Source organism: Hymenobacter sp. 15J16-1T3B, from assembly GCF_020711235.1.
In the GTDB taxonomy this organism is placed as follows: Bacteria; Bacteroidota; Bacteroidia; order Cytophagales; family Hymenobacteraceae; genus Solirubrum.
On the sequence record NZ_JAJFAV010000010.1, the window covers coordinates 56,248 to 113,918 of the forward strand.

47 protein-coding genes and 1 pseudogene (2 of these 48 only partly in view) are annotated in these 57,671 nt (G+C 65.9%); 21 read left to right on the forward strand and 27 right to left on the reverse strand.

Going from position 1 to position 57,671, the window contains the following annotated elements; translation table 11 throughout:
- From LJ737_RS17010 to LJ737_RS17020, 3 genes are all read right to left on the reverse strand, one after another.
- A protein-coding gene (locus LJ737_RS17010) for a hypothetical protein (RefSeq protein WP_227767889.1) crosses the window boundary here: on the reverse strand, positions 1-117 show its 5' end (the start). 123 nt of this gene lie to the left of the window's left edge; 117 of the gene's 240 nt are visible here — the first part of the coding sequence; its start codon is at positions 115-117; its stop codon lies off the left edge, out of view.
- Between the two features lie 341 nt (positions 118-458).
- Complete coding sequence (locus tag LJ737_RS17015) at positions 459-1,163, reverse strand: spheroidene monooxygenase (protein WP_227767891.1); 705 nt, start codon at positions 1,161-1,163, stop codon at positions 459-461.
- Positions 1,164-1,256: 93 nt separating this feature from the next.
- Positions 1,257-1,769 carry a pyridoxamine 5'-phosphate oxidase family protein gene (locus LJ737_RS17020; RefSeq protein ID WP_227767893.1) on the reverse strand — a complete coding sequence of 171 codons (513 nt, stop codon included), beginning with the start codon at positions 1,767-1,769 and terminating at the stop codon, positions 1,257-1,259.
- A 152-nt stretch (positions 1,770-1,921) separates the two neighbouring features.
- Here LJ737_RS17020 and LJ737_RS27170 point away from each other — a divergent pair, with 152 nt between their 5' ends.
- Positions 1,922-2,533, forward strand: coding sequence for an acyl carrier protein phosphodiesterase (locus tag LJ737_RS27170; protein WP_227767895.1), 612 nt, complete (start codon positions 1,922-1,924; stop codon positions 2,531-2,533).
- A gap of 46 nt (positions 2,534-2,579) precedes the next feature.
- On the opposite strand, the gene LJ737_RS17030 is transcribed toward LJ737_RS27170, so the two are convergent.
- Positions 2,580-3,275 carry a carboxypeptidase-like regulatory domain-containing protein gene (locus LJ737_RS17030; RefSeq protein ID WP_227767897.1) on the reverse strand — a complete coding sequence of 232 codons (696 nt, stop codon included), beginning with the start codon at positions 3,273-3,275 and terminating at the stop codon, positions 2,580-2,582.
- 165 nt (positions 3,276-3,440) lie between these two features.
- Positions 3,441-3,953, reverse strand: coding sequence for an FKBP-type peptidyl-prolyl cis-trans isomerase (locus LJ737_RS17035; protein WP_227767899.1), 513 nt, complete (start codon positions 3,951-3,953; stop codon positions 3,441-3,443).
- 133 nt (positions 3,954-4,086) lie between these two features.
- Between LJ737_RS17035 and LJ737_RS17040 the strand changes: the two genes are divergently transcribed.
- Positions 4,087-5,241: an SMP-30/gluconolactonase/LRE family protein gene (locus LJ737_RS17040; protein WP_227767901.1), complete on the forward strand. Its 1,155-nt coding sequence runs from the start codon at positions 4,087-4,089 to the stop codon at positions 5,239-5,241.
- Positions 5,242-5,543: 302 nt separating this feature from the next.
- Here the strand turns inward: LJ737_RS17040 and LJ737_RS17045 are convergent, their stop codons facing one another.
- From LJ737_RS17045 to LJ737_RS17065, 5 genes are all read right to left on the reverse strand, one after another.
- Entirely contained in the window at positions 5,544-7,538 is a 1,995-nt protein-coding gene (locus tag LJ737_RS17045) for an AAA domain-containing protein (protein ID WP_227767903.1), read from the reverse strand.
- A gap of 106 nt (positions 7,539-7,644) precedes the next feature.
- Positions 7,645-8,013, reverse strand: coding sequence for an immunity 51 family protein (locus tag LJ737_RS17050; RefSeq protein ID WP_227767906.1), 369 nt, complete (start codon positions 8,011-8,013; stop codon positions 7,645-7,647).
- Positions 8,014-8,171: 158 nt separating this feature from the next.
- Positions 8,172-9,032 (reverse strand): SDR family oxidoreductase, encoded by an 861-nt coding sequence (locus tag LJ737_RS17055; RefSeq protein WP_227767908.1) that lies wholly within the window; start codon positions 9,030-9,032, stop codon positions 8,172-8,174.
- A gap of 113 nt (positions 9,033-9,145) precedes the next feature.
- Entirely contained in the window at positions 9,146-10,015 is an 870-nt protein-coding gene (locus tag LJ737_RS17060; RefSeq protein WP_227767910.1) for an AraC family transcriptional regulator, read from the reverse strand.
- 86 nt (positions 10,016-10,101) lie between these two features.
- Positions 10,102-11,229, reverse strand: a complete 1,128-nt coding sequence (locus LJ737_RS17065) for a VWA domain-containing protein (protein WP_227767912.1) — start codon at positions 11,227-11,229, stop codon at positions 10,102-10,104.
- A gap of 211 nt (positions 11,230-11,440) precedes the next feature.
- On the opposite strand from LJ737_RS17065, the gene LJ737_RS17070 reads away from it, so the two are divergent.
- Entirely contained in the window at positions 11,441-14,128 is a 2,688-nt protein-coding gene (locus tag LJ737_RS17070; RefSeq protein WP_227767914.1) for a M1 family metallopeptidase, read from the forward strand.
- Positions 14,129-14,389: 261 nt separating this feature from the next.
- Here the strand turns inward: LJ737_RS17070 and LJ737_RS17075 are convergent, their stop codons facing one another.
- The 8 genes and pseudogenes from LJ737_RS17075 to LJ737_RS17110 form a co-directional block, all read right to left on the reverse strand.
- On the reverse strand, positions 14,390-16,717 hold the full coding sequence (locus tag LJ737_RS17075) for a DUF5682 family protein (protein ID WP_227767916.1): 2,328 nt from the start codon (positions 16,715-16,717) through the stop codon (positions 14,390-14,392).
- Between the two features lie 2 nt (positions 16,718-16,719).
- Positions 16,720-17,817, reverse strand: a complete 1,098-nt coding sequence (locus LJ737_RS17080) for a ligand-binding sensor domain-containing protein (RefSeq protein ID WP_227767918.1) — start codon at positions 17,815-17,817, stop codon at positions 16,720-16,722.
- 76 nt (positions 17,818-17,893) lie between these two features.
- Entirely contained in the window at positions 17,894-18,994 is a 1,101-nt protein-coding gene (locus LJ737_RS17085; RefSeq protein WP_227767920.1) for an ATP-binding protein, read from the reverse strand.
- Positions 18,995-19,074: 80 nt separating this feature from the next.
- Positions 19,075-20,615 (reverse strand): annotated as a pseudogene (locus LJ737_RS27275) (DUF5691 domain-containing protein).
- Positions 20,612-21,967 carry an SWIM zinc finger family protein gene (locus LJ737_RS17095; protein WP_227767921.1) on the reverse strand — a complete coding sequence of 452 codons (1,356 nt, stop codon included), beginning with the start codon at positions 21,965-21,967 and terminating at the stop codon, positions 20,612-20,614. The pseudogene LJ737_RS27275 and the gene LJ737_RS17095 overlap by 4 nt, the downstream one beginning before the upstream one ends.
- Positions 21,968-22,044: 77 nt before the next feature.
- Positions 22,045-22,404, reverse strand: coding sequence for a putative signal transducing protein (locus LJ737_RS17100; protein ID WP_227767924.1), 360 nt, complete (start codon positions 22,402-22,404; stop codon positions 22,045-22,047).
- A gap of 129 nt (positions 22,405-22,533) precedes the next feature.
- Entirely contained in the window at positions 22,534-23,121 is a 588-nt protein-coding gene (locus LJ737_RS17105) for a hypothetical protein (protein ID WP_227767926.1), read from the reverse strand.
- A gap of 47 nt (positions 23,122-23,168) precedes the next feature.
- On the reverse strand, positions 23,169-25,493 hold the full coding sequence (locus LJ737_RS17110) for an efflux RND transporter permease subunit (protein WP_227767928.1): 2,325 nt from the start codon (positions 25,491-25,493) through the stop codon (positions 23,169-23,171).
- A 113-nt stretch (positions 25,494-25,606) separates the two neighbouring features.
- On the opposite strand from LJ737_RS17110, the gene LJ737_RS17115 reads away from it, so the two are divergent.
- Both LJ737_RS17115 and LJ737_RS17120 read left to right on the forward strand, forming a co-directional pair.
- Positions 25,607-25,846 carry a hypothetical protein gene (locus tag LJ737_RS17115; RefSeq protein WP_227767929.1) on the forward strand — a complete coding sequence of 80 codons (240 nt, stop codon included), beginning with the start codon at positions 25,607-25,609 and terminating at the stop codon, positions 25,844-25,846.
- 171 nt (positions 25,847-26,017) lie between these two features.
- Positions 26,018-27,289 (forward strand): PAS domain-containing protein, encoded by a 1,272-nt coding sequence (locus tag LJ737_RS17120; RefSeq protein ID WP_227767931.1) that lies wholly within the window; start codon positions 26,018-26,020, stop codon positions 27,287-27,289.
- Positions 27,290-27,292: 3 nt separating this feature from the next.
- Here the strand turns inward: LJ737_RS17120 and LJ737_RS17125 are convergent, their stop codons facing one another.
- Complete coding sequence (locus LJ737_RS17125; RefSeq protein ID WP_227767933.1) at positions 27,293-28,291, reverse strand: N-acetylmuramoyl-L-alanine amidase family protein; 999 nt, start codon at positions 28,289-28,291, stop codon at positions 27,293-27,295.
- Positions 28,292-28,670: 379 nt separating this feature from the next.
- Here LJ737_RS17125 and LJ737_RS17130 point away from each other — a divergent pair, with 379 nt between their 5' ends.
- From LJ737_RS17130 to LJ737_RS17140, 3 genes are all read left to right on the forward strand, one after another.
- On the forward strand, positions 28,671-29,786 hold the full coding sequence (locus LJ737_RS17130) for a type I restriction endonuclease (protein WP_227767935.1): 1,116 nt from the start codon (positions 28,671-28,673) through the stop codon (positions 29,784-29,786).
- Between the two features lie 101 nt (positions 29,787-29,887).
- Positions 29,888-30,682, forward strand: coding sequence for a thymidylate synthase (locus LJ737_RS17135; RefSeq protein ID WP_227767937.1), 795 nt, complete (start codon positions 29,888-29,890; stop codon positions 30,680-30,682).
- 294 nt (positions 30,683-30,976) lie between these two features.
- Positions 30,977-31,279, forward strand: a complete 303-nt coding sequence (locus tag LJ737_RS17140) for a hypothetical protein (protein WP_227767939.1) — start codon at positions 30,977-30,979, stop codon at positions 31,277-31,279.
- Here LJ737_RS17140 and LJ737_RS17145 read toward each other — a convergent pair.
- The 4 genes from LJ737_RS17145 to LJ737_RS17160 all read right to left on the reverse strand — a co-directional run bounded on the left by LJ737_RS17145 (position 31,276) and on the right by LJ737_RS17160 (position 36,611).
- Positions 31,276-32,100, reverse strand: a complete 825-nt coding sequence (locus LJ737_RS17145; RefSeq protein WP_227767941.1) for an aminotransferase class IV — start codon at positions 32,098-32,100, stop codon at positions 31,276-31,278. The two genes, LJ737_RS17140 and LJ737_RS17145, sit on opposite strands and share 4 nt — an antisense overlap.
- A gap of 93 nt (positions 32,101-32,193) precedes the next feature.
- Complete coding sequence (locus tag LJ737_RS17150) at positions 32,194-34,692, reverse strand: T9SS type A sorting domain-containing protein (RefSeq protein WP_227767943.1); 2,499 nt, start codon at positions 34,690-34,692, stop codon at positions 32,194-32,196.
- 90 nt (positions 34,693-34,782) lie between these two features.
- Positions 34,783-35,937 carry a DNA-processing protein DprA gene (dprA, locus tag LJ737_RS17155; RefSeq protein WP_227767944.1) on the reverse strand — a complete coding sequence of 385 codons (1,155 nt, stop codon included), beginning with the start codon at positions 35,935-35,937 and terminating at the stop codon, positions 34,783-34,785.
- 302 nt (positions 35,938-36,239) lie between these two features.
- On the reverse strand, positions 36,240-36,611 hold the full coding sequence (locus tag LJ737_RS17160; RefSeq protein WP_227767946.1) for a MerR family transcriptional regulator: 372 nt from the start codon (positions 36,609-36,611) through the stop codon (positions 36,240-36,242).
- Between the two features lie 262 nt (positions 36,612-36,873).
- Between LJ737_RS17160 and alaS the strand changes: the two genes are divergently transcribed.
- The 12 genes from alaS (at position 36,874) to LJ737_RS17220 (ending at position 52,853) form a co-directional block, all read left to right on the forward strand.
- Positions 36,874-39,558: an alanine--tRNA ligase gene (gene alaS, locus LJ737_RS17165; protein ID WP_227767947.1), complete on the forward strand. Its 2,685-nt coding sequence runs from the start codon at positions 36,874-36,876 to the stop codon at positions 39,556-39,558.
- Positions 39,559-39,707: 149 nt separating this feature from the next.
- Complete coding sequence (locus tag LJ737_RS17170; protein ID WP_227767950.1) at positions 39,708-40,502, forward strand: energy transducer TonB; 795 nt, start codon at positions 39,708-39,710, stop codon at positions 40,500-40,502.
- Positions 40,503-40,727: 225 nt separating this feature from the next.
- Entirely contained in the window at positions 40,728-41,489 is a 762-nt protein-coding gene (locus LJ737_RS17175) for a DUF5995 family protein (RefSeq protein ID WP_227767951.1), read from the forward strand.
- Between the two features lie 82 nt (positions 41,490-41,571).
- Positions 41,572-42,525: an SPFH domain-containing protein gene (locus LJ737_RS17180; protein WP_227767954.1), complete on the forward strand. Its 954-nt coding sequence runs from the start codon at positions 41,572-41,574 to the stop codon at positions 42,523-42,525.
- A 103-nt stretch (positions 42,526-42,628) separates the two neighbouring features.
- Complete coding sequence (locus LJ737_RS17185) at positions 42,629-43,462, forward strand: toxin-antitoxin system YwqK family antitoxin (RefSeq protein WP_227767956.1); 834 nt, start codon at positions 42,629-42,631, stop codon at positions 43,460-43,462.
- Between the two features lie 49 nt (positions 43,463-43,511).
- Positions 43,512-44,351: an energy transducer TonB family protein gene (locus LJ737_RS17190; RefSeq protein ID WP_227767958.1), complete on the forward strand. Its 840-nt coding sequence runs from the start codon at positions 43,512-43,514 to the stop codon at positions 44,349-44,351.
- 194 nt (positions 44,352-44,545) lie between these two features.
- Positions 44,546-46,006: an Asp-tRNA(Asn)/Glu-tRNA(Gln) amidotransferase subunit GatB gene (gene gatB / locus LJ737_RS17195; RefSeq protein ID WP_227767959.1), complete on the forward strand. Its 1,461-nt coding sequence runs from the start codon at positions 44,546-44,548 to the stop codon at positions 46,004-46,006.
- 91 nt (positions 46,007-46,097) lie between these two features.
- Positions 46,098-47,210, forward strand: coding sequence for a TlpA disulfide reductase family protein (locus tag LJ737_RS17200; RefSeq protein ID WP_227767961.1), 1,113 nt, complete (start codon positions 46,098-46,100; stop codon positions 47,208-47,210).
- Between the two features lie 176 nt (positions 47,211-47,386).
- Positions 47,387-48,511: a TlpA disulfide reductase family protein gene (locus LJ737_RS17205; protein WP_227767962.1), complete on the forward strand. Its 1,125-nt coding sequence runs from the start codon at positions 47,387-47,389 to the stop codon at positions 48,509-48,511.
- Positions 48,512-48,764: 253 nt separating this feature from the next.
- Complete coding sequence (locus tag LJ737_RS17210; protein WP_227767964.1) at positions 48,765-49,799, forward strand: TlpA family protein disulfide reductase; 1,035 nt, start codon at positions 48,765-48,767, stop codon at positions 49,797-49,799.
- A 173-nt stretch (positions 49,800-49,972) separates the two neighbouring features.
- On the forward strand, positions 49,973-51,127 hold the full coding sequence (locus LJ737_RS17215; RefSeq protein ID WP_227767966.1) for a TlpA disulfide reductase family protein: 1,155 nt from the start codon (positions 49,973-49,975) through the stop codon (positions 51,125-51,127).
- A 163-nt stretch (positions 51,128-51,290) separates the two neighbouring features.
- Positions 51,291-52,853: a hypothetical protein gene (locus tag LJ737_RS17220; RefSeq protein ID WP_227767969.1), complete on the forward strand. Its 1,563-nt coding sequence runs from the start codon at positions 51,291-51,293 to the stop codon at positions 52,851-52,853.
- An 84-nt stretch (positions 52,854-52,937) separates the two neighbouring features.
- Here the strand turns inward: LJ737_RS17220 and LJ737_RS17225 are convergent, their stop codons facing one another.
- The 4 genes from LJ737_RS17225 to LJ737_RS17240 all read right to left on the reverse strand — a co-directional run bounded on the left by LJ737_RS17225 (position 52,938) and on the right by LJ737_RS17240 (position 57,408).
- Positions 52,938-53,723 carry a hypothetical protein gene (locus LJ737_RS17225; protein ID WP_227767971.1) on the reverse strand — a complete coding sequence of 262 codons (786 nt, stop codon included), beginning with the start codon at positions 53,721-53,723 and terminating at the stop codon, positions 52,938-52,940.
- A 64-nt stretch (positions 53,724-53,787) separates the two neighbouring features.
- Complete coding sequence (locus tag LJ737_RS17230; RefSeq protein WP_227767973.1) at positions 53,788-54,306, reverse strand: acyl-CoA thioesterase; 519 nt, start codon at positions 54,304-54,306, stop codon at positions 53,788-53,790.
- Between the two features lie 128 nt (positions 54,307-54,434).
- A complete protein-coding gene (locus tag LJ737_RS17235; protein WP_227767975.1) occupies positions 54,435-56,591 on the reverse strand; it encodes a M43 family zinc metalloprotease in 2,157 nt (718 codons plus the stop codon).
- A 130-nt stretch (positions 56,592-56,721) separates the two neighbouring features.
- A complete protein-coding gene (locus LJ737_RS17240) occupies positions 56,722-57,408 on the reverse strand; it encodes a protein-L-isoaspartate(D-aspartate) O-methyltransferase (RefSeq protein ID WP_227767977.1) in 687 nt (228 codons plus the stop codon).
- Positions 57,409-57,539: 131 nt separating this feature from the next.
- On the opposite strand from LJ737_RS17240, the gene LJ737_RS17245 reads away from it, so the two are divergent.
- Positions 57,540-57,671, forward strand: partial view of a sugar transferase gene (locus LJ737_RS17245; RefSeq protein WP_227767979.1) — the beginning only. It continues 1,287 nt past the right edge of the window; only the first 132 of its 1,419 coding nucleotides appear in the window; the start codon lies at positions 57,540-57,542; the stop codon falls past the right edge of the window.

Genomic DNA, 57,671 nt, shown 5'->3' on the forward strand with positions numbered 1-57,671 from the left:
GCGTAGGGCACCGGTTGGCGTGAGCCGAACGTATAATTGGCCGTCGGAGTACTGAGGAGTAGCGGTAACTGCTCGGGCTGAGAGGAAACCAGCATTGAGTAATTCTTCTGGGGTCATGATAGGATATTCAAATGCAATGTACTTGACAGAGTGCTATATAAAGTAAATTTACTACTATGGATGGCATCGACAGCGCGACAAGTACTGTAAATCCGCGCGGCTACTACGTAAAAGCTCGGGCTGTCGGATACAAACTGGACAAAATAAATTATCCCAGCAGAATTAAGCTCCACCGGATTCCGTACAAATAACCGGCTAAAACCCGTAGAAATGCGGTTTGGCGCGGCAAATTGAGGGATGACCTTTGTCATGAGCAGGCCGCCCGTCAAATGCGGCAACTGGTGCAGCTTCAGGTGTGGGGCTGTACCGTGACGGGTGGTCTGCTCTTTTTTTTGCCCCTACCTGAGCGGCAGCGGGTTACGCCCGTCCCAGAGCCCGTCGGTGCGCTGCACCGCAAAGCGGGCAAACAACTCTTCCGAATACCACCCTTCCTGCCGGGTGCGGCGCACGACCTCGCGGTGCCGCCCGTCGTGCTGCGCGCCGTAGGCATACTGCTGCATTAGCTGCCCCGATTCCCACAGGCTGAACGTGGCCTGCCGCAGCACCGGCAACTCGCCTAGGCCGATGGCGGCCAGCAAGCCCGGGGCGTCGGCCACGGCCCGGCTCACCGGCGGCACCGCCCGCCAGAAGCTCCAGGCCCGCAGCGGCCGGATGCTGGCTCGGGTGAGCACGGCCACCGGGGCACTGGGCGCGGGCGGTGCCGCGCTGCCCGCGTCGAACCGATGTTGCCCGTCCCACAGCCCGTGGGCCTGCAGCGGTTGCAAATAGGCCGTCCACAGCTCCTGGCTGCGCTGCTCATAAGCCTGCCAAACGTGGTGGCCGGCGAAAAACGCTTGCGCGGCGGCCTCGTCGGCCCAGCTGGCCATGAAGCCGTAGCGCTGAAAATTGGGCCGCAGGCCGAAATCGAAGCCCGAGCCGAGCAACTTGCTGAACAGCAGGCCCGGCACCCGGCGCAGCTGCGGCGGCACGGTGCCCATGCGGGCCAGGGCCCAGCGCCGGGCGTCGGGCCGAACGGTGATGATGGAAAGCGTGGTGAGGGACAAGCGCGAACGGACTGGGCGGGTACGGAACAACAAAAAACGGGACGGAATGGCTTCCGTCCCGCTCAAAACAAGCCGGGGGCAGTAAAAAAACCGTTAGCGGGCCTTTACCTGTGCGTGCTGGTTCACGTCGTCGTCCTTGCTTTTCTCGCCGGTGGCCACGGCGCGGGCGTAGGCATAGGCGCGGGAGAGGATGGAGCTGGGCGAATCCCAGTACTCGGCCTTGTAGATGGTGATTTTCAGGATGCGGATGCTCGGGTCGTCCTTGCCTTTCGGGAACCAGGCGCGCATGTCTTCCGACCACAGCTCGGCAATTTTGGCCTTGTCCTGGTTGACCTCGGCCGTGCCGGTTACGCTGGCGTACACGTTGTCCTTGGGATTGGAATAGCTCAGGTTCACGCTGTCGTCGCGGCGCACCTCAAACACCTTGGCCGAATCGGCGTCGGTGAAGAAGAGCAGCGAGCCGTCGTGCTCGGGCTTGAGGGTATACATCGGCCGCGAGTGGAGCTGGTGCTGCTCGTCGGTGGTGGTGAGCATGGCAATGCGCACGTCCTTGATCTTCTCGAACAGTTTGGAGAGGTCGTGCGTCACGGGCGTTTGGTCGGACATGGGGCGGGTGTTTTGGTGTGGAATCAAGGAGAATAAACTACCCCGGCTTACGGGCCCGACCGCCGCGGGGTTCAGACCCGATAACTATTGGGATGAAAACATTGTAGTTAGCGGCTGGGCCACTGGCCTGCCTCCACCACCCGCTACCCGTCGTGAACTTTCTCGCCCACCTCGTTCTTTCCGGCCCCCACGACGAAGACCTGCTGCTCGGCAACTTCGCGGCCGAAGCCGTGCGCGGCCGCGCGGCCGTGGAAGCGTATTCGCCCGCCGTGCAGCGCGGCATCCGCCTGCACCGCCTCATCGACTCCTTTACCGACGCGCACCCGGTGGTGCGCCGCAGCACCGCCCGCCTGCGCGCCGCCGGCCTGGGCAAGTGGGCCGGCGTCGCGGTCGACGTGGGCTACGACCACCTGCTGGCCCGCGACTTCGCCCGCTACCACTACGACCCCGCCGAGCCGCTGCCGGCTTTTGCCCAGCGCATGTACGCCCTGCTGCACCGCCGCCGCCACGAGCTGCCCGAGCGCCTGCAGCACATGCTACACCACATGCGCGCGGGCGACTGGCTCACGGGCTACGCGCACCCGGATGGGCTCACGCGCGCCTTGCTGGGCCTGAGCCGGCGGGTGCCGACTGCCGCAGTGCTGGCTTCCGGCGGGGCCGCTTTTCTGGCCGAGCTACCGGATTATCAAGCCGACTTCGAGGCGTTTTGGCCGGAGCTGCAGGCGGCCGTTGACCGCGGGCTAGCCGAAACGGCGGCCTCGTGAGCGGCAACCAGGCCTGGCGGGTAGGAAGCACCGCCGGAGTCGGCCCTTAGTCGGCCGGCACGTAGGTAATTTCCGGGGCGTTGCCCTCGGCGTGCTTGAGCACCAGCCGGTCGGCGGTCAGGTCCACCACGCTGATTTTGCGCTCGGTGCCTTCGTCGTTGACCACGGTCAGGGTGCGGGTTTCTTCGTCGAGCTGCCAGTGCATTTTGTTGCTGGCCAGCAGCAGCTTGGCTTTGACCACGCCGTCGGGCCGAAAGTCGTAACGGGCCATTTCCATCACGCGGCGCACGGCATCGGGGTTCTGCGCCAGGGTTTCGGCCTTTTTCGGGTCGCGGGCCTGCATGCGGGCGGTGATGAGCTGGGCGGCGGCATCGATGGAGGCGGGCGCAATGCGCCACTGGCGCAGCAGCAGCTTCTGCAGCTGCACGTAGCTGATTTGTACTTCACCTATGACGTAGCGCTGCTCGGCCAGGGCCACGTCGGGGCCGAGCTGGGCGGCCGGGGAGCTCAGGGCTTGGTAGCCCACGTGCGAAAACGCCAGCGTGGCTGCGTCAGTGGGGACGGTGAGTGAGAAACGGCCGGCTTTGTCGGTCACGACGGTGGTCGGCTGGCCTTCCACCCGCACGGTGACTTGCGGCAGCGGCTCGTTCGAGCCTTGGGCCACGACGCGGCCGCTCACCACACGCTGGGCAAAGGTGGCCGTCGGGAGAAACAGGAGCAGCAGACAGAAACTTTTCAGCATGGGCGTAACGGTGGAAACGAGAGCAACTTCCCGGCAAACGTACGGCGGAGCGGTGGCAATATAGGCTCACACAATGATGTGAGCAGTACCGGTTTCGCCTTAACCCCGCTATACCAAAAACGGGGCCGTGAGGCCCCGTTTTGCAATTGCTAAAGCTGGTGCGGCTTAGTGGTGATGCCCACCTTCGCCGTGCACGTGGCCGTGGTCGAGCTCCTCGCGGGTGGCGTCGCGCACGTCGACCACTTTGCCGTCGAAGTGCATGGTCATGCCGGCCAGCGGGTGGTTGAAGTCCATTTTGACGGTGTCGTTGCCTACGTACACCACTTTGCCCTGCAGGTGGTTGCCGTGGTTGTCGGACATGGGCAGGTAGTTGCCGATCTGCAGCATTTCCGGATCGGATTGGCCGTCGACTTCAAATACCTGCTTGGGCAGGTCCACCAGTGCGTCCTGATCGTATTCGCCGTAGCCCTGCTCGGGCGAGAGGGTGAAGCTAAACGAGTCGCCGGGCTGCTTGCCCTGCAGCTGCTGCTCGAACTCCTCGGGCAGGCCGCTCATGCCGAACAGAAACACCATCGGCGAGTCGGCTTCGGCCTTTTCCACGAGCTGTTTCTCCTGCTCGTCGTTGGTAACGCTCAGGTCGTAGGTCAGCGTCACGACCTTTTGATCTGCAATCTGCATGGGTTCGGGGGGAGGAATAAGGAAAACAATGGCAAGTAAAGGAAAATAACGCGCCGGGTGGGGCTGGGGTTCGGGCAACCCGTGTCGGCGCAAGGCCGTTAGCTGGCATTAATCCAATTTACTGCCGCACTTCATGCTACCCCTTACACCAAAACCCCTCTGCCTCGGCGCTCTGGCCGCCGCGCTGCTGACCGGCTGCAATCAGCAAAAAGACCACGCCGCCGCTACCGGTGCCGCTGCTGATTCGACTTCGGTAACCTCGCCGGCCGGTCCGGCCCCCACCGACACCGTTGCGAAGGTGGGCAACCCGCAGTTGCTTTTCACCCTCGACGACGCGCACAACACCCCCGACGGCCTCGCGCTGGCGCCCAACGGCCACCTGATCCTCTCGGTGCCGAACCTGGCCGACAACACCCAGCCGGCCGTGCTCATGGAAATCGTGGGCGACTCGCTGCGGCCCTACCTGACCAACCTCCCGGTGGAGCCTACTACGAAGAAAGCAGCGCCCATGGACCTCGCGTTCGGGCCCGACGGCAACCTGTACTACGCCGAAAACCAGTACGAAAACAGCAAAGACTACAAGTCGCGGCTGATGCGCGTGACGGTGACCAACGGCAAACCCGGCAAGGTGGAAACCGTGGTCGACGGCTTTGGCCTGGCCAATGCGGTGGTGTGGAAGGGCAATACCATCTATGTCACCGACAGCCAGTGGGACCTGCCCGCCAACGACAAGGGCTCGGCCATTATGCGCTTCAAGCTGGCCGAATTGCAGCGGGGACCTGTGCACCTCAAGCCCAAAACCATGGACCCGCACGTGCTGACCACGTTCACCACGACGGTAAACGAAACCGGCGTCGACAACGGCGCCGACGGCCTGGATTACGACTCGCAAGGCCGCTTCTACACCGGTTCCTTCGGCGACGGCACGCTCTACCGCCTCACGCTGAAGCCCGACGGCGCTTTGGACAAAAAAGAAGTGCTGACGACCGGCGGCAAGCGCATACCCTGCGTCGACGGGCTCATCGTGGACCGCAACACGGACAAGCTCTACCTCTGCAACTCGCGCGAAAATGCCATTGAAATTGTTGACCTGAAGAACAATAACCAGGTCACCACGCTGGCCAAAAACGGGGACACCGACGGCACCGGCGGCCTGCTCGATCAACCGGCCGAAGTGCTGCTGAAAGGCAACCGCCTTTACATTTCGGACTTCGACAAGCCGGAGAAGAACTTCGTGAACAAGAAGTCCGACGCGCCGCATACCATGTCGTACATCGATTTGCCGTAGCGGCGGGGGATGATCAAGCAGCGGCTCACCGCCCGTCATTGCGAGGAGGCACGACGAAGCAATCCTTCCTCTAGCAGCACCGCCGTGACAATGCCCGCGGCCTGAAAACGGCACCGCCCGAACCTGTTGTTGCACAGGTTCGGGCGGTGCCGTTTTCGGATAGCAAGTATTGCGTCGGCGGTGCTACTGGAGGAAGGATTGCTTCGCGTTGCTCGCAATGACTACTGGTGCCACCGTCGTGCCGCCTCGCAATGAGGGCTGATGCCACTGTCTTTCTCAGCGCCCTGGCTGCCGGTGAACCGTTACAAATCTTGAAACTCCCAGGCCGTGCGGTAGGCGCCGATGTCCTCCACGTAGTTCACAAACTCGCGGTAGAAGGCGTTGGAGCTGAGCGTGGCCGAGTCGCCGGTCATCAGCAGCTTGCGGCGGGCGCGGGTCATGCCCACGTTCATGCGGCGGATGTCGGCCAGAAAGCCGATGTCCGAGGCCGCGTTCGAGCGGGTGAGCGTAATGGCAATGATGTCGCGCTCCTGGCCCTGGAAGGAATCGACGGTGCCGATGCTGAGCTGGCGCTTGTTCTGCAATTCCAGCAGCTCGGGTATCTCGTCGACGCGGTCCTTGAGGTAGTTGATCTGAGCGCGGTAGGGGGCGATGATGCCGATGCTGAGCGGTTGCGGCTCGTGGTCCTCGGGGTGGTAGTCCTGCAGCAGCTCCACGAGGCGGCGCAGCAGCAAGTCGGCTTCCTCGGGGTTGGCTACCGAGGGCGAGTCGAGGATACCCAGCTCGGAAAAGCCGCAGCCGGCCGTGTCGATAAACTCCACCGCGCCGGGCTCGGGCGGGAAGCGCAAATCAAAGGCGTGCAGATCGGCACGGCGCACGCGCTCATCGGCCACCAGGCGCCCGCCGTAGAACTGGTCGGAGGAGAAGCGCATGATGTCCTCGTGCATGCGGTACTGCACTTCCAGCATCTTGGCGGTGGCGGGCTGGCGGGTGATGCACTTCTCGAACAGCGTCTCGCGCAAACCCTGGGCCGCCGCTTTTTCGCTCTTGACGGTGGGCGGCAGCTGGCAATGGTCGCCGGCCAGCACCACGCGCTCGGCTTTCGTTATCGGAATCCAGCAGCCCGGCTCCAGGGCCTGGGCGGCCTCGTCGATGAACACCGTCTCGTAGGTGAGGTGGCGGATGGCGCGGTTTGCGGCGCCCACCAGCGTGCAGGTAATCACCTGCACTTTGTCGAGCAAATCCTCGGTGATGTACTTTTCGAGCTGATCCGACTCCTGCAGCATCTGGTGGGCCTGCTCCTTGAGGTGCTGGCGCTGCTGCCGCTCTTCCCAGCCGAAGTTGCGCTTGAACTTGCCCGCCTCTTCGCGGTACTGCTCGGCCGTCTGGCGCAAGCTGCGCAGCTCCGGGTAGTGCTTGTGGGCCATTACCTGTGCGTCGAGCGTGTGCTCCAGCAGCAGATCCGACACCCGCGAAGGGTTACCCATACGAATGACGTTGACGCCGCGCTCGGCCAGCTTTTCGGTGAGCAAGTCCACGGCCGTGTTCGAGGGCGCACACACCAGCACCCGCCGCTCCCGCCGGATGGTTTCCAGGATGGCCTGCACCAGCGTGGTGGTTTTGCCGGTGCCGGGCGGGCCGTGGATGATGGCCACGTCCTTGGCGGCCATGACCTGCTGCACGGCCGCCAGCTGCGAGGCGTTGAGTGGGTTGGGATAATAAAGCTTCTCGGTCTGGGCTTCCGTTTTGAACTCGGCCGGGCGGTGGCCCAGCAGGGTGTCGCGCAGCTCCTGCAGGCGGCCAAAAGCGCCCTGCACCTTCTGCAGAGCGTATTCCATCTCGCGGTAGCTGACCTCGTCGAAGGTCAGGTCGATGCCGAGCTTGCCCTCGTCAATCCAGTCGGGCAGGTCCTCCTTGTTGGTGGCCAACGTGATTTTATTGCGGCGCACCGAGGTGACCACGCCCGAGAGCATGGGCTTGTCGGAGCCGGCGCGGCCGGGGATGTTGCCGAAGATGGCCGCGTTCTTGCCGACCTGAAACAGGTGCAGCTGCTGGCTCTGCCCGGCCGGGCGCTCCAGCTCCAGCACCAGCTTGCCGCCGAAGCCGATGTCTTCCTTGGTGATTTTGATCGGGTACCAGGTCAGGCCGCGGTGCACGCGTTCCGAGATGGTGCTCTTAGCGTTGCGCAGGCGGTATTGCTCCAAATCCTCCTGTTGCTCCAGCTTCAGCAAAGCCTGGACGCGGCGGAGTTCTTCGTAAACGGAGTCGGTAGGGGTATGGGGGGCGGTTTCGGCCAACTTCTTCGGGCTGCTAAGGCTAGGTGTAAACCAGTTCAACACGCGTTGAACGGCAAACGTGCGGCCGAAGGTCGGGGAGAAATGCGGAATGACGTCGAATGGCTGCTCAGCGGGCGGCAACGTTGCGGACGTACCGCCTTAACTGCTCCAAATCTTGATACGCTGGACAAACTATAGCTGCAAATTGACGCAGCGCTTCAGGACTATCAACGTGCATATCTAACGCATAAGCCTCTTCGTCAAAATCCATATGATCAACTAAATCTGGATAGTTACTGCCTTCGATAATCAGCAACGTGACGTCTACCAAAGAGAGCAGCCCTTGTGTAGCTCCATATTGGTCAAATAATGCTTTGTAAGCTGATAAATGGGGCTGATCAAAATCAGCACGTAGCTGATACATCTGTTCTGGTGAGCCGTACTGTGCCCCATCAACAAATTCTACTGCAAAAGGAAAAGAGTTTAGCGTTGTCACATTGGCGGTATGAGTCGGCTAGCAAGTAAAGCAAATAGGCCGTCAGGCTAAGCACATAGCGCGGTAGAGATGCTTCGGCAAGCTCAGCATGACGGCCTATTTCTATTAATCAAGAAGTAATCAGAGCTTAAGATTCCCGATACAGGAATTTATAGCAGTTACAGCCCCATCAGCTCCCGTAGCCCTTCCTTCAACGAAGCAGGCTGCCGCCCCAGCACCTCAGCCAGCTCCGACGTCACGGCGCTTTCCTGCCCGTGCTTGATGTCGGTCATGAAGCCGAGGCTGAGCTGGGCGACGAGCTCGGGCAGGCCGCGCGCTTTCAGGCCGGCCACGAAGTCGGCCGGCTCCACGTCGGTGTAGCGCACTTCGCGGCCCGACAGCTCCGTGAGGGCCGCGGCCACGTCGTGGAAGGAGTAGGTCTGCGCGCCGGTGAAGGTGTAGATGCGGTTGGCGCAGTCGCCCGTGGCCAGCACGTTGGCAATGGCCTCGCCCATGTCGCGGCGCAGGGCGTAGGACACGCGGCCCTCGCCAGCGGGCAGGTAGATGCCGGCTTCTAGCACCCGCGGCCCCACGAATTGCGGCAGCGTGTCCATGTAAAGGATGTTGCGAAACAGCACGTAGTCGAGGCCGCTGGCCCGGATGTAGTCCTCGGTCTGGAAGTGACGTTTCATCAGGTCGTTGACCAAGGCCTCGGGCTCCCGCAGGGCGCGGCCGGTGTAGGCCAGGCAGCGCACGCCGGCGCGCTTGGCCGCGTCCACCACGTTGTGGTGCTGCTGCAGGCCGTCGGCGTCGGCGCCGCCCGACACGAGCAGCACTTTTTCCACGCCCTGCATGGCCTGTTCGAGCGCGACCGGGTCGCGGTAGTCGCCCGTGCGCAGGTGCACGCCCTGGGCTTGCAGAGAGGCCGCTTTGGCCGGGTCGCGCACCAGGGCGGCAAGTTGGCTAGCGGGTAGTTTGGTGAGCAGTTGCTGAATGACGGCCGCGCCGAGGTGGCCGGTGGCGCCGGTGATAAGTATCATGGGGCAGGCCTGCCGGATTGGTGAGCGGCAGGTACTGGCAAAGGTGCCGCCCGCCCGGCGCCGGCGGAATGGCCAAAGGGCGGCAAGAGTGGGCCAAACGGCGGCAATGCCGGCTAGCCGACCTGCTTGTAGGCCTTGGGGGAGCGGCCGTGGCTTTTTTTGAAGAAGCGGCTGAAGGCCGAAGCATCGGCGAAGTGCAGCTGCTCGGCCACCTGCGCCACCGTCAGCGCGGGGTTGAGCAGCCGGGCCTTGGCTTCGAGCATCACCGCTTCCTCGATCCAGGCGCTGGCGGTTTTGCCGGTGGCCTCGCGCACGGTTTCACTCAGGTGCTTGGGCGTGATGCACAGCTGCTCCCCGTAAAACGCCACGCTGCGCTCGGTCAGGCAGTGCGCGTTGACCAGCTGCTTGAAGTCGGCCGCAATCAGCTGCCCACGCGACTGGCCGCCGCGCCGCGCTTCGCGTTGCCGCTCGTACGCGGCCACCACTTCGTAGAGCAGGCTGTTGATCAGGTTTTTGACAATGTCGTCGCGGTAGGCGTGCGGGGCGCGGAGCTTGTCGCGCAGAAAGAGCAAGGAGGCCTGGATGCTGGCGGCCTCGGCAGCGGCCAGGGGCAGCACGTGGCGGGTAGCGCCGTCCAGAAACTGCAAGTGCTCGGGATGGAGACGGTGACCGGCCGTCATGAAGTCGCGGGTGAAAAACAGCGACAGGCTGTCGTGGTCGGCGGAAAAGTCCGTCCACTGCTTGATGGTGTGCGGGGTGATGAGCATCAAGTCGCCGGGCCCGATGGCGTAGGTTTCTAGGTTGGCCTGCAGCTCGGCGCTGCCGCGCAGGCACAGGCCGATTTTGTAGTAGTCGCCGCGGTAGGGCGTGTGCATGGGCGGCCCATCGGTGTGGGTGCTATCGTCCAGAAAGAACACCCCGGCCGCCTCGGCCGCGGGCGCCGAAAAGTACTGAAGCGGGTAGGTCGGGATGGGCGTGGTCATCGAATGGGCTGGATTGCACCCGGCGGGGCGGAATGGACGGCTACCCCGGCGTTGGGCAGCTGCGGGGCCGTCAGGGACGGCCCGCGTCAGGCGGCGGCTACTTTCGTTACGTCCTGGCCCTGAATGGCGGCGGCCATGAGCGCCGGAAACTTGTCGGGCGTGCAGGCAAAGGACGGAATGCCCAGCGCGGCCAGCTTCTCGGCTACCGAACGGTCGAAGCTCGGGGCGCCTTCGTCGCTCAGGGCCAGCAGCACCACCACCGTCACGCCGGCGGCCTGCAGCTCGGCGGCCCGGCGCAGCAACCCGGCGGGGCTGCCGCCCTCGTACAAGTCGCTGATGAGCACCAGGATGGTGTCGGTGGGGCGGGTGATAAGCTGCTGGCAGTAGCCCAGGGCCAGGTCGATGTCGGTGCCGCCGCCGAGCTGCACCCCGAAGAGCAGGTCCACCGGGTCCTGTAAATCCTCGGAGAGGTTGGCCACGGCGGTATCGAACACCACCATGTGGGTGCGCACCGCCTTGATGGAAGCCAGCACCGCCCCGAACACGCCCGCGTACACCGCCGAGGCCGCCATGGAGCCGCTCTGGTCCACGCACAGCACGATTTCCTTGAGCGCCTGCCCGCGCTTGCCGTAGCCCACCAGCCGCTCGGGAACGACCGTGCGGTGCGTGGGCTGGTAGTGCTTGAGGTTGGCCCGGATGGTGGCGCCCCAGTTGATTTCGCGGTACTTGGGGCGTGGGTTGCGCACGGCCCGGCTCAGGGCGCCCTGCACGGCCTGCCGCAGCGGGTTGGCCAGTTGCTGCTCCAGGTCCCGTACCACGCGCTGCACCACCTCGCGGGCGGTGTGCTTGGCTTTGGCGGGCATCACCCGGCCCAACGACATGAGCAAGCCGACCAAATGCACGTCGGGCTGCACGGTGCGCAGGATTTCGGGCTCCTGCAGCAGCTGGTTCAGGCCCAGGCGCTCCATGGCGTCTTTCTGCATCACGGCCACCACCGAGGAGGGGAAGTACTGGCGGATGTCGCCCAGCCAGCGCGACACGCGCGGGGCGGAGGCGCCCAGGCCGCCGCGCCGCTCCTGGCTGTGCTCGTCGTAAAGCTGGGTGAGCACCTCGTCCATGCGGCCGTAGTCGGGGGAGAAGGGCACGGCGTTGGCGGCGTCGGCGGCGGAGCCGAGGACGAGCTTCCAGCGGGCGGTGTGGTCGGCAGCGGACATTAGGCGGAAAATCAGCGAGTGAGGGAAAGCGGCGAGGCGGGCGGCGCCTGGGCATCGGGGGCGGCTGGGGCGCGGCCAGCACGCGAAGCCGGCGGTTGGGCTGGCAAGTACGCAGGGGAAACCGGGCCAGGCAACTCCTGGGCGCGCCCGGCGGGCCAGGGCGGTAGCTGCGTGGCCGCGTTTCGGGTAATTTCGGGCTTTTGCTCCTCGCATGAAACGACGCCACCGCGCCCTACGCGGCTGGGGCGCCTGGCTGCTGCTGGGCGCTGCCGCCTGCACCAGCACCCGCCCCGCCCGGCCCTTGGACGCACCCAAGGAAGCCGAAACCGCGTCGGCGGCCCCCGTGCCCGTAGAACCGGGCGTGAGCCGCGCCCTGGCCGAGTATCGCCGGCAGCAGCTCAGCGGCCTCGGCTACGCGTTGCAGTTGATGGTGCCAACGGAAAAACGGGCGGACATCGTGGCTTCGGAAATCATCCGCTTCCGCTTGAAATCCGTGGCGCAACCGCTGCAGCTCGATTTCAAAGAGCAGACAGAGCGGCTGCAGCGCCTGACGGTGAACGGCCAGCCGGTGCCCATCGACCACCGCGACGAACACCTGATTATTCCCGCCGCCGCGCTGCGCGTGGGCCCGAATGAAATCAGTATCGAGTTCCTGGCCGGTAACCTCTCGCTCAACCGCAACGACGACTACCTCTACACCCTGCTGGTGCCCGACCGCGCCCGCACGGTGTTTCCGGTGTTCGATCAGCCCGATCTGAAGGCATCCTTTCAACTCCGGCTGCATGTGCCCGGCGGTTGGCAGGTGCTAACGAATGCCCCGCTGACTTCGATCCAGCCAACCGTCGACGGGATGGTGCCGGACGCGGAAATCTACTCGTCCGCCCCGTCCGACACCATTAGTACTTACCTGTTCAGCTTCGTGGCGGGCAGGTTTCAGGCCGTTGACCAAAGCGCCGCCAGCCGCAACATGCGCCTGCTGCACCGCGAAACCGATCCGGACAAGCTGCGCCTGAGCCTGGGGCCCATCTTCCAGATTCACCGCGACGCGCTGAGCTTTATGGAGCGGTACACCGGCATCCCTTACCCGTTCAAGAAGCTCGACTTCGCTGCTCTGCCCGACTTTCAGTACGGCGGCATGGAGCACGTCGGAGCCATCGACTACAAGGCCAGCACGCTGTTTTTGGACGCCGGTGCCACCCAGGACCAGCTGCTGGCCCGCAGCTCGCTCATCAGCCACGAAACGGCCCACATGTGGTTTGGCGACCTGGTGACCATGCGCTGGTTTGACGACGTGTGGATGAAGGAGGTGTTTGCCAACTTCATGGCCGACAAAATCACCCAGGTAGCCGTGCCGGGGGCCAATTACGACCTCAAGTTTGTGGTGGACCACTACCCGGCCGCCTACGGCGTGGACCGCACCGCCGGCGCCAACCCCATCCGCCAGAACCTCGACAACCTGCGGGATGCCGGCTCGCTCTACGGCAACATCATTTACCACAAGGCGCCCATCATGATGCGGCAGCTGGAGCGGCTGATGGGCGAAGAGGCGTTCCGCCTGGGCTTGCAGGAGTACCTGAAGAAATACGCTTTCGGCAACGCCAGCTGGCCCGAGCTCATTCAGATCCTGGACGCGCGCACGCCCGCCGACCTGCAGGCCTGGAACCAGATGTGGGTGAACCAGCCCGGCCGCCCGATATTCGACTACGAGCTGAAAACCGACGCGGGCACGATTACCAGTCTGGCCCTGACGCAGCGGGCCGAGGACGGCTCTACGCGCCTCTGGCCGCAGCTGGTTGAGCTGCAGCTGGTGTACGCCGACGGCCGCCGCAAGGAGCTGACGGTGAACATAAATCAGTCGCGGGTGGCGGTGCCCGCGGCCGCCGGGGAGCCGGTGCCGGCGTTTGTGCAGTTCAATTCCTCGGGCCTGGGCTACGGCGTGTTTCCGCTGGACGACCAGCTGAATCTGCCGCGCCGCTACAGCTACAAGGAACTGGGCCAGGTGCTGGGCCAGCGCCTGGCGCTGCTGCCCGAGCCGGTGGCGCGGGCGGCGGCCTACGTCACCCTCTACGAAAACGTGCTCAACCGCCGCTACCTCACCCCGCGCACCTTGCTCGACGTGTACCGGCAGCGCCTGCTGCACGAGCGGGAGGAGCTCAACCTGCGCCTGCTCACCGGGCAGCTCGGCGACCTGTACTGGAAGTTCTTGTTGCCGGCGCAGCGCGCGGCCCTGGCGCCCACGCTGGAGCAGGAGCTGTGGCGGGCCCTGGAGCAGAACCCGGCTCCGAATCAAAAGAAGCTGTTGTTTAAGGCCTACCAATCGGTGGCGCTGAGCCGCGCGGCCCAGCAGCGGCTCTACCAGGTGTGGGAGCGGCAGCAGCCGCCCGCCGGTGTCAAGCTCACCGAAGACGACTACACCGCCCTGGCCCTGGCGCTGGCCGTGCGCGACTACCCCGCGCCGGACCCCATTCTGCCCCGGCAGCTCAGCCGCATTCAGAACCCCGACCGGCAGCAGCGCCTGCGCTTCCTCATGCCCGCCCTCGCGCCCGAGCAGGCCACCCGCGACGCCTTTTTCGCCGGGCTGGCCGACGAGCACAACCGCGAGAAGGAAGCCTGGGTGGTGTCGGCGCTGGGCTACCTGCACCACCCGCTGCGCGTGGCCGCTTCCGAAAAATACCTGCCCCAGAGCCTCGCTTTGCTGGAGCAGATTCAGCAGACCGGCGACATTTTCTTTCCCTACAGCTGGCTGCAGGCGACGCTGGGCTACTACCAGACGCCCACCGCCGCCAATACCGTTCGCGACTTTCTGGCCGCCCACCCGCAGTACAACCCCAAGCTGCGCGCCAAGCTCCAGCAAGCTGCCGACGACCTGTTCCGGGCCGAGCAGCTGACGGCGCAGTAGTAGAAGGCAAAGAATTTCGTCCGTCATCCCGAACAGCGCGAACCGAAGGTCGGCGTAGCTAAGGACCTTCCTCCAGCCCGGCACCAATCGAAAAGTGCAGCCACCAACGCCCGGATGTTGGTGGCTGCACTTACATATTACTGCCGTTACCAAAAAAGCGTCAGTACTTCGTCGGTAGCGGCGGTGCAGGGTGTGAGGAAGGTCCTTCGGCTGCGCCGCAGGATGACGGCCTGCTTTTCATCCGATGCCGTGGGCGTCTAATCACGCTACGCCCAGCAGCTCGCGCAGCACCGGCAGCACCCGGTGCGCCCGTTCCAGGTCCAGGTCGACGAGCTGAGTGGCCGGGCCGGCGCCGGGGCCGCTGACGGCCAGGGCCAGCACCTGCTGCCGCTCGGGCTGGCTGAAGTCGGCGAAGGCGCGGCGCAGCAGGGGCACGGTTTCCTGGAACGCTTCTTCCGCCAGGCCCGCCAGCCACGCATCGAGCAGGTCGAAGAGCGTGCGGTTGTGGATGAGCAGCAGGCCCGAGCCGCGCAGGAAGCCTTCGATCCAGGCGGTGGCGTAGGCGGTGGGCTGGGCGGGGGCCAGCGCCAGGCCGAGCAGGCGGGCGGTATCGTCGGCGGGTAGTTGCTGGGCGTCGAAGAGCAAGCGGGCGGCGACTCCGGCCAGCAGACCGCTGCTGGTCGGCTGCCGGGCCACGGCCTGCAGGGCGGCGTACCAGTCGGCGTGCTGGCTGTCGTCGGGCAGCAGGCGCACGGCCTGGTGGGCGGCTTCCAGGCTATCGAGCAAGGCGCGGGCCGCGTCGACGTCGAGGCCGGTGGTGGCCAGCGGCAGCGAGATGCAGAGGCGCGGCACGAGGTGGTGCACCACCTGCGCCACCTGCCCGGCTTCGGTGCGGCGCACGTTGCCGTAGCGCAGCACCTGCACCAGCGGAGGCAGGGCCGCGAGCAGGTGGGCCACGTCGCGGGTGCCGGCGCTGATGGTTTCGAGCCGGGCCACCAGCGCGGGCAGGGCGGGGGCGAGGTCGGCGCGCAGGGCTTCTTCCAGCAGCTGGCTGATCTGGCCCAGGTCCTGGGCCTCCTGGGCGCGGTGCCCGGCGGCGGCGCTGGCGGCCGCAAGGATGGTATTGCCCCAGCGCCCGGCTTCGAGCACGGCCAGTACCAATTCGGGCCGCCACTGCAGCTCCCACACTTCGTGGAAGGTGCCGCTCTTGCCCGACACCCGCTGCGGCCGGCCCCAGCGCACCCCGAGCAGCTGCAGGCGGTGCAGCAGGTGGCTGCGGCCCAGGTCGGTGTCCTTGCGCAGGTCCAAGGTCAGGGTTTTCTGGGTGGCTTCGGGTTTGAGGCGCAGGGCCTTCTGCTGCTGCGCCAAGTCCTGCTGCAGGGGCGAGGCCGGCAGTTCTTCCGGCACCTCGCCCAGCTTCTCGCCGATGACGAGCTGCTGGTGCACCAGGTCCAGGGCTTCGGCATAGCCGCCCCCGAAAATGCTCACCGCCGCTTCCTGCAGCTCCTCGATGCCCGGCAGGGCCAACCCGCGCACGGCCGCCAGCGCCTCCGCCAGCCGCACTCCTTCGATGGCATGGGCCGAGGAAGCGTCAATCTGCGCCGCCCGCAGCAAGTGCGCCGCCCGCACCATCCAGTGCGTCACCACCGTGGCGTGGGGCTGCTCGAACAGCAGCTCGTACCAAGCCGGCGACAACACGCCCGCCCCGTAGCCCGACTGCCGGGCCAGCCGCTCGTAGGTCCAGGGCACCCAGGTGGCTTCGGTCGTGACCTTTTTCAGCCCCTTCAGCCGGGCCTTGTCGTCTTTGGCGTAGCCGGCCAGGCCCTCGATGCGCAGCACCGGCGCGTGCCAGGCCCCGCAGACCACCGCCGCGCGCTGGTAGCCCTGCTTCAGCGTGGCGCGCAGCGTTTCGCGCATGTAGGCCTCGCGCAGCAGGGTTTCCGCCGATTCGGGCTGGGCCAGCTCCTCGCGCAGGGCCGTCATCATCTGCAGCACCACCGCGAAGGCGTCGGCGTGGCCGGCCGAGTGCTCGATGCGCGCCTCCCACCACCGCTCCCCGTCGGCGTAGCCGTCGAGCTGGGCCAGGTGGCCAATGGGGTCGAGGCGCAGCGGGGCCTCGGCTCTCGGCCCGCCCTCGGCAGTAGCTGCGTCAGCGGGCTGGGTATTGGGAACGGGAAGGGCTTCAGTTTCCGCGGCCTGGGCGGCTTCGTCCGTTTCCTCCGCAGGCGCAGCGGTGTCGCCTGGCACATGCTCCACCGAGTCGGGCAGGGCGAAGCGCAGGGTCATGGGCAGGTCGAAGGCGCGCAGGTGGGCGCCGTGCTGCTGGCACCAGCGCACGGCCTGCCACTCGGGCGAGAAGTAGGCAAAGGGGAGGAACGTGGCCTGCTGGTGCTGCTTGGGGTTATAAACGAGCAGGGCCACCGGCGGCTGCAGGGCCGCGTTGGCTACTTCGGCCAGGGCCTTTTCGCCGTCGGCGGGGCACTCCAGCAGCACGATGTCGGGCTGGTACGCATCAAGCGCCTGCAGCAGCGAGGCGGTGCTTCCGGGGCCGTGGTGGCGGATGCCGTAGAGGCGCAGGTCGGTGGGCATACTCAATCAATCATCCGCAGGGCACGGCCGTCGAATAGGCCAATGCCGTCGTTCTGAGAAAGGAAAACCAACGTGTTGTCGGCGGTAAAAGCTATTTTCAACACATTCATCGGAGAGCCAACCGCGTCACGCTGACCGTTGGTCCAGTGCAACTTGGGCTGCACCACTTTTTCCCAATTCGCCAGCCTTGACAAATCGGACTGGGCGGGGCCGCGAAAAATGCCGTTCTGCGAGTAAAAATACAGGCATTGATTGGAGGCGTTAAAGGCACCGGGCCCGATGTATTCGCCGGATTTGACAAAGAACTTTCCGTCGGCAGAATCCCGTGCAGCTTCGCTCTGCAGAAGGAAACGAGCCTGCAAGTTGGTAAAGCCCACAATGCAGCCGCTCGCAGTGAAATGATGCAAGCCGCAGGTCAGATAGACAGTTGAATTTGCTTCGAATATGGATTTGATTGGGTTCAATTCGATGCGAAATTCGCCAAAGTCGGGAGCCAGGAACTGTTTCTCCTGGGTGTCGAAAACGAAGACGTTGCCACCCCATTCGCCGTAGCCAAAGCCGACCCAGATGCGGTCGGCGCTGTCGATAAAATAAGCGGCCGGCTTACCCCAGGTCGACTGCAGGTTGATTTGGGAGTTGGGCGACTTTTTGGGGAAATACACTTTGCCCGAAGAAGCCGCCCCAATGCCCGCAGTTGTAATGGTAAACAGGTTGCCTTGTCTGTCACTCAGAATGCCAAACGCCGAATGGGCCGCCGTGCGGTTGATTTCCTGCTCTCGTTTGCCCACGTCTTCACCGTTAGGGAGCACCGATACCTTGGTGCCTTTGAGAAGAATAACGTTGTTGTGGGTATCCTTCGAAAAGGCATCGGCCACCAAGTGCCGACTGTTATCAACCTGGTTGGGTTGGTCGAGGGCAATGATCTGAATGGCGCCAGAACTGGTAAGTCCCCAAACTTGGTTGCCTACCGTGAGGATATCCCGGTAGCCGTTGCTCGCCGGAGGATAGCGGTTGATGCTGACCGGACCGGCTGAGCTGGTCAAGGTCATGAGCAAACAAGCAACGAAGAGCCGAACAACAGACTTGACGTGCATAAGCATAGCTGTGCAGAGAGTGGGGTGATGCGTTTTTCGTTATTTGATGCGGAAAGGCACCCGTTTACACACCCACTTCCTGCTACTCCACCACCTCCCGGCAGGCCCGGTACAGGTCCTTCCACCCGTCACGCTCCTTCACCACGGTTTCCAGGTACTCCAGCCACACCACGCGGTCCTGCACCGGGTCTTTCACCACGGCACCGGTGAGGCCGGCGGCCAGGTCGGCGGCCTGCAGGGTGCCGTCGCCGAAGTAGGCGGCCAGGGCCAGGCCGCTGTTGAGCACCGATATGGCCTCGCCGGTGCTCAGCGTGCCGCTGGGGCTTTTGAGCTTGGTTTTGCCGTTCTCCGTCACGCCGGCGCGCAGCTCCCGGAACACCGTCACCAAGCGGCTGATCTGCTCCAGGGCGGCCGTGGTGGGCGGCAGCTGCAGGGCCCGACCGGTTTTCTCCACCCGCGACTGCACAATCTGCACTTCCTCGGCCACCGAAGTCGGCAGCGGCAGTACCACGGTGTTGAAGCGGCGGCGCAGGGCGCTGCTGAGCTCGTTCACGCCCTTGTCGCGGTCGTTGGCGGTGGCAATGACGTTGAAGCCGCGCGTGGCCTGCACCTCGGTGGCCAGCTCCGGCACCGGCAGCACTTTTTCGGAAAGGACGGTGATGAGCGTGTCCTGCACGTCGGCCGGGATGCGCGTCAGCTCCTCGATGCGCACCAAGGCCCCGTCCTGCATGCCTTTGAGCAGGGGCGAGGGCACCAGGGCCGCGGCCGAGGGGCCTTCGGCAATCAGGCGGGCGTAGTTCCAGGAGTAGCGAATGGCATCCTCCGAGGTGCCGGCCGTGCCCTGAATGAGCAGGTTCGAGTGCCCGCTGATGGCGGCCGTCAGGTGCTCCGACACCCAGCTTTTGGCCGTGCCAGGCACGCCGAGCAGGAGCAGGGCGCGGTCGGTGGCCAGGGTGGCCACGGCAATTTCCATCAGCCGCCGCTGCCCGATGTACTTGGGCTCGATCGAGACACCGTTGTCGAGGGTGCCGCCGAGCAGGTACGTGACCACGGCCCAGGGGGAAAGCTGCCAGCCGGGGGGCTTGGGCCGGTCGTCGGCGGCGCGCAGGGCGGCCAGTTCTTCGGCGTACTGCACCTCGGCGTGGGGGCGCAGGATGTGGTCGGTAGGGGGCGTGGCAGGCATGGCGGAGAGGTAAGGGGAGGTAGCGTGGTAAAGCTGGAGGTTGAATCGGGGAGCTGGCAGCAGTTGATGGGCGGCGGGGCTTAGCTGTCTGGCCCCGGCGGCTCGGCGAGGGTACCGGCCAGCTGCTGGCGGAAATACAGCGCGTCGAGCAGCTGGTTGATGGGTTGGTGCAGGGCGGTTTCGACCTCGCCCAGGGGCCCCAGGGCGTCGGCGCAAAGCGAGTACTGCTCGGGCGGCACGGCCAGCTGCATGTGGCGCAGCAACTGCAGGAGGCGGTAGTGAAACGCGTAGCGGGGGCCGGCGGCGCCGAGCGTGTGCTCGACGATGCGCACGGCCTGCGCGGTCAGGGCCGGGGGCCAGGGGCCGGGCAGGCCAAAGAGCAACGGTTCCCAGCGCGCTTCGGGCTGGGTGAGGCGCGGCTGAGGCGGCAGCTGCGCCAGCAGGATGTCGGCCAGCTCGGCCGGGCTGAGCAGCTCGGCCAGCGCGGCGGGCAGCAGGGGGGGCAGTTCGTCGCGCTCCAGCTGCAGGACGAGGTAGGCGCGGGCCCAATCGGCGGCGCGGTGCAGCTGCAGGGCGTGGCGCCAGGCCGTCAGCAGCAGGGCGGCCCACTCGCCGTCGGCGGCCAGGGCCAGCAGCCGCTGGGGCGTCTGGCCAAAATGCGCGGCCCAGCGCGCCGGCGGAATCAGGGCCAGCAGCTGCCCCAGCCAGGCAGCTTTTTCCCCGCCGAAGCGCGCATCCTTGGGCTCGATGCCGAGGGCTTGCCAGGCAGGGTCCCAGGTCTCGGGCAGGCTTACTTCGAGCCGGGCGGCGCCGAGCAGCGGTTTTTTCAGCGTCAGCCGCGGCGCCGCGTGCTGCCAGAGCTGCTCCACCAGGGCGTTGCCGGGCGTGCGCACCAGCAGACTGGCCGCTTGCTGGCGCACGTCCTTGCTTTTGGACGCCAGAGCGGCTCCAGCAGCGGAGCGTCGGCGGGACGCAGATGCCCGGCGAGGGTGCCGAGCAGGGCGACTTGCTGCTTGGCCGGCTCCTGGGGCAGGGCTTCGGCCAGCAGCGCGCGGGCGCGGTCTGGCGCGTGCTGCATCAGGCCCAGCAGCACGGCGCGGCGCTGGGCGGGCGTGCCGGTGGCCCATGTTTCGTCGTCGGGGGCGGTTGCCAGCAGCGGCGCCCAGGCCGGGTTCAGCCCCAGCAGCCAGCGGCCCCGCGCGCCCAGCACGGCCGCTGCGGTTTCGCGCAGCTCGGGGCGGCCGTGGGCGTAGTCGAGCAGCGAGACGAGCAAGCGGTGCGGCACGCGGCGGCCGTGGGCGACCAGTTGGCGCAAGTAATCGGGCAACACCTCGGCGTGGTGGCCGCCGAGCAGTTGGCGCAGCAGCTCCTGACCTTGGGGGCCGAGCGTGGGCTGGGTTTCGGGTCCGGCGGCAGCAGGAGCAGTGTCCGCGGCGGCCAGGGCTTGGTAGCCGGCGCGCCGCAGTAGGGCCAGCGCGCCGGCGGTGCGCAGCACCCGGGCTTCGGCGGGCGCGTCAGCCGGGGCCGGCAGCTCGGGTAGGGCGGGCAGCGCGGCCCCGCTCTGGCGGGTGCCGAGCAAGGCCACCTGCAGTAGCTGGGGCCAGTCGGTGGCAGGGTTCATAGCGCGGGAGTGGTAGCGGCGGGGGCCGGGGCGCCGGTGTAGGTGATGGGCAGCAGTGCGCGGCCGTCCCACTCGCCAAATACGTTGATGGGGTAGCCGCCGCTGACGGCCAGCAATTCCCACCCCAGCTCGCTGCTGGGGTGCAGCGGCAACTCCTGGCCGCTATCGGCGTGGCGCAGGTGCACGCCGCCCGCCGCGGTCCGCACGGGCACCACCTCGGTCAGCGTGGCGGGCCACTCGCGCAGCCAGGGGCGTTGGCCAAGGGCCGTGGCGTAGGCCTCGAGCACCGCGTTGGGCGCGCCGCCCGGGTCGAGAATGTCGTCGTGCAGGCCCTGAAAGGTCCAGTCGGCCGTGGGCACGGCGCGTAGGGGCAGGGCGCCGGGGTAAAAGGCCAGGCCGCCGCGGTACTGTCCTCCGGGCACCAGCGCCGTGGCGAAGGCCTGCCCGCCGAAGGCGTATTCCAGTACCAGCGCGTAGCGCCCGGTGCGCTGGCCCCACAGCCAGCTGCGGCGGGCCAGCAGCCGCTCTTCCTCGACGGTGACCTGGCCCAGCACCTGCCAGGTATCGGCCACGGCGGGCTGCCGCGCCAGCACGTCTTCCTTCTTCACGTTCACGCCCACTTGCTGCAGCACGTCGGCGCGCAGGGCCTCGGGCAGCTCGGCCAGGCGCCCGAAGGCGGCGGCCAGCAGGTATAATTCGCCGAGCCGGGCCAGCAGGCGGGCGGGCCAGTCGGCGCCTTGCTGGCGCAGCTCGGGCAGCTCCCGCAACGCCGCCGCCAACCCCGGGAGCTGGTCGTCGACGAGGCGGGCGGCCTGGTTTTCCCAGAAGCTGGCGGGCAATTTTTCGGTCTGCGCCAGGCCCGCCCCAATCAGGTCGTGCAGCCAGCGCAGCAGTTCCGCGGCCCCGCGTTGCATGCGCTCCAGCCGAGCCGGCGCTACCGCCACACCCGGCGCCGGTTCCGCCGCTGCCTCCGGGGCGGCCACCGGCTCGGCGGCCGGCGGCGCGGGGGCGGTTTTCTTGGCTTGCGCGTCGTGGCGCTTGTCGAGCCACTCCTGCAGCCAGGGCGGCGGGGTGGTGCCGGTCAGCAGTTGGGGCTGGCGGGCCAGCAGCAGCAGCAGCCCGGCGCCGTGCTTGCAGGGAAATACTCGGCTCGGGCAGGAACACTTAAAGGCCGGCTCGGTGAGGTCGATGCCGGTCTGGTAAGGTTTGGAACCGCTGCCCTGGCACTCCCCCCAGGCTGCCGTGTCGGTCCGGCCGAGGTGTTGCCACTTGGGCGGGCTAGCCAGCTCCAAGCCGCGCTTGAGCGTGCCGGCATCGGGAATGAGGGCGCGGGCCTGATCTTCGGTCCACATAACTGCGAGTAACTAGATACGCCGCGGCCAAGGCCGCCGCCGGCAAGTTAGGACGCGGCGGCCGCCCGCCGCGTCGCCTAGCCCGAAAACTCCTGCCCGCACTGCTGGCAGCGGTAGAGCGTGGTGCCGGCGTAGAACAGGCGCTTGTACCAGGGCCGGTCGGTGGCCGGGGCGGGCCAGGCGTGGTAGGAGCCGCAGTAGGGGCAGCGCACGGCGGCGCGCTCGGTGCGGCGCTGCTCGAATTCCTCCACGATGGATTGGGCCGCGGCCACGTCTTCCTCCTCGATGAGCAGGCGGAAGTACAGTCCGTCGCCAAAAGGCAGGGTGGCCGGGCCGTAGTTTTTCACCAAGCTCACAATGCCGGCCTCGTCGTGCAGGCGGTGGTAGAGGCCCACGGCCTCGGCATAAGTCAGGTATTCGGCGGCCACGACGAGCATCCCCGCAAAGGTAACCGCCGGCGGGCCGGAAACGACGCGAAACAGCTAGTCCGTTGCGGGCGCAGCGGGCCACGAAGGGCAGCTGGCCGGCGCGCTTCGGCGCTACAGCCGCCCCAGCCCCCGGTGCGGTTAGCGGCGCTTGCCGCGGCGGGCGGCGCCGCTCAGTTGCCCGCGCAGCTTCAGCACGTAGGCCAGCAAGCCCAGGCTGAGCAGGGCCAGGCCCACGGCCAGCAGCTGGGGCGTGGTGCGGGTGCTTTCGGCTTCGCGCACGGCGGCTTCGGCCTCGCGCAGCTTTTTGTCGCGCTGCTTGTCGCGCAGCTCCAGGTTGGCAATCTGGTTTTCCAGGTCGTAGAACCGCTCCTTGGTAGACGTCTGGTCGGTTTGGGCCACGGTGGCCTGCTGCACGGCCTGCTGCTTTTCGGCCACGATGCTGGCCTGGCGGCGCAGCTCCCCGGCCTTGAGCGCCTGCACGATTTCCGAGTCCTTGCGGATGATGCCCTTCAGCGCGTCGATAACTTCCTGCAGGTCCTTTTTGGAGGGCTTGTTGGCCAAAAAGGCGTTGCGCTGGGCGCTGGCGGCTTCGTACTCGCGAATCAGCTGCTCCCGCTCCTGAATCAGGCGGGGCACCGCATCGTCGGCGGGGGCGGGAGGGGGCGTCTGGGCGAAGGTCGGCACGGCCAGCGTGGCGGCCAGCAGCAGGCAGAAGGGGTAGGTCATAGCTGGGCAAAAGTACGGGCCGCCGCCGCAGGAGTTGGCCCCGGCCGCTACTGCACGGGCACTTCGGCCGGCCGGAGCACCGCCCCGTGCCGAGCCCGGCCCACCCGCGGCCGGCGGTAAAAGTGCAGGATCAGGATGGGCAGCAGGGTCAGCTCGGCCACCACCCCGAAGAGCAAGGTCAGGCCGATGAGCAGGCCCACGTAGAAAGTGCCGTCGAAGGAGGAGAAGAGCAGGGTGCTGAAGCCGCCCACCAGAATCAACGACGTGACAATGACCGCCTTGCCGGCCAGGCGGTAGGTGTGGCGCACGGCCGCTTCCACCGTCGGCTCCTTGCCCAGCATCAGGCGCAACTTGCTGATGAAGTGAATGGTGTCGTCGACGGCAATGCCGAAGGCAATGGTGAAAATGATGCTGGTGCTAACCTTCATCGGCACCCCGCACAGGCCCATCACCCCGCCCACCACCACGATGGGCAGCAAATTCGGAATGAGCACCACCGGCACCATGCGCACCGAGCGGAACAGGGCCAGCACGATGACCGTGACCATGAGCACGTCCATGCCGATGCCCAGCAGCATGTCGCGGGTGAGGTTCTGGTTGTTTTTGTCGATGAGCAGGGCCGAGCCGGTTTGGCGGGTGCGCAGCACCTGGGCGTCGGTGTGGGTGCGCAAGAACTGCTGCAGCCCCCGGTTCAGGCGGGCCACCGTGGTGCTGCCCGGGTCGGGCATGCGGCCGGTCAGGCGGCCTTCGCGGGCGTCCTCCAGGGCCAGGGCCCGAAACTCCGGCTTTTTGCGAAACGGCCGGGCCCGCCGCAGCAGGCGCTGCAGCTCGGCCTCCGAGTCGGGCAGGCGGTATTCGGCCAGCCCGCCGCCGTTCAGCGCCTTGCGCAGGGCCTTGACCACCGTTACCGGCGAAGCCACGAAGCGCAGGCCGTAGGTGCGTTGCAGGTACGTTTCGATTTCCTCGGTTTCGCGCAGCACGTCGAGGCTGTAGACGGTGCGGCCATTTTGCGGGAGCAGGTGCAGCTCGAAGGGGCGCACCCCGGCGAAGTTGCGCTCGAAAAAGCGGAAATCCAGCTGCACCGGGTCGTCGTCGGCCAAGTCGTCGAGCAGCCGCGACTCGATGCGCAGCTGCGCGGCGGCCGTGAGCCCGCCGACCACCAGCAGGGCGGCCGTGCCCACTAGCAGGCCGCGGCGGCGCAGCACCCAGTCGAGCAGGCGCATGAGCGGGCCGTCCCAACTGCGCCCGGCCCCGAACTTCTGCTGGGGCCGCGGCAGCAGCACCAGCAGGGGCGGCAGCAAGGTAAACGAGAGGACGTAGGCAATGAGCACCGCCAGCCCGGTGTACAGGCCGAAGTTGTGGATGGGCCGGATGTGGCTGGTGGTGAGCGTGAAAAAGCCTAGCGAAGTCGTCAGCGCCGACAAGCCCGAGCCGAACATGGATTCCTTCATGCTGATGCGCAGGGCCGGCACCGTGGGCGTGCCTTCCCCGGTTTCGGTCACGTAGCGCGTGAGCAGGTGCACCGAGTCGGCAATGCCCACCACGCACATCATCACCGGCAGCAGGGCCGTCATCAGGTCGATGCCCGCCCCCGACCAGCCCACCAGCGCCAGCCCGCCCACCGTGGCCCCGGCCACCACCGACAAGGGCAGCACCACGCCCCACCACGCCCGGAACGTGAGCCAGAGCAGCCCCATCACCAGCAGCACGGAGAGGCTCACGAACACCGCCATTTCCACCCGCAGCCGGTCGACAAACACCGACTGGGCCACCATCTTGCCGCCGAAGTGCGCCTGCGCCTCCGCAATGCCCAGGCGGCGCAGCTCCCCGTTCAGACTAGCCAGCAGCGTGTCGCCGGGCGGCTTTTTCAGGTCGGGCGTGGTTTGCAGCACCACCGTCACGGCCCGGGCGTCCGGGGCAAAGAGATTGCCCACCAGGCCCGGCGTGCGGTAAATCAGGCTGGAATCCCGGGCGCGGCTGGTCGGGTCCCGGAGCTGGTCGAGGTGCAGGTAAGGCACGTTGAACACGCCCAGGCCTTCCACGATGGGGTTGCTGGCCGTGGTCGGCGACACGACTTGGCGCACGTCGCGCTGGCGCTGGGCAAAGCGCGTAAACGCGTCGACTCGGCGGGCAAAGCCGGCGTCGAACACGGTGCGGCCGGCCGGGGCTTGCAGGCCCACCAGCACGTAGTCGTTGTCGTTGCCGAAGCGCCGGGCGTAGTCCTGGTAGTAGCTCAGGTCCGGGTCGCCGCTGGGGTAGAAGTCGTTGAAGTTGTAGTTGAAGCGCAGCCGCAGCAGGCCGGTCAGGGCCACGAGGCCGAGCAGGGCCAGCGCGGCCAGGGTGAGGTAGCTAAGGGAGCGGGGACGAAGCACGCGGTGGAACTAAGGTGAGGCGGCGGTATCGAAGGCGTTGCGTAGATTAGGGCCGGCGCTGAGCCAACCACCCATTTCCGGCTTTTGTTCTTCCACCTCTTACTTTCTGCCCCATGAAAAACGCCCTGCTCGCCCTGGCCCTGTTCGCTTTCGTTGGTACCGCCTCTGCCCACGACGGCAAAGACAAAGACAAAAAAGGCGCGAAGAAAGAAAACTGCTCGGCCGAAATGAAAGCCCATTGCGCCTCGAAAGGCGCCACGGCCGGCACGCCCGCCTGCTGCATGAAAAAGGGCGCTTCGGCCGCCGCTGCCACGCCGGCCGCGGCTCCGGCTCCCGCTGCGAAGTCGCTGTAGCCCGGCTACGCCTTAGCTTCCGCCCCGCGCCGGTTTGGTGCGGGGCTTTTTTATTTATATATTTTACACCCAGTATATTACCATTTCGTATAATCGTGCGTTAGGGTTGCCGCCGCGTAGGCTTGGTTTGTTTTAGGTTCACGTATTCCCGCCGCAGGGGGCGCAGTGTTGATGAGTCAGCAGGATTTTGTGTCGAAGTCGCCCAACGCGTGGCTGCTGCCCAGCCCCGCCGGGCAGCAGTTGTTACCCAATGCCTGGCCCGCCCCAGCCCCGGCGGTGCCGAACGCGGCCGACGGCGCGCCCGCGCCCGGCAGCTGGTTTGCCGCGCCCGGCGCGGCCGTTGAGCGGCTGCCCGTGGCCCATTGCACGCTCAGCCCCGATAGCACCATCACCTACCTGAATCATTGGGCCGCCGAGCTGTTGGAGCACCGGGCCGAGGACCTGCTGGGCCGCCCGTTCCTGCTGCTCGTCGAGCCCGACCAGCGCCTGGCCTGCGCCGGGCGCCTCTCGGCGCTGCTGCACGCCGAGCGGCCCGCCGCCCACGAAGAAACCCTGCAGCTGCCCAGCGGGCCGCGGCGGGTGCTACTGCAGGCCGGGGCCGCCACCGACGGCGCCGGCCACGCCTGCTGCCAGCTGGTGCTGTTCGACGTGACCCAGGCCCAGCGCGAAGCCCAGGCCCTGGCGGCCAGCGAACGGAAATTCCGTCAGCTGTTCGAGCAGAGCACCGACGCGGCCGCCCTGCTGCAAAACGAGCGGTTCGTCGACTGCAACGCGGCCGTGCTCCGGCTGCTGGGCGCCACCGACAAGGCGCAGATCATCGGCCATTACCCCTGGGACCTGGCCCCGGTGGAGCAGCGCCCCGGCGTGCGCTCCGAGCTGTATTTCCGCGACTCGGTGGCCGCTGCCCTGCGCCTGGGGTCCAAGCGCTGCGAAGGCATCTTGTGCCGCCTCACCGGCGAGCATATCTGGGTGGAGGCCGTGCTCACGCCCCTGCGCGACGGCGACGCCGCGCTGCTGCACGTGGTCTGGCGCGACATCACCGCCCACAAGCAGCAGGAGCGCCGCCACCGAGAAAGCGAGGAGCGCGTGCGCCTGCTGCAAGAAACGTCCGGCGCCGGCCTCTGGAGCTGGGAGCTGACCACCAATCATTTGGAGTCCGACGCCCGCGCCCGCGCCTGCCTGGGCTGGCCGACGGAGGAGCAGGCCCCCGCCAATTTTGAAGCGTTGAGCGCAGTCTTGCACCCCGACGACGCGGCGACCGTGCAGGCCTCGCTGGCCCAGGCCACGGTGCAGGGCCACTGGCCGCGGCAGGAGTTTCGGGTGCTCTGGCCCGACGGCACGGCGCACCGCGTGGCCGCCAGCGGCTGGATCAGCCACGACGCCTTCGGCCGGCCGCGCTGCCTGCTGGGCGTGGTGCAGGCTCTGCCCGAACCCGCTGAATAAGGCTTATTGACCTTCCAGTGTCTTGCGCTGGTAGTCGTTGATGACGCCCTCGCAGATCCAGTTGGCCAGGGCCTGCCGGTTCTGGGCCAGCACGAAGCGGCGCTGGTCCTTGCTGTTGCGGATGTTGCCCAGCTCGATGAACACGGTGGGGGCGTAGCTGTTGCGCACCACGTAGAGGCTGGTGCGCGGCGAAACGGTGCCCACGTAAGGGCGGTTGGGCTGGTAGCGCAGGTAGCGGCGCTTGAAGACCTGGTGAATGTTCTTGGCCAGGCGCAGGCCCACGGCGCTTTTTTCGTGGTGGTAGAAAAACACGTCGGTGTTCAGGCCCGCCGAGCGGCTGTCGACGTGAATGGTAATCATGCGCTGGTAGGTTTTCTTGCCGTAGCGCCCGTGCAGGCGGTTGACGGCGTTGGTGTACTGGCGCAGGCGCGCCACGTGGCCCAGCGGAATGGTCAGGTTGGGATAGGTCAGCTCGTCGGCATCCATTTTGAGTACGCCCTCGTCGCGGATGCCGTCGTCGGGGTCCTGCACAATCATGTGCACCGTGGCGCCGTGCTCCATCAGCACCCGGGCCAGCCGGATGGTCACGTCGTAGGCGTACTCGTCCTCGGCCAGCTTGGCGTTGCCGTACTGGCCCACCGCGCCCGGGTCAGGCCCGCCGTGGCCCGACATGAGGTAGAACACCGCCCCGCCCAGGGCCCGGTCGCTGGCCGTGGGCCGGCCGTACTTGCCAAAGAGCACCGCGGTGCTGCCGCTGCGCCCCTTCACGGCCTTGACCACTTCGGCGCGGCCGGCGGCCGCGCGGGCCGCCGCGGGCTTTTTCGCGGCCAGTTGGGCGGCCGACTTGCGGGCCGGCAGGCGGTAGGTTTTGCCCGCCCGCAGGCTGTTGCGCGGCCCGAGCAGGGGCTTGTTCAGCGCCACAAACTCCCGCTCGTAGTAGCGCGGATTCAGCCCGTAGCGCACCAGCAGCGTCGAAATTACGTCGCCGCGTTTGGGAACCACCTTGCGAAAATGCTGGCTAAAGGCTGCAACCGGAACAAGCAGGAGAAGGAGCAGAAGTATTCGCAAAGCGGCGTAGGGTCGGGTTTGGAAAGAAGGGCTGGGCAGGTAAGGCTAACTAGCGAAAAAACGACGGGTAAAGCTGGGCGGTAATCGGAATCGAAACGGAAAAGTAAGGTCTAGCGCAAAAGTAGTGATAGGAGTTGCCGCGGGAAGAATAAACCCAGCAAATCACCTTAAGGAAGTAGATATAGTGAACATTAGACGCTTCTGTAGAACGGCTTGATAGTGAGGCAAGCTGCTGCAGTTATTTTGGAGAATTTCATTTGTATGTAAAAATATTTCTACTAGGTTTATTGCCCACCATTTAACCATTTACTCTATGGAGCTAATAGATCAACTCACCAATCTTGCTTCGCGGGTGCAAAAGCAAGTCGGACACATTCAAACGGAAGAGGCAACCAAAAATGCCCTGGTGCTTCCCTTTATCAACGCTTTGGGATATAATGTCTTCGACCCGACGGAAGTAGTGCCGGAGTTTGTTTGTGACATCGGTACCAAAAAAGGGGAGAAGGTCGATTATGCCATCTTCCGCGACGGGAAACCGATCATGCTAATTGAGTGCAAGCACGTCGGTGCGGACCTAAACATCAACCATGCTGGTCAACTGTTTCGCTACTTCCACGTCACCGAAGCACGTATTGCTATTTTAACCAACGGCGTCACATACAAGCTGTTCACCGATTTGGAGCAGCCCAATAAAATGGATGAGCGTCCATTTCTGGAGTTTGATTTGTTTAACTTCCACGAAAACGACGTGACCGAACTCAGGAAGCTAAGCAAGGCTACGTTCAGCATAGACGACATGCTGTTTGCCGCTTACAACCTGAAGTACATGCGGGCATTCAAGAAGTACTTCGAAGAACAGTTTCACCAGCCTTCCAACGACTTCATTCACTTCGTTTCCAAGCAGATTTACGACGGGGTGTTGACGCCGAAACTGAAAGAGCAATTCAGCGCCTTGGTGCACCGCTCGTTTCAGCAATTCTTGAACGACAAGATTAACCTGCGGCTGCGGGCAGCGCTGGTCGAGCCCAACAGCACCACAATACTTACCAGCGAATATGTGGCGGCGAAACCCGAAGAAACCGCCGTAGTAGCTGAACCCGACGGCAAAGACAAGGATATCGTGACGACGGTTGAGGAAACTGAGGGTTTTATGATTGTGCGCGCTATTCTGCGGAAAATGGTGCCGGTAAGCCGGGTGGTGATGCGCGACGTGCAATCCTACTGCGGAATTCTGCTCGATGATAACAACCGCAAGCCCATCTGCCGCCTACATTTCAACGGGAGCAAAAAATTCGTTACCCTCTTTGATCAGGAAGGCGGCGAGAGGGTGGATATAGATTCATTAGACGACTTGTACGGATTGGCCTCGCGGATCCGGGCTGCGGTAGAGCGGCACGAAACCCGAATCAAAGAAGCGCCGCTAGCATAAAATGCTCGTGTAGCAACGGCAGTACAATTCAACCAAAAAGCCGCCCGCGTCCCGGGCGGCTTTCCTACTTTTGCCACCTATCCCAATCCGCTTCCGCCGCCATGCAGCAATACCTCGACCTCGTTCAGCACATCCTCGACCACGGCACCCGCAAAACCGACCGCACGGGCACGGGCACGCTCTCCATTTTTGGCCACCAGATGCGCTTCGATCTGCAGCAGGGCTTTCCGCTGGTCACCACCAAGAAAGTGCACCTGAAGAGCATCATCTACGAGCTGCTCTGGTTTCTGCGCGGCGATACCAACACCCGCTACCTCAAGGAGCACGGCGTGAGCATCTGGGACGAATGGGCCGACGCTCAGGGCGAGTTGGGCCCGGTCTACGGCAAGCAATGGCGCAGCTGGCCCGACGGCCGCGGCGGCCACGTCGATCAGCTGCAGCAGGTGCTCGATCAGCTGCGCCGCTCCCCCGATTCGCGGCGCATCCTCGTGTCGGCCTGGAACGTGGCCGAGCTCGATCAAATGGCCCTGATGCCCTGCCACGCCCTGTTTCAGTTCTACGTAGCCGACGGCAAGCTCTCATGCCAGCTCTACCAGCGCTCCGCCGACGTATTCCTGGGCGTGCCCTTCAACATTGCGTCCTACGCCCTGCTCACGCTGATGGTGGCCCAGGTCACGGGCCTGCAGCCGGGAGAATTCATCTGGACGGGCGGCGACACCCACCTCTACAGCAACCATTTGGAGCAAGCCCGCCTGCAGCTCACGCGCGCACCGCTGCCGCTGCCGCAGATGCGGCTGAACCCCGCCGTCACCGACCTGTTCGGCTTTGAATTCAATGATTTCAAGCTGGAAAACTACGACCCCTGGCCCGCTATCAAAGCCCCGGTAGCGGTGTAAGCTACGGCCGAGTTTACCGGCTTTTATCCCATCTCAGCCCCCGTCCGGTTCTGATTCCGGAGTTCGGGGGCTGATTCTTTTTATTGGTACTATGCTGATATCGTTGAGGCTATTGAATAGAAGGGTAATCTGTGAGCTGTCTAAGAAACGGCCTATCATGCAACAATAAAATCTCTATTAGACGTGCGAGTGAGTGGTTTTTGTCTTGGGTAATCACATTTTTATGTGATGACTGCATCATTTGGGGCCGGATATACGTTGTAGGATAAATTGCGGAGCGTAAATCACGGGAATATGGTGCGGACTTCAGAAAAAGGCTCGATCTTTGTACCGGGAAATTTAAACCTGCCCGCCAGAATTCAATCAAACGGCGCAGACTCTGTTACCGCCGTGAATCGCACCTCCACCCACCTGCTTACCGACCACACCCCTTTGCCCCGCCGTCACCGGGTTCTGATTGCCTTGTACGCCCTGGAACTGGGCCGGCAGCCCCGCGCCGATATTTTGGCCGTGAATGACGTGACTGAAGCTGATCTGGCTGAATTTCAAGCCGATTGGTTGCGCATGCGCCGCCGCCCGCGCGCTTCCGCGGCCTAAGCCGCTTCCCAACGCCGCAGCGCCTCCAGCAACGGGTGCTCCGTCGTCAGCGGCGTGGCCTCGAGGCTGGCCAGCGGCCGAATCCCGGCGACGTTGGCGGTGAAGACGGCTTCGGCCCGCAGGAGCGCTTCGGCCGGAAACAGCCCGACCTGGCACGGCACGCTGCGCTGCTGCGCCACCCGTAACAAATGAGCCCGCCGCACGCCCGCCACGCAGCCGCTTTCCAGCGCGGGCGTGAAGAGCACACCGTCCTGCAACCAAAACACGGCGGCCGCTACGGCCTCCGCCACGTGCCCCTGGGCGTCGAGCAGCAGCAACTCGTCGAAGCCCCGGGCCGCGCGTTCCTGCGCGGCCAGCACGTAGTGCAGGGAATACGGACCTTTGCAGAAGGACACCGGCGAAAAATGGGTCCGCAGGCTGGTGGCAAACGCCGCCCGTGCGGCCGTGGCCGGCCCGGGTTCGAACGGGGCGGCCGTTAGCAACCAGTGCACCGCGCCTGTGGCGGGGGCGTAGAGCCCCCCGCCCGCCCGCCAGAACTGCAAGCGCAGTCGGCACGCGGCCGTCAGCCCGTTGGCTTCGGCCAGCTGCTGCAGGGTGCGTTCCAGGCCCGAGGGCGTGTTCAGCGCCGCGGGCAAGGCTAGGTGCAGGGCCGTGGCGGCCCAGCGCATGCGGGCGGCGTGGTCGGCGGCGTAACGTAGGCGCCCCGCCACGAGCACCAGCGTTTCAAAAAAACCGTCGTTGAACTGCAGGCCGCGGTTGGGCAGCGGCAGAGCCAGGTCAGCGGCCGGAAGCAGCGCGCCATCAAGCAAAACCAGGGACATAGACCGGCAAATTAGGCCAGCTACTTCACAAGCCGCAAAAAAAGGACGAGCCCACCGGGCTCGTCCTTTTGCAACTAGGCGTCCGTTAGGGCGTTACTGCACGCTGACGCGGCGCGCCACCGTGCCCTGGGCGTAGTGCACGCGCAGCAGGTACTGGCCGGCCGGCAGCCCTTCCACCGACAACGTGGCGTCGGGGGCGGCGGACAGCGCTTGGCGGCGCACCGGGCGGCCCAGAATATCGAGCAGCTCCAAGGACTGGGCGCGGGCCGCAGGGTCGAGGCTGACGTGCAGGGTGGTGCGGGCCGGCACCGGCCAGGCCTGGGTGCGGTCGGCCACGGCCTGGGGCAGGGCGGCGTGCAGTACGTTCGGGGCCGTAATGCGGGCCAGGGCGTGGGCCGACTGCCCGCTCAGGGCGTTGAAGAAGCCACCAATTACCACGGCCCCGTCGGTTTGCACCAGCAGGCTGCGCACGCTGCTGTTGGGCACGGTGGTAGCGGCGAAGCTGGCGTCGGCCGTGCCATCGGCGTTCAGGCGGGCCAGGTTGGCGGGCAGGCCCGCCGTGCTGGTGAAAGCACCGCCGACCAGCAGGCGGTTGTTGGGCTGCACGGCCAGGCTGAAGACCGTGCCGGTGAGGGCCGCGGGCGTAAAGCCGGTATCGATGGTGCCGTCGGCGTTCAGGCGGGCCAGGTTGGCGCGGGGCGTGCCGCCCACCGCGCCGAAGGCGCCACCCAGCAGGATCTTGCCGTCGGGCTGCAGCGCCAGGGCGTAGGTGCGGTAAGTCGACGAGTTGCTCCCGCTCGGGTTGGTGAGGGTCAGCGCGGTAAAGCTGGCGTCAACGGTGCCGTTGGCCAGCAGGCGCATGACGCGCGACGTCGCCGTGCTGGTCGTGCGGGCGTACGCCTCTACCAGCAGCTTGCCATCCGGTTGCAGCGCCATATTGTGAAACTGGCTGATGGCGTTGGCGCCGGTGGTGACCGGGGCAAACGACGCATCGTAGTTTCCGGCGCCGTCGAGGCGCACCAGCCCGGCCACCGAGCGGTTGCTGTAGAAAGAAAAACTGCCGCCGGCCAACAAGCGGCCGTCCGGCTGCAGCACCAGGCGGCTCACCGGGCCGCTGAATGCGGTTGGTGCGAAGGTGTTGTCGATTGCGCCGGTGCTTTGGAAGCGCAGCACTTGCGTGCCGGTAGCCACCACGGCCGACCCGTTTTGCAGCACGATGTCGTTGACGGCGGTGCCCAGGCCCCCCGAGTTGTACCCGTACTGTTGGTCCAGCGAGCCGTCGGTATTGATGCGGGCCAAGCGCCGGGCCGGCTGCCCGTTGATTTCGGTGAACGTACCTCCGACCACGTACTTACCGTCCGCTTGGCGTACCGCGGCGTAAATACCGGCGTTGGTTTGAATTTTCGGCTGGAACGCTGCGTCGACGGCGCCGGCGCTGCTGAGCTGAATCAGGGTGCGGTCGGGCGTGCCGTTGAAGTCGCTGAAATTGCCCGCCACCAGCGTGCCGCCGCTGGCCAGCGCGGTGAGCGAGTAGGGCGAGGCGTTCGGCCCGGTGCCCACCTGGTAAGTGGCGTCAATGGTGCCGTTGGGGTTGAGGCGCGTCAGGTACGGGCTGCTGCCGCTGCCGCCGATTACTACAATCTTGCCATCAGCCTGCACGTGCATGGCGTCGCCGTAAAAAGAGCCAGGAAAATAGGCCTGGGTCGGCTGGGCAAAGGTGTTATCGGGGGTGCCGTTGGCGTTTAGGCGAATGAGGGTGGTGGTAGTGCTGGTAGTGGGGTAAAACTGGCCCGCCAGCAAGATTTTGCCGTCGGGCTGCACCGTGATGTTTTCGACCCCACCGTTGGTGGTGGCGGTAAAGCTCGTGTCGAAGCTGCCGTCGGCGTTAAGGCGGGCCAGGCCGTCGCAGTTGAACCCGTTGTAGCTGGTGAAGTAGCCGCCGATCAGCAATTTGCCCGAGGGCAGGGCTACCACGGTCAGTATTTCGTCGTTGGCGCCGGTGCCGGGGTTGAAGCTCGTATCCAGCGAGCCGTTGGCATTCAGCCCCACGATGTTGTTCGTCGCGGCGCCGTTGAAGTGGTCGAAGGGGCCCACGGCCACCACTTTGCCGCTGGGCAGCACCGCCGCGTCGTCGAGGTAGGTAACGCTGTAAAGTTGGCTGGTCGGGCCCGAGCCGGCATCGAAGCTGGCGTCGCCGGTGCCGTCGGCGTTCAGGCGCAGCAGGCCGCCGCTGCGCGATACGCCGCCCGCCGTCGTGGCGGAGCCGCCGAAGCCGACCAGCAACACCTGCCCGTTGCTGAGCAGGTGCATGCGTTGCACGGCCGTGGCCGCGCCCACGTTCTGCAAAAACGTGTTGTCGAGGCTACCGTCCGCGTTAAGGCGCACCAACCGCGAAGCAACGGAGCCGCCGTTGATGCGCAAAAAGGCACCGTTGATGATGCGCTTGCCGTCGGGCTGCTCCACGGCCGCGTACACCGTGCCGGGGGCGTAGGCATTCAGCGAGGTGAAAGTAGGGTCGAGGGTCTGGGCGGCGGCCGGCAGGCCCACCAGGGCCAGCAAGCTCGCTACCACAACGAGTCGAGCTGTTTTCATAAACAGTCTGCTAGAAGAAGGATAAAGAAGAAAAGGAAAAACGGGTGGGAAGTTACGGCAAAAAGCTTGTCCAACAGCTCCGGAATAGTCCTACACCAGCGCGAATTTCTTGCCCGGCAAGGCCCGCACCACGCCCCGAAACTCCAGCCCCAGCAGCAAGGTCGAGACTTGGTTGATGGGCAGTTGCGCCTGCCAGCTTAGCTCGTCGATCTGCTTTTCTTTGCACGCCTGCAGGATTTCGAGCAAGGCGAATTCCCCGGGCGTGAAGTCGGCCGGGTTCAGGCCCGCCGGCACGGCCGCCGGCTGCAGGGCGGCGTCCCAATTCAGGGCCTGCTCGATGTCCTCCGGCCCGGTGTAAATGCGCGCCTGCTGGTTGCGAATCAGCTGGTTGCAGCCCTCCGACGCGGGCTGATCCAGCCGGCCGGGCACGGCCAGCACCTCGCGGTTGTAGTCCAGGGCCAGCTCGGCGGTGATGAGGGCGCCGCCTTTCTTGGCCGCTTCGACCACCACCGTGGCGTCGGTGAGTCCGGCAATGATGCGGTTGCGGGCGGGGAAGTTGTACTTGTCGGGCGGGGTGCCGAAGGTGAATTCGGTGAGCAGGCCGCCGCCCTGCTCCAGCATTTTTTCGGCCGTGCGCCGGTGGGCGTGGGGGTAAATCGAATCCAGCCCGGTGGCCATGACGGCCACGGTGGGCAGCCCTTCCTGCAGGGCGGCCCGGTGCGCCACGATGTCGATGCCGTAGGCCAGGCCGCTGACGACGAGCGGCTGGTAGGGCGCTACGCCCTTGATGAGCTTTTCGGTTTGCTCGCGGCCGTAGTCGGTGGCTTGGCGGGTGCCCACCACGGCCAAGGTGCGGGCGTTGTTCAGCTCGGCCGGGCCCTGGTAATAAAGCAGCACCGGCGCGTCGGGCACGGGGCGCAAGCGGGCGGGGTAGTCGGGGCGGGTGTAGTAGAGCAGGCGGGCGCCGTCTTGCTCGGCCCGGCGCAGCACCTGTTCGGCTTGGCGCAGGGCCGCGGTGCTGTTGCGCAGCACGTTCACCAGTGCGGGGCCCACGCCGGGCACTTTCAGCAGCTGGTTGGGGCCGGCGTTGAGCACGTTCTGGGCCGAGCCGAGGTAACCGATAAGCTGGCGGGTGACCAGCGGCCCGATGCCGGGCAGCAGGGTTAGGGCAACTTCGGATAGGAGGGAAGCGGTGGAATCGGGGGCAGTGGGCTGCGCGTGCGCAGCGGGTGAAAATAGGGACACGGGGGATAAACTGGGTTAAAAAGCAATGAGTCCGGTCAGTAAGATAGCGGCCAGAAACAGAAGCGGAAACACCCCGAGCGAAATACCAAGCGCCCAGGTCCGGCGCAGACCGTTGCGCCGGTGCCAGCGTAGTAGTATCGCGCCGAGCAGCTAAGGAAACAGGATAGCGGCGGCAGCGCTAGTGCTGGCGGTGTCATCGTTGCGGCTGTAGTGCGCCAGGCCCGCCCGAAAGGGTAGAAAGAGCACTGCGGCATCCGTCAGCAGCGTCAGACCAAACGCCGCTAGTCTGGCCCGCCAAGTGCTCATGCCCCGCCGCCCGGCTGCTGCTTGCCCGCTACGTCCAGCTCCTTGCGCAGCTGCACCAGGAAGTTGCGCACCTTTTCCAGGGAGTGAATCACGTCGACTTTTTCCTTGAGCTGGGGGCCGCGCTGCTTCATGATGTCGCGGGCGCCGGGAATGGTGTAGCCGCGCTCCTTCACCAAGTGGTAGATGGTGCGGAAGATTTCGATGTCCTGCGGGGAGTAGAGGCGGTTGCCCTTTTTGCTCTTGCGCGGCTTCAGGTCGTCGAACTCGGTTTCCCAGAAGCGAATCAGCGACGGGGCCACGTCGAACTGCGCGGCCACTTCGCCGATGGTGTAGTATTGCTTCTCGATGTCGCGCTCTTTGTAGGGCATGGGGTAGCGGTGAGACCTTAGAAGTGAGAGGCGAGCGGGAGGGAAGCGGGAGAAAAGGACGGCCGGAACAGGTCTCGGTTCTGACTTCTCTTTTCTCAGTTCTCCAAACTACCTTTGCCGGAAGGCGTTTCCGGGGCCGCTGCGGCGGCTTCCGAAGCCGAAAAATAGCCAAAAACCGGCGGCGGCCAATTTTTCCGGCCGCGCCGCTGTTCCAAACGAATACTTCAACCCTGCGCGAAGCCTTTCGCGTTTGCAGCCGCTCATGTCGCTTCCATCCGCTTCCCAAGTTCGTCAGCAGTTTCTCGACTTCTTCGCCTCCAAGGGCCACCACATCGTGCCCTCGGCGCCCATCGTGGTGAAGGACGACCCGACGCTGATGTTCATCAACTCGGGCATGGCCCCGTTTAAGGATTACTTCCTGGGCAACAAGCCCGCCCCCTACAAGCGCATTGCCGACACGCAGAAGTGCCTGCGCGTGAGCGGGAAGCACAACGACCTGGAAGAGGTAGGCTACGACACCTACCACCACACCATGTTCGAAATGCTCGGCAACTGGTCGTTCGGCGACTACTTCAAAACCGACGCCATTGCCTGGGCCTGGGAGCTGCTGACGGACGTGTTCAAGCTGCCCAAGGACCGCCTCTACGTGACCTACTTCGAGGGCGACAAGGGCGACAACCTCGGCCCCGACACCGAGACGCAGGAGCTGTGGCGCAAATACACCACCGAGGACCGCATCCTGCCCGGCAACAAGAAGGACAACTTCTGGGAAATGGGCGACACCGGTCCCTGCGGCCCCTGCACCGAAATCCACGTGGACCTTCGCAGCGAGGAGGAGCGGGCCCAGAAGCCCGGCGCCGAGCTGGTGAATGCCGACCACCCGCAGGTGGTCGAAATCTGGAACAACGTGTTCATGGAGTTTGAGCGCCGCGCCGACAAGTCGCTCGTCAAGCTGCCCCAGCAGAACGTGGACACCGGCATGGGCTTTGAGCGCCTGATGATGGCCGTGTCGGGCGTGAAGTCGAACTACGACACGGACGTGTTCCAGCCGCTGATTCAGTTCATTGCCAAGGAGGCCGGCGTGGAGTACCACGGCACGGCCCCGGCCACCGTGAACGACCAGCCGACCACCGAACACGAGAAAACCGACATTGCGGTGCGCGTCATTGCCGACCACATCCGCACCATCGCCTTCACCATTGCCGACGGGCAGCTGCCCTCGAACGTGAAGGCCGGCTACGTCATCCGCCGCATCCTGCGCCGGGCCGTGCGCTACGCCTTCTCGTCCCTGGGCCAGAAGCAGCCCTTCCTCTACAAGGTGGTACCCGTGCTGGCCGACCACATGAAGGACATTTTCCCCGAGCTGAAGCAGCAGGAGAAGTTCGTCACCCGCGTGATTGAGGAGGAGGAAATTGCCTTCCTGCGCACCCTCGAAAACGGCCTGCGCCGCTTCGACGCCCTGGAAGAGGGCTTCCGCCAGAACGGCGGCCACGTCGACGGCAAGTCGGCCTTCGAGCTGTCCGATACCTTTGGCTTTCCCTTCGATTTGACCGCCCTGCTGGCCCGCGAAAAGGGGCTGACGGTGAGCGAAGACGAGTTCAAGAAGGAGCTGGAGCAGCAGAAGGCCCGCTCGCGCAACGCCTCCGAGCAGGAGCAGAGCGACTGGACCATCGTGGAGCCTTCGCAGGAGCAGCCGCGCTTCGTGGGCTACGACGCCACCACCGCCGAGGCCCGCATCCTGCGCTACCGCGCCGTGACGCAGAAGGGCAAGACCGAGTACCAGCTGGTGCTCGACCAGACGCCGTTCTACGCCGAGTCGGGCGGGCAAGTGGGCGACACGGGCTACCTGCTCACCCCGCTCTCCAAGGTGCGCGTCATCGACACGAAGAAGGAAAACGACTTGATCGTGCACTACACGCTGGACTTGCCCCAGGACATCGACGCCGCGGTGACGGCTCAGGTGGACGAGGCCCGGCGCCAGCAGATTCGCAAAAACCACTCGGCCACCCACCTCATGCACGCGGCCCTGCGCCAGGTGCTCGGCACGCACGTTGCCCAGCGCGGCTCCTTGGTGAACGACAAGCTGCTGCGCTTCGACTTTTCGCACTTCAGCAAGGTGACCGAGGAGCAGCTGCGCGAAGTGGAGCGCATCGTCAATGAGCGCATCCGCCAGCAGATTCCGCTGGGCGAGGAGCGCGCCGTGCCGCTGGCCGCGGCCAAGGAGCGCGGCGCCACGGCCCTGTTCGGCGAGAAATACGCCGACGTGGTGCGCGTCATCACCTTCGACCCGGAGTACTCGGTGGAGCTCTGCGGCGGCATTCACGCCCCCAACACCGGCGAAATCGGCTTTTTCAAGATTGTGAGCGAGTCGGCCGTGGGCGCCGGGGTGCGCCGCGTGGAAGCCGTGACGGCCGAGCGCGCCGAGCAGTTCGTGGACGAGCAGCTGGACCTGCTGGCTCAGGTGCGGGAGCTGCTGGGCAACCCGCAGCACCTCACGACCAGCATCCAGAAGCTCTCGGAGGAAACCGCCACCCTGCGCAAGCAGCTGGAGCAGGCCGAGCAGCAGCAGCTCGGGCAGCTCAAAGACCAGCTGGCCGCCCAGGTGAAGCCGCTGAATGGCGTGAACTTCCTGGCCGCCAAAGTGCCCGCCCGGAGCGCCGACGCGCTCAAAAACCTGGCCTTCGGCCTGCGCCAAGTGACCGAAAACCTGGTATTGGTGCTCGGTGCCGACGTGGACGGCAAGCCCCAGCTGGCGGTGATGCTCGACGACGAGCTGGCTAAGGGCGGCAAGCTCAACGCCTCGCAGCTGGTGCGCGAGCTGGCCAAGGACATCCAGGGCGGCGGCGGCGGGCAGCCGTTCTTCGCCACGGCCGGCGGCAAGAACGTGGTCGGGCTGGACGCCGCCATCGGCAAAGCTGAAGGCCTGGTCAGCGGGCTGCTGGGCTAAGCCCCGCCGCGGCTGCGCGGCCTAACCTGCATCGAACGGCGCTTCCGGTACTTTCCGGGGGCGCCGTTCGGCATTTGGGGATGAGCCGGGCCTTTTCTTCCAGTCTTTCGACTGGGGCGGGTGTTGTACATTTGCCCAAACGCTTGGTTATGAAATTACTATTACTACTGGCCGGCGGGCTGCTCGGCGCGGCGGCGGCGCGGGCCCAGGCGCCCGCGGCCCCGAGCTGCTTACCCGATTCGCTGGTGCGCTTCCTTGATGCCGAAATGCTGCCGGCGGCCCCGGCGCAGGCGCAGTACACGCGCGTGCTGGTGCCGCCGGCCGGCGCCGGCAGCCCGGTTGTCAACCGCCTCTACTTTCCCGATGGCCAGCTGTACTCCGAAGTCACCTTTGCCGCCCCCGACCGGCGCGTGCAGCAGGGCCCGGTGCGCACCTACTACCCCGGCGGCCAGCTGCGGATGACCTACCAGGCCGACGACGACATCATCGACGGCTACCTGCGCACCTACTACCCCGACGGGCAGCTGAAGCGCAACGACCTCTACGACCACGGCCGGCTGATCAAAGGCCAGTATTTCACCCCCGACGGGCAACCGGTGGAGCCCCACGTGCCGTTTCGGCAAGACCCGGCCTACCCCGGTGGCAACGCCGCGCTGGTCAGCTACCTGCAGGCGCACCTCACTTACCCCAAGGCCCTGACCGACGTCGGCGACGGGCAGGTGCTGGTGGCCTTCACCGTCACGGCGCGCGGCAACGTGGCCGACGTGCGGGTGAAAAGCGGCGTCAGCCCTGAGCTGGACGCGGCGGCGCTGGCGGCCGTGCGCACCCTGCCCGCCTTCGAGCCCGGCCGCCTCGACGGGGAACGGACGGCCCTGCCCATGCTGGTGCCCATTACCTTCAAGGCGCCCGGCGTTATCAAGGCCATGCGCCAGCTGGGCCTATAGACGGCGTGGTGGCGGCTGAACCTTGCGCAAGCAGCGCGAGGCCGGCGGCCTGCAGGTCCTGCCGGGCGCCCGTGGTTCGGGGTAAGCGGCGCCTGACGGAGTAGGATAGGAGGCTATTGAGAATGATAAGCTGCTGAGCAACGGCAGGCTGGTCGGGTGGCCAGGCCCGCGGTTGTTTTCCCGGACCGGCCGCCTATCTTGTCGCAACCTCCTAAGCAACCCGATATGCCCGACCTGCGCACCATTGCCGACGTGGTAACGGCCCTCGACGGGGTGGTGCGCCACTGCGAGCAAACGGGCCACCGCGCGGGCTACTTCGCGGCCCTCTACAAGCGCATGACCGAAGCCGTGGCCGAGGGCATCCGCACCGGCGCCTTCGCCGACGGCCCGCGCATGGAGCGGCTCGACGTGGTGTTTGCCGGCCGCTACCTGAGCGCCTGGCAAGCCTACGGGCAGCAGGCCGCCTGCGCCGCCGCCTGGCGCCACGCCTTCGACGGCTGCCCCAACCCGGGCCTGATTGTGTTGCAGCACCTGCTGCTGGGCATCAACACCCACATCAACCTGGACCTGGCCGTGGCCGCCGCCACCGTGGCGCCCGGCCCGCAGATTCACGCCCTCGAAGCCGACTTCAACCGCATCAACGCCGTCATCAGCAGTCTTTTTGATGACGTGCAGCAGTGCCTGGCGCAGGTGTGGCTGCCCATGCGCTGGCTGGGCCGCGTGGCCAGCAGCCAGCAAACGGCCGTGCTCAACTTCAGCATCGGGGCGGCGCGGCGGGCGGCCTGGGCCAACGCGGTGGTGCTGGCCGGGCTGCCCCCGGCCCGGCAGCAGGCCCACATCGGCGTGCTCGACGCCACCGTGCTCGGCCTGGGCCGGCGCATCAGCAGCCCGGGCCTGGCGGCGGGCGCGCTGCTGCGGCTGGTGCGCCTGACCGAGTACGAGGACGTGGCCCGCACCATCCGGCTCATCGAAACCACGCGGGTGTAGAGGGGCGCCGCGGCCGGCTATGGTGCGGAGTCGGCGCAAACCGCGTACTTTCCGGCCGCACTCTCAACCCCCTCCCGGCCGCATGACCTTCGCTTTGATTCCGCTGCTCCTGCTGGCGCTGCTCCTGTTTCTCTCCTTCGTCGTGGTGCAGCAGGGCACCGTGGCGGTCATCACGATTTTCGGCAAGTACCAGCGCATCATGCGCCCGGGGCTGAACTTCAAAATTCCCTTCATCGAGTTCGTCTACAAGCGCATCAGCATCCAGAACCGCTCCCTGGAGCTGCAGTTCCAGGCCATTACCTCCGACCAAGCCAACGTGAACTTCAAGGCCATGCTGGTGTACGCGGTGCTCAACCACGAGGAGGAAGCCATCAAGAACGTGGCCTTCAAGTTCGTGGATGAGATGAGCCTGATGCAGGCGCTGGTGCGCACCGTAGAGGGCAGCATCCGCACCTTCGTGGCCACGCAGCGGCAGGCGGCGGTGCTCAGCCTGCGCGGCGAAATCGTGGCCCACGTGAAGGAGCAGCTCGACGCGACGCTGGAAAGCTGGGGCTACCACCTCATCGACCTGCAACTCAACGACATCACTTTCGACGAAGAAATCATCCGCTCCATGGCCAAGGTGGTGGCGTCGAGCAACTTGCGCGCCGCCGCCGAAAACGAGGGGCAGGCCCTGCTCATCACCAAAACCAAGGCTGCCGAAGCCGAGGGCAACGCCATCAAGATTGCCGCCGAAGCCGAGAAAGTGGCCGCCCAGCTGCGCGGGCAGGGCGTGGCCCTGTTCCGGGAGGAAGTCACCAAGGGCATGGCCCACGCCGTGCAGGAGCTGACGGAAAACAACCTCGACCCCTCGCTGGTGTACTTCTCGATGTGGACCGAGGCCATCAAGCACTTCGCCGAGCAGGGCAAAGGCAACGTGATTTTCCTCGACGGCTCCAACGAGGGCATGCAGAAAAGCATTCAGCAGCTGATGGCCATGCAGCAGCTGCCCGCGGCCGGCGGCCCCGCCGGGGCGCCCCCGGCACGCCGCTCCTAAGCCCGACGGTAATAGCCCCAAACCCAATGCGCCCGCGCTTCCGCCCAACGGAAGCGCGGGCGTTGCGTTTAAAGGGCTTGCCACCCCGCTTTTTTGCCTGCCTATGCGCCCACGTTTGCTCTCCTGCCTGCCGCTGCTCGCCGGTTTGCTTGCCCACCTGCCCGCCGCAGCCCAGACGAAACCGGCGCCCAACCTGCCCGTGGTAGCCGTGCTCGACGAGCTGCAAAACCAGCGGGCCGCCCTGCGCTACTACGACGCCGCCGGGGCCCCGCTGCCCACGGGCGACGGGGCCGCCAGCTACGAGGTGTTGCAGCGCGTCGATAGCGCCGGCATCGGCTGGCGCGTGCGCCGCTACGACGCCCAAACCCAACGGCCTCTGCTCGTGCTCGGCTTCGGCGGGGCGCCCTGGAGCCTGCCCGAGGGCCCGAGCCGGCAGTGGTACCCTTCGGGGCAGCTGCGCGAGCAGGCCAGCTACCGCAAGGGCATGGCCGAGGGCCGGTTGCAGACCTATTACCCCAACGGCGAAACCCGCCGCCTGGTCGACTACTACAAGCAAAAAGCCGTGCGGGCCGAGTGCTTCACGGCCGCCGGGGAGCCCGCTGAGTGCCCGCCCTACCACACGTTTGCCCAGCCCACCAGCGGCAGCCCCGACGTGCAGCAGCAAATCAGCCAGACCTACCCGCAGTACCTGCCCGCCGGTTACGCCAAGCCCGGCAAGGGCATCGTCTACTTCGCGTTTTACGTCGATACGCTGGGCCGGGCCACTGCCCCGCGCATCCTGCGCGGCGACGACGAGCAGCTGAACACGGCCGTGCTGGAGGCCATCCGCCAGCTGCCGCGTTTCGAGCCGGCCCGCCTGGAAGGCCGCCTCGCGCCCGACCCCATCGAGGGATTCGTGCTCTACAGCCCGGCCGTGGCCAAGCGCCGCAAGCCCTGACCCCAAAGCTTAACCCGGCCGGAGCGGGCGGCGGTTGTATCTTGCCCGCATGGCTACTCTACAAGTTCGACGCCCGGCCGCTCTGGCGGCCCTGGGCCTGCTGCTGAGCGGTGCGGCCACCGCGCAGGTGAAAGTAATAACCCGCCTCGACCAGCTCGACGGTCAGCGCGTGGCCGTGCGCTACCTCGACCGCAACCTGGTGCCGCTGCCCTCGGCCGACGGCGCCTACGCCTACGACATCATGCGCCGGGCCGACAGCCTCGGGGTGCGCTGGCGCGTGCGGCGCTTCACCGTGCAGGGCCACCAGCCCCTGCTCGACGCGGGCTACGCCGGCGAGTTGCCCGGGCAGGTGCCCCACGCCCGCGTGCGCGAATGGTACCCGGGCGGGCAGCTGCGCGAAGACGTGAGCTACCGCCTCGGCAAGCCCGACGGCCCGATGAAGACCTATTACGCCTCGGGCAAGCTGCGCCGCGACCAGCAAAACAAAGCCGGGGCCGTGGTCAAAAGCGAGTGTTTCGGGCCCGACGGACAAGCGCTGGACGTGTGCCCCGGCTACCGCAGCAGCGCCAAGCTGGCCGGCAAGGGCGCCGGGCAGGCCGTGGTGTTTCAAAGCCTGCAGAAGCAGTTTGCGCAGTTTGTGCCCAAAACCTACGCCCGCGCCTCCGACGCGGTGGTGCACGTCGCGTTTCAGGTCGACAGTCTGGGCTACGTGCAGGACGCGCGCATCCTGGCCTCCGACGACCCGCAGCTAAACGCGGCCGCATTGGAAGCCGTGCGCAAACTGCCGCGCCTGGCCCCGGCCACCGCCGAAGACCAACCGGTAAGCAGCGTGCTGGAGGGTGACTTTTTCTACTACCCCTCGCGGCGCGTGGCGGCCAAGGAAGAATAGCCGCGCCGCTTCGCGTTTCGTTGCACGATTGTCGTCCAGGCGTCGGCCACGATGCGCGAAGCAGCGCGGCGCGGTACCGTCCGGCCCCGTGCTCAGCCGCCCAAATCGGGCCGGAACGCGCAAAAAAGCGCCGGGGTTTCTAACTTGCAGCTTCGACGGCCGCGCCGCTGCGGTGCCCGTCGCTACTTCCCCTTATGGACGACAGCATTAAATCGAAATACCAGCCCGTCATCGGGCTGGAAGTGCACGCGCAGCTGCTCACCCGCAGCAAAATGTATTCGGCGGATGAAAACGAGTACGGCGCGCTGCCCAACTCCAACCTCTCCGTCATCACCCTGGGCCACCCCGGCACCCTGCCGCGCGTGAACCGCACGGCCGTGGAGTACGCCATCAAGATGGGCCTGGCCACCAACTGCCAGATTACGCGCGACAACCTGTTTGCGCGCAAAAACTACTTCTACCCGGACCTGCCCAAGGGCTACCAGATTACCCAGGACAAGACCCCGCTCTGCACCAAGGGCCACGTCGACATCCGCCTGGCCGACGGCACGGTGAAACCCGTGGGCATCACCCGCATCCACATGGAAGAGGACGCGGGCAAGTCGATGCACTTGGCCGGGGAGACGGAAACACTGGTCGACCTGAACCGGGCCGGCGTACCGCTCATCGAAATCGTGTCGGAGCCGGACATTCGCGACGCCGACGAGGCCTACGCCTACCTCTCCGAAATCAAGAAGCTGGTGCAGTACCTCGACATCTGCGACGGCAACATGGAGGAAGGCTCCCTGCGCTGCGACGCCAACATTTCGGTGATGCCGGTGGGCTCCACGAAATTCGGTACCAAGGTGGAGGTGAAAAACATGAACTCCTTCCGCAACGTGCAGCGCGCCATCGAGCACGAAATCGAGCGGCAGATTGCCCTGCTCGAAGCCGGCGAGGAAGTCATCAGCCAGACCCGCGGCTTCGACGCCACCACCGGCACCACGCAGGCCCAGCGCACCAAGGAAACGATGAACGACTACCGGTACTTCCCGGAGCCCGACCTGCCCCCGGTCATCGTCGACGACGCCTGGCTGCACCGCGTGCAGAGCGAACTGCCGGCCCTGCCGCAGCAGCTCTACGCCCGCTTCACCGGCGAGCTGGGCCTCTCGGACTACGACGCGAACGTGCTCACCGCCGAGAAGGACATTGCCCTGTATTTCGACGAGCTGACGCGCCTGACGCCCAACGCCAAGGCGGCCGCCAACTGGATGTCGGGCCCGGTGAAGTCCTTCCTGAACGAGCGCGCCCTCACCATCGCCGAATTTCCGCTCACGCCTCAGCACCTGGCCGACATCATCGCGCTGCTCGACGCGAACAAAATCAACTCGTCGGTGGCCCGCCAGCAGCTGTTTCCGCACCTGCTCGATAACCCGTCGCTCCCGGCGGCCGAAGCGGCCGACAAGCTGGGCCTCTTGCAGCAAGCCGATTCGGGCGAGCTGGAAGCCTTGGTGCAGCAAGTCATCGACGCCAACCCGGCCAAGGTGGCCGAGTACCGCGCCGGCAAAAAGTCGTTGACCGGCATGTTCATGGGCGAGCTGATGAAGCTCACCAAGGGCAAGGCCGACCCCAAGCTGGCCAACCAACTGCTGCGCGACAAGCTGGAGCAGGCGTAAGCCGTCCGGTGGCCCGTTGTGCAACCTTCAACCCACCGATGGGCCTCCATCGGTGGGTTTCTTTTTCTGTATGCCTTTATTTCCCGTGCCAATGTCTGCAATCCGCCTTGCCGCCCTGGTTCTGCTTGGTCTACCATCTGTGCCTGCCCTGGCCCAGCAACCGGGTGCTGCGCCCAACTACGAGGTCCGCGGGCTCCTTCGCCAAGCACCGGCCGGCACGCGCGTGGTCCTGACCCGACACAGCGGCGGGCAAACCGTGCTCGATTCGGCCATTACGGATGCTGCGGGCCGGTTTCGGCTGCGGGGTTCGGTGCCCGCCCCGGACGTGTACGTGTTGCGGGTGCGGGGCCAGCAGCCGACAACGACCCTTGCCCTGGCGCCGGGCAGCCGCCTGCAGCTGCGCGCCGAGGCCGCCCAGCTCTGGCGCACCGGCGAGGTAACCGGCTCGGCCGAAGCCGCGGCGCTGTCGGCCATGAACCGGGAACACGCGCGGCTCATGGCCCGCATCGAGGCGCTGGCGCAGCAGCGCGGGCAAACCGCCGATACCGCGGCCCAGCGGCGCATGCAGCGCGACTGGGATGCCACGATGGCCGCCTTTGGCGCCTCGTCGCGGCGGGTGGCGCGCAGCTCGACCTATTTGGCGCCGTACGTGGTGGCCACTTTTCTGAGCAGCGCAGGCGCCGACATGGCCTTCGTGGATTCGGCCACGACCCGCTACGCGCAGCAGTGGCCTGCTTCGCCTTACACCAAGAATTTGCTGAAATACCAGGCCATCCGCCGCGCCACGGCCGTTGGGCAGCCGGCCCCGGCGGTAGTGCTGGCCGACCCCACGGGGCAACGCCGGGCGCTCAGTTCCCTGCGCGGGCAGTACGTGCTGCTGGATTTCTGGGCCTCGTGGTGCGGGCCCTGCCGTCAGGAAAATGCTCACTTGGTGCAGCTGTACCGCCAATTTCACCCCAAAGGGTTCGAGGTCTACAGCGTGTCGACCGACCGTAAGCAGGCCGACTGGCTCAAGGCTATTGAGCAGGACGGCCTAACCTGGACGCAGGTGCTCGACGAACCGGGCGAGCAGAGCGTGGCGGCCAACGGCTACGATATTGTGGAGTATCCGACGACCTTTTTGCTGGATCGGGAGGGGCGCATCATTGCCAAAAACCTGCGCGGTGAGGCCCTGGCCAAGAAACTGGCGGAGCTGATGCCGTAGCAACGTCCCGTCCGCGCCGGGCAACTTGACAAGCTGCAGCAACTCTTCCAAACCGGGTGGAATGGATGCGTTGCGGGCCGGTGAGAGCCGCCGGTACCGAATTCATCGGCCCGCAGGAATACGCAATACGTGCTGCGGACTGGTATCTTTCGCTCCAAACGTATCCTGTCGTTACGATGCATCGGAAATCATACCCCATGCTGGCCCTGGCGGCCCTGCTGACCACGCCCGCCCTGGCTCAGAAAGCCGACAAGCCCGCCAAATCCGACGCCCGCTTCGAGGTCAGCGGCACGCTGCAGAGCCTGCCGGCCGGCAGCCAGGTGTTCATCGTCGACACCCAAGTGGAGCCGGCGGCCGTCCTCGGCTCGGGCACCGTCGACGGCCGGGGGCGCTTCACGGTGCGCGGCAAAGTGAGCGAGGCGGCCGTGTACTACGTGGCCGTGCCCGAGAAGCGCGAGCTGCTGGCCGTGCCGCTGGCTCCGGGCGCCCACGTCGAGGTCAGCGGCGACGCCGAGCGGCTGGGCAGCACCGGCAACGTGGGCGGCACGCCGGAGGCCGCGGCCCTCATGGCCTTCGAGCAGGCCCGGCTGGCCAACCTGCAGAAAATGCAGGCGCTGATGCAGCGCTACAACGCCACCCAGGACGCGGCCGCCCGCGCGGCGCTCAACCAGGAGCGGCGGGACTTGGAAGCCGCCCAACTGGCCGCCGCCAAAAGCCTGGCCCGCCGGCCCACCTACCTGGCGCCCTTCGCGGCCCTGGAGCTGATCGGAGAGGAAGCCCAGGCCGAGTTCCTCGACTCCGTCACGGCCGTGTACCAGAAGCTGGCGCCGGTGTCGCGCTACACCAAGGCCCTGCTGGCCAACCAAGCCCGCCTGCGCGCCACGGCGGTGGGGGCCCCGGCGCCCGACATTCAGCTCACCGGCCCCGACGGCAAGGTGGTGGCCCTGAGCAGCCTGCGCGGCAAGTACGTGATGATTGACTTTTGGGCCTCCTGGTGCGGGCCCTGCCGGGCCGAAAACCCCAACGTGGTCAAGCTCTACAACGCCTACAAGGGCAAAGGCTTTGAAATCTACGGCGTGTCGCTCGACCAGGAGCGCGACAAGTGGGTCAAAGCCATTCAAACCGACGGGCTCGTCTGGCCGCAGGTGTCGGACCTGAAGGGCTGGCAGTCGGCCGCCGGGCAGCTCTACGGGGTGCGGGCCATTCCGGCCGCCGTGCTCATCGACCCCGAGGGCCGCATCATTGCCAAAAACCTGCGCGGCCGGGAGCTGGAGCGCAAAGTGGCCGCGCTGCTGAACTAGCCCCGGCTCGGGCCCGGGCCGAGCGGGCTGCTGATTGCCGTCATGCACGCAGCGGCGCTGCTTGGGCTCGGGCGGCAATGCCATATGGTCCGCCGGGGCTGGCATGCCGGTCCGGCGCCCGGCCCCGGACTTGACTACTGACAAAACCCGCCGCGCACTTGGCTGTCGGTGGGTTTTGTTGTTGATTAGCGCTGTTGAATATTTCTTGTCTTGCCGCCGCCGACCGCGGCGGCTGCTTTTATTCCTTAATCGAATGCGTACCTATGTACTACTGGCGGCCCTGGGCTGCCTGACGGCCGCTGGCGGCTCCGAACCCGGGCCCTACGAGCTGCGCGGCCAGTTGCGCGGCGTGCCGGCGGGCACCAAAGTCCGCCTCACGCGGTACCAAAACCAGCGCCACGTCGCCCTGGATTCGGCCGCGGTGGACGCCAGCGGGCAATTCGTGCTGCAAGGCCGCCTGGCCGAGGCCGGCATGTACGCCTTCGAAGTGCAGGGACTCAAATCGGTGACGCGCGTGCCGCTGGCCCCGGGCGCGCACGTGCGCTACGACGGCACCGTCGACAAACTGCGGCTTAGCGCCAAGCTCAGCGGCTCGCCCGACGCGGAGCTGTGGCAGCGCTGCAGCGCAGACATTCCTTTCCTGCTGTTTGAGCAGCACAAGGCCACCAACGGCCGCTTGCAGCAGCTGCAGCGCCTGCTGCGCGCCCACCCCGACTCGTACGCCGGCGCGTACTTCGTGCGCCACTTCCTGACCATGCAGGAAAGCCAGCAGCCCTTCGTCGATTCGATGGCGGCCGAGTACCAGCGCCGCCTGCCCGACCTGGCCCTGGTGCGGGAGCTGACCGAGCGCCGCGGCAAGCGCCAAGCCACGGCCGTGCACGATTTGGCGCCCGACATCCGCCTGCCCGACCCCAGCGGCCAGCCCGTGGTGCTCAGCAGCCTGCGCGGCAAGTACGTGCTGGTGGATTTCTGGGCCTCCTGGTGCGGGCCCTGCCGCGAGGAAAACCCGGCCCTGGTCAAGCTCTACCAGCAGTACCACCCCAAAGGCCTGGAAATCCTGAGCGTGTCGCTCGACGAGTCGAAGGACAAGTGGGAAAAGGCCATCCGCACCGACGGCCTGCCCTGGCTGCACGCCTCCGACCTGAAAGGCTGGCAGAGCGAGGCGGGGCAGGCCTACAACGTAACGGCCGTGCCCTACTGCGTGCTGGTCGACCCCGAGGGCCGCATTGTGGCCAAGGACCTGCGGGGCGGGGCCCTGGCGCGCAAAGTAGCCGGGTTGCTAAAATAACGGCCGGCCCGGCAGCGTTGACCAGAACCCGCGGCCGGTGGAGCGGGGGCGCCCCGGCGGACTGCCCGTCGGCCGGTTGCTGCGTCTTTTGCACGAACTTCGGCGACAAATTGGCAACTTGCAGTGTTCTGCTTGCGCGCCGCCCCGGGGCGGCGCTGTCGACTTTCGCTTTCATGAAATACCCTATGACCAGCCTGATTCTGGTGGCCTCGCTGCTGAGTGTCTCCACCACCGCCTGCACCGACGCTTCCTCGTCGACCACCGCCGCCGCGCAGGCGGGCTACGAAATCAGCGGGCAGCTGCGCAACGCCACTGCCGGCACCAAGGTCAGCCTGGCCGAGCTGACCGACAACCAGTTTGTGGCCCGCACCTCGGCCACCACCGACGCGCAGGGCCGCTTCACCCTGAACGGCACCGCTTCGGAGCCCGCGCTTTACCAGCTCAAGTTGGAGGGCCAGAAGCAGGAAGTGTGGCTGGTGCTCGACAACAAAACCAAGCTGCAGCTCAGCGGCGACGCCCAGAAGCTGGCCGCTGACTACACCGTCAAGGGCTCAAAGGACTCGGAGCTGATGCAGCAGCTCACGCGCCAGATGCAGCGCAGCAGCGGGCAGTTGCAGAGCATCATGGAACGCTACCAGGCCAACGCCCAGGCCGGCCGCCAAGACTCCATGCAGCGCCTGGAAGCCAAATTCATGGCCACCCAGGCCGGCAACACGGCCGCGCTGAAAAGCCTGATCCGCAAGAACCCGACCTCGGTGGTATCGGCCTTTGCCCTGGGCACGCCCCAGATTTTCAACGCCGACGAAAACTTCGGCTTTGCCGACTCGGTGGCCACCCAGCTCAAGAAAGCCCAGCCCGACTCGCGCTACACCAAAGCCTTGGTGCAGACGCTGGAGCCGCTGCGCAAAACCGCCATCGGCACCGTGGCCCCCGACATTCAGCTGACCAACCCCGCCGGCAAGGTAGTGCCGCTGAGCAGCCTGCGCGGGCAGTACGTGCTGCTGGATTTCTGGGCCTCGTGGTGCGGCCCCTGCCGCCAGGAAAACCCCAACGTGGTGAAAACCTACGAGCAGTACAAGGGCAAAAAATTCACCATCTACGGCGTCTCGCTCGACCAGGACAAGGGCAAGTGGGAAAAGGCCATTCAGGCCGACGGGCTGACCTGGACCCACGTGTCGGACCTGAAGGGCTGGCAGTCGGCCGCCGGGCAGGCCTACGGCGTGCAGTCCATTCCGATGAACTTCCTGCTCGACCCGCAGGGCCGCATCATTGCTAAGAACTTGCGCGGCGAAGCCCTGTCGGCTAAGCTGGCTTCCGTGCTGAAGTAAGGCTCTGCGGCCCGCGCCGTGCTGATTTGTGTTGTAGTTCGAAAAGCCCGCTGCCCGCAGCGGGCTTTTTGCGTTCCGACCGCGGCCAACTGGTCCTGAGGGCGTAAATTGCGGGAATTATGCGGCTGAAGTCGGCCGCCGACTTACCCGCATTACCTCCGCTATGCCCCACCTGTTACGCTGCCCGGCGTTGGCCCTGGCGCTGCTGGCCGCCGCGCCGGCACTGGCCCAAACAACCCCGGCCGCCGGCGCCCGCGCCAAGCTTACGTACGCCTCGCCCTTCGAGCAGGCGGCGCTGGCCCCCGAAACGCCCCGCACCGAGCGGGAATACCTGGCGCAGCTCCTGGTCGTGAACCCCGGCAGCACCGAGGCGGACCTGCAGCAGGCCGAGCGCCGCCTCGCCGACTTCTACGCCCAGCTCGACGCAGCCAACCTGGCGGCCAAGCCCCTGGCCAAGCAGGTGCGCAGCATCTTTGATCTGGCTCACCAACGCTTCCTGACCAAGTACGAGGACGCGGCTACCTTCGACCGCACCGTGCAGGGCGGGGTGTACAATTGCGTCAGCGCCTCGGCCCTGTACGCGCTTATCTTCGAGCACTACCACCTGCCGTACGCCATTCGCCAGAAGCCCACCCACGTGTACCTGGTGGCCGATCCGCAGGCCAGCAACATCACGGTGGAAACCACCGCGCCCACTTTCGGCTACTTTCTGCCCGACGCCAAATTCAAGAAGGCGTACGTGGAGTACCTGGTCGAGGGCAAGCTCGTCAGCCAAAGCGAGGTGCAGCAGCGCGGGGTGGAGGAAATCTTCAAGCAGAAGTTTCACGCCGACAAAACCATTTCGCTGCCCCAGCTGATTTCGCTGCAGTACTACAACCTGGGCGTACTCTCCTTGCAGGCCGACGAGGACGAAAAAGCCTACCACGCCCTGCAGAAAGCCGAAAAGCTGTACCCGGCCACCGAAACCAAGTACCTGCTCACCCAAAGCCTGGCCGCGCGCCTGGAGGGCAACAGCTACAACAAGCTAGAGGACGTGCAGCTGCTGACCGAGTTTTACGCCCGGCAGCCCGCCACCAAGTACCGCGACGAGTGCGTGAACAACTTCAAGGTGATGACCCAGAAGTTTCTGCTCGAGCGTGGCGACACGGCCACCTACCGGGGCGTGTACGGCACGTTCATGAGCAGCGTCGCCGACTCGGCCACCCGCAACTCGCTGTCCTATGTGTACTACATGCAGCGCGGGCGCATGCTGGCTTTGCAGCAGCACAACCAAGATGCCTTCCCGCTGCTGCTGCAGGCCTACCGCTACAACCAGGTCAGCCCCGAGCTGCAAGGCCTGATTTCGGCCGTCGTGCAGGACGAAATCAACGTGCACCGCAACTCCGTGGGCCTGCTGCAGCGCCTCGACAAGTACAACGTCGACTACCCGTTCCTGCGCAACACGCCCCCGATGCGGCAGGCCTACCTCTACAGCTACGGCCGCGCCGCCTACGACGCCTTTGTGAGCAACAAGCGCACGGAGGGCAAAAAGTACCTCTCTGCCTTTGAGCAGGCTTACGCCCGCAAGGACGCCACCATTGAAACCCAACTGGTGGCCACGATTTACCTGGCGGCCAGCATTGCGGCGGGCAAGGCCAACGACAAGGCCGGGGCCAAAGCCTACGCCCACAAAGGCCTGACCTACGAGCCCACCAACCCCGATTTGAAGCGCATCGCCGCGTATTAGTCGGCACAAGCTTAGCCCAGCAAAAAGCCCCTCGACAGTTGCCGAGGGGCTTTTTATTCTATGGCGGGAAGAGCTAGCCGTGGCCTAGCCCAAAAACATCCGTTGCAGGGCCTGCCACAGCTGTTTTTTGCGGCCGTTGTCGTACTCGATGATTTCCACCTCGGCTGCGGGCAGGTAGGCCACGTCCCCGATGCGCACGGGCTCGTAGGGCTGGGTGCGCTTGGTGGCCACGTCGAGCAGGTTTTTGCCGAAGCCGATGACCTCGCGCACGGCCAGGCCGCGGGCGCGCAAGTCCTCCAGGCTCACGGGGTAGGGCGAGCGGACGTTGACGATGACGCACTCCTCCATCACCCGCTCAATGGCCTTGAGCATGTTGTTCAGGAACACATTGCGCTGCATGCGCGGCAGCCGCTCCGGGTCGTCGAGGCGTACGAGCAGCACCAGCCCGTTGGCATTGCTGCCCAGCGTGTCGAAGGGCGTGGGCTGCCGAACGGGCGCTGCTGCGGGCTCCACCGGCGGCGCCGCAGCAACTGGGGGCGGGGTTGGGGCAGCCGGGGCGGGAACTGGAGCCGGAGCTACGGCCGCCTGCCGGGCCGCCCGCAAATCAGCCAGGGAAGGCAAACGGCCGGGCGCTGGCGGATCTGACTCGGACGCGCTGGGCGTGGCCGGCGGCGCTACGGCGGCTGGCGCCGGAACCACCGAGGCCGTGGGCACCGGGGCCGGCGAATGAGCAGCAGGCTCCGCGGCTGGTGCGGCGGCAGCTACCGGCGCCGCACCGGCGGGCCGGGGCGCGGCGGGGCGTTCGGGCACCACGTAAAGCGGTGTGCCCGCGTAGAGCTGTTGGTAAAAGGCGAGGGTGGCGTCGTCCACGGGCGAAAAGGGCTAGGCAGTGGGGCTTACCGAAGGTAACCAACAACCGGCAGGAATCCGCCGGTTATTCCAGGTCGAACATGGCTTTCAGCTCGGTCGCGTCCTGGGGCTTGAGGCGGCCGGCCAGCACCAGGCGCAGCTGCCGGCGGCGCAGGGCCCCGTCGTAGTGGCTGATTTCCTCGTGGGTTTCGGGCACGGCTTCGGGCACGTCGATGGGGCGGCCCGACTGGTCGACGGCCACGAAAGTGAAAAAGGCCTCGTTCGACTTGATCTTGGTGCCCGAGGGAATGTCTTCGGCCCACACGTCGATGTGCACTTCCATGGACGAGCTGAAGGCGCGCGTCACCTTGGCTTCGAGCGTGACCACGCTGCCGAGCTTGATGCCTTCGCGGAAGGACACGTTGTCGACGGAGGCCGTCACAACGATGCGGTTGGAGTGACGCTGGGCCGAAATGGCGGCGGCCACGTCCATCAGGTGCATCATGCGGCCGCCCATCAGGTTGTTGAGCGTGTTGGTATCGTTGGGCAGCACCAATTCGGTCATTCGCACGAAGGACTCGCTGACGAACTTTTGTTTGCGCATAGCAGGAGGGGAAAATTCGGCCGCAAAGATAGCGCCCCGTTGGCCCCGCCGCGGCCCCAGCCCTAAAAACGAACCGCCCCCGCGCCAAACGGCACGGGGGCGGCAGTAAGAAGCGGGGCTTCCGGAGCCTATTGCACCAGCACGCGCGAGGTCAGGCGTTGCTGGCCCACGGTAAGCTGCACCAGGTACACGCCCGGGCTCAGGCGCTTGCCTTCGGCGCCGAGCGCGAGGCGCTGCTGGCCGGCGCCGAGGCGCTGGGCGGGCAGCGTAAACACGGTCCGGCCCACCAAGTCCTGCACCTGCACCTGGGCCGTTTCGGGCTGGTCGAGCGTGAATTGCACGGCCGTTTCCTGGGTGAGCGGGTTGGGCAGCACGCTGAAGTTGCGGGTGCTCATTTCGCGGGTGCGCGTGGCCGTGGCCGATGCCGCCCGGAAGTTGTCGATGAACAGGTTGTTGCCGCCGCCGGCCACGTGCTCGATGCGCACCAGCAGGCGGGGAGCCGCTTGCATGGCCGCCGGCACGCTGAGGGTGCGCGTGCGCCACTCCGAGGCAGTAGGCACGAAGCTACCCGTCACGGGCGTGGCGCCGGTGTTGCTCACCAGGATGCCCGTGGCAATGTTCAGGTTGCTGGTCCACGTCACGCCGCAGTCGGTGCTGAAGGCCACGCGCAGCGCGTCGCTCGACGTCGAGGTGAGGCGGGCGTAGGCGTAGTCAAACGACACTTGGTTGTCGGTGACGCTGCCCGCGGCGGCCAGGTTGATCAGCGGCGAGTACAGCGTCGTCACGGCGCCGGGGCTGATGTTGGCCGGGCGCAGGCGCAGGGCCGCGTTGCCGGTCTGGCTCGGGCCATTGACGTTGGTCACGCGCGTCCAGCGTTCCGTGCCGCCCGGAGCAGCTTCGTTGCGCCAGTTTTTGTCGGCGTCGGTGGGGTTGGCCGCCCAGGTATCGTCCTCGAAGGGCTGGGCGTAGGTCGCCGGAATGGCCGCGTTGGTGCCGAGCACGCGCACAATCTGCTGCTGCGTGACGGTGCTCGTGCCGGTGGTGCCGGTGATGGTCAGCGTAGCGTTGTAGGTACCGGGAGTGGCGTAGGTCACGGTCACGTTCTGGGTGGTGGCGCTGCTGGGCGAGCCGCCGGGGAAGCTCCAGGCGTAGTTCACCGTGCCCAGGTCGCCGTAGGAGCCGTCGACGAAGTCGACGCTGCCGCCGGGGCAGATGACGCTGCTGGCTACGCTAAACGCGGCCACCGGTGCGCAAGAGGGCGCCTGGTAGCCGTCGTTGGTGCCGGTGGCAATCTGGTTGGCCACCGATACCAGCGTGGAGCGGCAGGCCAGGGCCAGCGAAGCCCGCATCACCGTGCGCTGCCCGATGGTAAACATCTTGGCGCAGGTGGCATAGTCCATGTAGTTCTCGGTGTTGGCCACCGGACCGCAGGTTGCTTCGTTCAGGTCGCAGTTCTGGCTGGCGCCCACCGTGTTCGGCGTATCGGCAATGCCGTCGTCGATGCCGCAGTTCGAGGCCAGGCCCGGCGTGTTCGAGCCGCCCCAGGTGTGAGGCAGGCCGAAGTAGTGGCCCACCTCGTGGGTGAGCGAACGGACGCAGAAGTTCGAGCGGCAGGAGCGGCCGATGCTGCCGAACTGCGTGTTGGTGATGACGATGCCGTCGTTGAGCGACCCGCCGGTGCAGGGCAGAAACGCGTAGCCGCCGGCGCCGTTGGCCCGCTCGCACACCCAAATGTTGAGGTAGCGGTTCGTGTCCCAGCGAATCACGTTTTTCACGTTGTTGTCGCCCACCAGCGTCTGCGTGGAGTAGGTGTGCGTGATGCCGGTGGTGCAGTTGCCGTTGGGGTCCTTCTGGGCCAACACGAACTTAAAGCCCGGGCGGGAGGCCAGCGCCACGAAGCGCGAGTCGATGTTGGCCGTGTCGGGGTTTTCCTTGTTGAAGTCGCGGTTGATAATGCGTAAGGCATCGAGCACCTGCGCGTCGGAAATATTGCTGGTGCCGCCGTTGTGAATCACGTGAAACACCACCGGCACCCGCACGTCGGGCAAGGCGTTGAGGCGCGCCTGCTCGGCCGGCGTCATCTCGGCTACGCGGCGCAGAAAGTTCTTGTATTCCTGTTCCTGGCCGGGGTTGCGCCGGAACTGGTCCTGCTGCACGCTGTCGTAAGCGCAGCGGAAGCCGTAGGTGTGTTCCGGATGTTCGCGGCGTTGGGCCTCAGCCTCTACGGCCGATCCAAACACGGCCGCAGCAGCCAGCCACAGGGCGGGTAAAGCTTTGCGTAACATGAAGGGGGTTAGGGTGAAAGATGGGTGGTGACGGCCATGCAAGCCCGCCGCCCCACAGCCCGGATGCCGGGCCATAAGGTTGCCCAAGATAAGGACAAATGCGTGGATTTGAACGCCGTGCCGCGCTGCCTTACCCCGCCCAGCCCGCCGCCCCGAGCAGCGGCACGAAGCGAAACTCCTCGAAGTCCTCGCGGGCGAAGCTGCCGGCCGACTCGCGCGTGACGCGCACCATGCGCTGCACCTGCTCCGAGCCCACCGGCACCACCAGCACCCCGCCCACGCGCAGTTGCTCCAGCAGGGGCCGGGGCAGGGCCGGGGCGGCGGCCGTCACCAGGATGCGGTCGAAGGGGGCGAGGGCGGGCAGGCCCACCGAGCCGTCGCCGCAGAAGAGGTGGGCGCCGCGGTAGCCCAGCTGCCCGAGCCGCTGCCGGGTGCGCTCGAAGAGCACGCGGTTGTACTCAATGGTGTAGAGCTCGGCCCCGAGCGTGAGCAGCACGGCGCCCTGGTAGCCCGAGCCGGTGCCTACCTCCAGCACGCGCTGCCCGGGCTGCACCTGCAGCAGCTCGGTCTGGTAAGCCACGGTGTAAGGCTGCGAAATCGTTTGCCCCTCGCCGATGGGAAAGGCCTTGTCGTGGTAGGCGTGCGACTCGAATGCCGGATCGAAAAACAAATGGCGCGGCACCTGCCCGATGGCCCCGAGCACCCGTTCGTCGCGGATGCCCTTGCGGCTCAGCTCCGTCACCAGCGCGCGGCGCTGGCCGCGGTGGCGGTACGAGTCGGGGGCGGAGTCGGCGGAAGAGGTGGGGAAGGCGGGCATGGCGAACGGCGGACAAAACCGCCCTACCTTTGCGCGCGGCGGGCGGTGGTTTGCTCCCGCAAAGCTACGGCGGCGCGGTATTTGTGCCGCCGGTCGAGTTTCGGTTCCTTACGATTTTCATTTCTGCCGCGTTGATTCGCTCCCTGCAAAAGTTTAAGCTGCTGGCCGCCGATTTTGGGGCGGGCCTGCTGGCCTGGGGTTGCTTTTACCTGCTGCGCAAGTACCTGCTGAGCGAAATCAACGCCGGCTACCGCTTTACCGGC

Bases quoted from the DNA above. Each gene is read 5' to 3' on its own strand.
- LJ737_RS17235 (WP_227767975.1), bottom strand. From the start codon at position 56,591: ATGTTACGCAAAGCTTTACCCGCCCTGTGGCTGGCTGCTGCGGCCGTG.
- LJ737_RS17205 (WP_227767962.1), top strand. From the start codon at position 47,387: ATGCATCGGAAATCATACCCCATGCTGGCCCTGGCGGCCCTGCTGACC.
- LJ737_RS17140 (WP_227767939.1), top strand. From the start codon at position 30,977: ATGGTGCGGACTTCAGAAAAAGGCTCGATCTTTGTACCGGGAAATTTA.
- LJ737_RS17210 (WP_227767964.1), top strand. From the start codon at position 48,765: ATGCGTACCTATGTACTACTGGCGGCCCTGGGCTGCCTGACGGCCGCT.
- LJ737_RS17135 (WP_227767937.1), top strand. From the start codon at position 29,888: ATGCAGCAATACCTCGACCTCGTTCAGCACATCCTCGACCACGGCACC.
- LJ737_RS17065 (WP_227767912.1), bottom strand. From the start codon at position 11,229: ATGTCCGCTGCCGACCACACCGCCCGCTGGAAGCTCGTCCTCGGCTCC.
- LJ737_RS17180 (WP_227767954.1), top strand. From the start codon at position 41,572: ATGACCTTCGCTTTGATTCCGCTGCTCCTGCTGGCGCTGCTCCTGTTT.
- LJ737_RS17085 (WP_227767920.1), bottom strand. From the start codon at position 18,994: ATGCCTGCCACGCCCCCTACCGACCACATCCTGCGCCCCCACGCCGAG.
- LJ737_RS17240 (WP_227767977.1), bottom strand. From the start codon at position 57,408: ATGCCCGCCTTCCCCACCTCTTCCGCCGACTCCGCCCCCGACTCGTAC.
- gatB (WP_227767959.1), top strand. From the start codon at position 44,546: ATGGACGACAGCATTAAATCGAAATACCAGCCCGTCATCGGGCTGGAA.
- LJ737_RS17030 (WP_227767897.1), bottom strand. From the start codon at position 3,275: ATGCTGAAAAGTTTCTGTCTGCTGCTCCTGTTTCTCCCGACGGCCACC.
- LJ737_RS17055 (WP_227767908.1), bottom strand. From the start codon at position 9,032: ATGATACTTATCACCGGCGCCACCGGCCACCTCGGCGCGGCCGTCATT.
- LJ737_RS17175 (WP_227767951.1), top strand. From the start codon at position 40,728: ATGCCCGACCTGCGCACCATTGCCGACGTGGTAACGGCCCTCGACGGG.
- LJ737_RS17150 (WP_227767943.1), bottom strand. From the start codon at position 34,692: ATGAAAACAGCTCGACTCGTTGTGGTAGCGAGCTTGCTGGCCCTGGTG.
- LJ737_RS17070 (WP_227767914.1), top strand. From the start codon at position 11,441: ATGAAACGACGCCACCGCGCCCTACGCGGCTGGGGCGCCTGGCTGCTG.
- LJ737_RS17145 (WP_227767941.1), bottom strand. From the start codon at position 32,100: ATGTCCCTGGTTTTGCTTGATGGCGCGCTGCTTCCGGCCGCTGACCTG.
- LJ737_RS17200 (WP_227767961.1), top strand. From the start codon at position 46,098: ATGTCTGCAATCCGCCTTGCCGCCCTGGTTCTGCTTGGTCTACCATCT.
- LJ737_RS17035 (WP_227767899.1), bottom strand. From the start codon at position 3,953: ATGCAGATTGCAGATCAAAAGGTCGTGACGCTGACCTACGACCTGAGC.
- LJ737_RS17080 (WP_227767918.1), bottom strand. From the start codon at position 17,817: ATGCTTATGCACGTCAAGTCTGTTGTTCGGCTCTTCGTTGCTTGTTTG.
- LJ737_RS17060 (WP_227767910.1), bottom strand. From the start codon at position 10,015: ATGACCACGCCCATCCCGACCTACCCGCTTCAGTACTTTTCGGCGCCC.
- LJ737_RS17095 (WP_227767921.1), bottom strand. From the start codon at position 21,967: ATGTGGACCGAAGATCAGGCCCGCGCCCTCATTCCCGATGCCGGCACG.
- LJ737_RS17040 (WP_227767901.1), top strand. From the start codon at position 4,087: ATGCTACCCCTTACACCAAAACCCCTCTGCCTCGGCGCTCTGGCCGCC.
- LJ737_RS17100 (WP_227767924.1), bottom strand. From the start codon at position 22,404: ATGCTCGTCGTGGCCGCCGAATACCTGACTTATGCCGAGGCCGTGGGC.
- LJ737_RS17115 (WP_227767929.1), top strand. From the start codon at position 25,607: ATGAAAAACGCCCTGCTCGCCCTGGCCCTGTTCGCTTTCGTTGGTACC.
- LJ737_RS17185 (WP_227767956.1), top strand. From the start codon at position 42,629: ATGCGCCCACGTTTGCTCTCCTGCCTGCCGCTGCTCGCCGGTTTGCTT.
- LJ737_RS17160 (WP_227767946.1), bottom strand. From the start codon at position 36,611: ATGCCCTACAAAGAGCGCGACATCGAGAAGCAATACTACACCATCGGC.
- LJ737_RS17020 (WP_227767893.1), bottom strand. From the start codon at position 1,769: ATGTCCGACCAAACGCCCGTGACGCACGACCTCTCCAAACTGTTCGAG.
- LJ737_RS17190 (WP_227767958.1), top strand. From the start codon at position 43,512: ATGGCTACTCTACAAGTTCGACGCCCGGCCGCTCTGGCGGCCCTGGGC.
- LJ737_RS17170 (WP_227767950.1), top strand. From the start codon at position 39,708: ATGAAATTACTATTACTACTGGCCGGCGGGCTGCTCGGCGCGGCGGCG.
- alaS (WP_227767947.1), top strand. From the start codon at position 36,874: ATGTCGCTTCCATCCGCTTCCCAAGTTCGTCAGCAGTTTCTCGACTTC.
- LJ737_RS17120 (WP_227767931.1), top strand. From the start codon at position 26,018: ATGAGTCAGCAGGATTTTGTGTCGAAGTCGCCCAACGCGTGGCTGCTG.
- LJ737_RS17105 (WP_227767926.1), bottom strand. From the start codon at position 23,121: ATGACCTACCCCTTCTGCCTGCTGCTGGCCGCCACGCTGGCCGTGCCG.
- LJ737_RS17230 (WP_227767973.1), bottom strand. From the start codon at position 54,306: ATGCGCAAACAAAAGTTCGTCAGCGAGTCCTTCGTGCGAATGACCGAA.
- LJ737_RS17220 (WP_227767969.1), top strand. From the start codon at position 51,291: ATGCCCCACCTGTTACGCTGCCCGGCGTTGGCCCTGGCGCTGCTGGCC.
- LJ737_RS17130 (WP_227767935.1), top strand. From the start codon at position 28,671: ATGGAGCTAATAGATCAACTCACCAATCTTGCTTCGCGGGTGCAAAAG.
- LJ737_RS17075 (WP_227767916.1), bottom strand. From the start codon at position 16,717: ATGCCCACCGACCTGCGCCTCTACGGCATCCGCCACCACGGCCCCGGA.
- LJ737_RS17215 (WP_227767966.1), top strand. From the start codon at position 49,973: ATGAAATACCCTATGACCAGCCTGATTCTGGTGGCCTCGCTGCTGAGT.